Annotated in this window: 52 protein-coding genes, 1 pseudogene and 1 CRISPR repeat array (2 of these 54 running past the window's edge); of the genes and pseudogenes, 15 read left to right on the top strand and 38 right to left on the bottom strand. The window is 63.0% G+C overall.

Annotated elements, in window-relative coordinates; all coding sequences use genetic code 11:
* Positions 1–582: the final stretch of a choline dehydrogenase gene (betA, locus tag QCE73_RS33495; RefSeq protein WP_309885236.1), read on the top strand. The gene continues 1,137 nt to the left of window position 1, outside the view; only the last 582 of its 1,719 coding nucleotides appear in the window; its start codon lies beyond the left edge, outside the window; its stop codon occupies positions 580–582.
* Between the two features lie 847 nt (positions 583–1,429).
* Here the strand turns inward: betA and cas2e are convergent.
* The 16 genes from cas2e to QCE73_RS33415 all read right to left on the bottom strand — a co-directional run bounded on the left by cas2e (position 1,430) and on the right by QCE73_RS33415 (position 18,083).
* Positions 1,430–1,732 carry a type I-E CRISPR-associated endoribonuclease Cas2e gene (gene cas2e, locus QCE73_RS33490; protein ID WP_309885235.1) on the bottom strand — a complete coding sequence of 101 codons (303 nt, stop codon included), beginning with the start codon at positions 1,730–1,732 and terminating at the stop codon, positions 1,430–1,432.
* Positions 1,733–1,845: 113 nt separating this feature from the next.
* A complete protein-coding gene (locus tag QCE73_RS33485) occupies positions 1,846–2,205 on the bottom strand; it encodes a hypothetical protein (protein ID WP_309885234.1) in 360 nt (119 codons plus the stop codon).
* 1 nt (position 2,206) lies between these two features.
* Complete coding sequence (cas6e, locus tag QCE73_RS33480) at positions 2,207–2,971, bottom strand: type I-E CRISPR-associated protein Cas6/Cse3/CasE (protein WP_309885233.1); 765 nt, start codon at positions 2,969–2,971, stop codon at positions 2,207–2,209.
* On the bottom strand, positions 2,968–3,687 hold the full coding sequence (gene cas5e / locus QCE73_RS33475) for a type I-E CRISPR-associated protein Cas5/CasD (RefSeq protein ID WP_309885232.1): 720 nt from the start codon (positions 3,685–3,687) through the stop codon (positions 2,968–2,970). Before cas5e ends, cas6e begins: the two co-directional genes overlap by 4 nt.
* Position 3,688: 1 nt before the next feature.
* Positions 3,689–4,870 (bottom strand): type I-E CRISPR-associated protein Cas7/Cse4/CasC, encoded by a 1,182-nt coding sequence (cas7e, locus tag QCE73_RS33470; protein ID WP_309885231.1) that lies wholly within the window; start codon positions 4,868–4,870, stop codon positions 3,689–3,691.
* A 17-nt stretch (positions 4,871–4,887) separates the two neighbouring features.
* Complete coding sequence (gene casB / locus QCE73_RS33465; RefSeq protein ID WP_309885230.1) at positions 4,888–5,517, bottom strand: type I-E CRISPR-associated protein Cse2/CasB; 630 nt, start codon at positions 5,515–5,517, stop codon at positions 4,888–4,890.
* A complete protein-coding gene (casA, locus tag QCE73_RS33460) occupies positions 5,504–7,108 on the bottom strand; it encodes a type I-E CRISPR-associated protein Cse1/CasA (RefSeq protein WP_309885229.1) in 1,605 nt (534 codons plus the stop codon). Before casA ends, casB begins: the two co-directional genes overlap by 14 nt.
* Before the next feature lie 8 nt (positions 7,109–7,116).
* On the bottom strand, positions 7,117–9,750 hold the full coding sequence (gene cas3 / locus QCE73_RS33455; protein WP_309885228.1) for a CRISPR-associated helicase Cas3': 2,634 nt from the start codon (positions 9,748–9,750) through the stop codon (positions 7,117–7,119).
* Between the two features lie 245 nt (positions 9,751–9,995).
* Positions 9,996–10,323: direct repeats of the CRISPR family, unit length 24 nt; unit sequence CTCCGCGTGCGCGGAGATAGACCC.
* A 121-nt stretch (positions 10,324–10,444) separates the two neighbouring features.
* Positions 10,445–10,705 (bottom strand): hypothetical protein, encoded by a 261-nt coding sequence (locus tag QCE73_RS33450; RefSeq protein WP_309885227.1) that lies wholly within the window; start codon positions 10,703–10,705, stop codon positions 10,445–10,447.
* A complete protein-coding gene (locus tag QCE73_RS33445; protein ID WP_035502650.1) occupies positions 10,702–11,139 on the bottom strand; it encodes a dihydroneopterin aldolase in 438 nt (145 codons plus the stop codon). Before QCE73_RS33445 ends, QCE73_RS33450 begins: the two co-directional genes overlap by 4 nt.
* Positions 11,136–11,798: a sarcosine oxidase subunit gamma gene (locus QCE73_RS33440; protein ID WP_309885226.1), complete on the bottom strand. Its 663-nt coding sequence runs from the start codon at positions 11,796–11,798 to the stop codon at positions 11,136–11,138. The genes QCE73_RS33445 and QCE73_RS33440 overlap by 4 nt, the downstream gene beginning before the upstream one ends.
* Entirely contained in the window at positions 11,788–14,790 is a 3,003-nt protein-coding gene (locus QCE73_RS33435; RefSeq protein WP_309885225.1) for a sarcosine oxidase subunit alpha family protein, read from the bottom strand. The genes QCE73_RS33440 and QCE73_RS33435 overlap by 11 nt, the downstream gene beginning before the upstream one ends.
* Positions 14,787–15,086 carry a sarcosine oxidase subunit delta gene (locus tag QCE73_RS33430; RefSeq protein ID WP_035502661.1) on the bottom strand — a complete coding sequence of 100 codons (300 nt, stop codon included), beginning with the start codon at positions 15,084–15,086 and terminating at the stop codon, positions 14,787–14,789. Before QCE73_RS33430 ends, QCE73_RS33435 begins: the two co-directional genes overlap by 4 nt.
* A 20-nt stretch (positions 15,087–15,106) precedes the next feature.
* Positions 15,107–16,351, bottom strand: a complete 1,245-nt coding sequence (locus QCE73_RS33425; protein ID WP_035502665.1) for a sarcosine oxidase subunit beta family protein — start codon at positions 16,349–16,351, stop codon at positions 15,107–15,109.
* 31 nt (positions 16,352–16,382) lie between these two features.
* Complete coding sequence (locus tag QCE73_RS33420) at positions 16,383–17,777, bottom strand: L-serine ammonia-lyase (RefSeq protein ID WP_309885224.1); 1,395 nt, start codon at positions 17,775–17,777, stop codon at positions 16,383–16,385.
* A 132-nt stretch (positions 17,778–17,909) separates the two neighbouring features.
* Complete coding sequence (locus QCE73_RS33415; protein ID WP_309885223.1) at positions 17,910–18,083, bottom strand: hypothetical protein; 174 nt, start codon at positions 18,081–18,083, stop codon at positions 17,910–17,912.
* An 86-nt stretch (positions 18,084–18,169) separates the two neighbouring features.
* Between QCE73_RS33415 and QCE73_RS33410 the strand changes: the two genes are divergently transcribed.
* The 3 genes from QCE73_RS33410 (at position 18,170) to QCE73_RS33400 (ending at position 20,526) form a co-directional block, all read left to right on the top strand.
* The gene (locus QCE73_RS33410) at positions 18,170–18,484 is read left to right on the top strand and encodes a hypothetical protein (RefSeq protein ID WP_309885222.1); all 315 of its coding nucleotides are present in this window, start codon (positions 18,170–18,172) and stop codon (positions 18,482–18,484) included.
* A gap of 139 nt (positions 18,485–18,623) precedes the next feature.
* Positions 18,624–19,712, top strand: a complete 1,089-nt coding sequence (locus QCE73_RS33405; protein WP_309885221.1) for a GlxA family transcriptional regulator — start codon at positions 18,624–18,626, stop codon at positions 19,710–19,712.
* A 49-nt stretch (positions 19,713–19,761) separates the two neighbouring features.
* Positions 19,762–20,526: a class II aldolase/adducin family protein gene (locus tag QCE73_RS33400; protein ID WP_309885220.1), complete on the top strand. Its 765-nt coding sequence runs from the start codon at positions 19,762–19,764 to the stop codon at positions 20,524–20,526.
* A gap of 24 nt (positions 20,527–20,550) precedes the next feature.
* Here the strand turns inward: QCE73_RS33400 and QCE73_RS33395 are convergent, their stop codons facing one another.
* The 7 genes from QCE73_RS33395 to QCE73_RS33365 all read right to left on the bottom strand — a co-directional run bounded on the left by QCE73_RS33395 (position 20,551) and on the right by QCE73_RS33365 (position 27,445).
* Positions 20,551–21,495 carry a choline ABC transporter substrate-binding protein gene (locus QCE73_RS33395; RefSeq protein WP_035502685.1) on the bottom strand — a complete coding sequence of 315 codons (945 nt, stop codon included), beginning with the start codon at positions 21,493–21,495 and terminating at the stop codon, positions 20,551–20,553.
* 91 nt (positions 21,496–21,586) lie between these two features.
* Positions 21,587–22,579: a GlxA family transcriptional regulator gene (locus QCE73_RS33390; RefSeq protein WP_035502687.1), complete on the bottom strand. Its 993-nt coding sequence runs from the start codon at positions 22,577–22,579 to the stop codon at positions 21,587–21,589.
* 13 nt (positions 22,580–22,592) lie between these two features.
* Positions 22,593–23,495: a choline ABC transporter permease subunit gene (gene choW, locus QCE73_RS33385; RefSeq protein WP_035502690.1), complete on the bottom strand. Its 903-nt coding sequence runs from the start codon at positions 23,493–23,495 to the stop codon at positions 22,593–22,595.
* Positions 23,488–24,666, bottom strand: a complete 1,179-nt coding sequence (locus tag QCE73_RS33380) for a glycine betaine/L-proline ABC transporter ATP-binding protein (RefSeq protein WP_035502693.1) — start codon at positions 24,664–24,666, stop codon at positions 23,488–23,490. The genes choW and QCE73_RS33380 overlap by 8 nt, the downstream gene beginning before the upstream one ends.
* Before the next feature lie 458 nt (positions 24,667–25,124).
* Positions 25,125–25,277 carry a hypothetical protein gene (locus QCE73_RS33375; RefSeq protein ID WP_167357790.1) on the bottom strand — a complete coding sequence of 51 codons (153 nt, stop codon included), beginning with the start codon at positions 25,275–25,277 and terminating at the stop codon, positions 25,125–25,127.
* Positions 25,278–25,528: 251 nt separating this feature from the next.
* Entirely contained in the window at positions 25,529–26,548 is a 1,020-nt protein-coding gene (locus QCE73_RS33370; RefSeq protein WP_309885218.1) for a hypothetical protein, read from the bottom strand.
* Positions 26,549–26,761: 213 nt separating this feature from the next.
* Complete coding sequence (locus QCE73_RS33365; RefSeq protein WP_035502701.1) at positions 26,762–27,445, bottom strand: MgtC/SapB family protein; 684 nt, start codon at positions 27,443–27,445, stop codon at positions 26,762–26,764.
* A 124-nt stretch (positions 27,446–27,569) separates the two neighbouring features.
* Between QCE73_RS33365 and QCE73_RS33360 the strand changes: the two genes are divergently transcribed.
* Complete coding sequence (locus QCE73_RS33360; RefSeq protein ID WP_309885216.1) at positions 27,570–28,682, top strand: AGE family epimerase/isomerase; 1,113 nt, start codon at positions 27,570–27,572, stop codon at positions 28,680–28,682.
* A gap of 6 nt (positions 28,683–28,688) precedes the next feature.
* Here the strand turns inward: QCE73_RS33360 and QCE73_RS33355 are convergent, their stop codons facing one another.
* Positions 28,689–30,230: a methyl-accepting chemotaxis protein gene (locus tag QCE73_RS33355; RefSeq protein ID WP_309885308.1), complete on the bottom strand. Its 1,542-nt coding sequence runs from the start codon at positions 30,228–30,230 to the stop codon at positions 28,689–28,691.
* Between the two features lie 273 nt (positions 30,231–30,503).
* Between QCE73_RS33355 and QCE73_RS33350 the strand changes: the two genes are divergently transcribed.
* A complete protein-coding gene (locus QCE73_RS33350) occupies positions 30,504–30,944 on the top strand; it encodes a PaaI family thioesterase (RefSeq protein ID WP_035502707.1) in 441 nt (146 codons plus the stop codon).
* Between the two features lie 73 nt (positions 30,945–31,017).
* Here the strand turns inward: QCE73_RS33350 and QCE73_RS33345 are convergent, their stop codons facing one another.
* From QCE73_RS33345 to QCE73_RS33305, 9 genes are read right to left on the bottom strand one after another with little or no spacing between them, the layout of a single operon-like run.
* Positions 31,018–31,866: an ureidoglycolate lyase gene (locus QCE73_RS33345; protein ID WP_035502710.1), complete on the bottom strand. Its 849-nt coding sequence runs from the start codon at positions 31,864–31,866 to the stop codon at positions 31,018–31,020.
* 40 nt (positions 31,867–31,906) lie between these two features.
* Positions 31,907–32,650: an SDR family oxidoreductase gene (locus tag QCE73_RS33340; protein WP_309885215.1), complete on the bottom strand. Its 744-nt coding sequence runs from the start codon at positions 32,648–32,650 to the stop codon at positions 31,907–31,909.
* A 52-nt stretch (positions 32,651–32,702) separates the two neighbouring features.
* On the bottom strand, positions 32,703–33,539 hold the full coding sequence (locus tag QCE73_RS33335) for an amidohydrolase family protein (protein WP_309885214.1): 837 nt from the start codon (positions 33,537–33,539) through the stop codon (positions 32,703–32,705).
* On the bottom strand, positions 33,536–34,582 hold the full coding sequence (locus QCE73_RS33330; protein WP_309885213.1) for an aldo/keto reductase: 1,047 nt from the start codon (positions 34,580–34,582) through the stop codon (positions 33,536–33,538). Before QCE73_RS33330 ends, QCE73_RS33335 begins: the two co-directional genes overlap by 4 nt.
* Before the next feature lie 24 nt (positions 34,583–34,606).
* Positions 34,607–35,899 (bottom strand): UxaA family hydrolase, encoded by a 1,293-nt coding sequence (locus QCE73_RS33325; RefSeq protein WP_309885212.1) that lies wholly within the window; start codon positions 35,897–35,899, stop codon positions 34,607–34,609.
* 9 nt (positions 35,900–35,908) lie between these two features.
* Positions 35,909–36,226: a UxaA family hydrolase gene (locus QCE73_RS33320; RefSeq protein WP_035502721.1), complete on the bottom strand. Its 318-nt coding sequence runs from the start codon at positions 36,224–36,226 to the stop codon at positions 35,909–35,911.
* An 11-nt stretch (positions 36,227–36,237) separates the two neighbouring features.
* The gene (locus QCE73_RS33315) at positions 36,238–37,260 is read right to left on the bottom strand and encodes an ABC transporter permease (protein WP_035502724.1); all 1,023 of its coding nucleotides are present in this window, start codon (positions 37,258–37,260) and stop codon (positions 36,238–36,240) included.
* Entirely contained in the window at positions 37,250–38,755 is a 1,506-nt protein-coding gene (locus QCE73_RS33310) for a sugar ABC transporter ATP-binding protein (protein ID WP_309885211.1), read from the bottom strand. The genes QCE73_RS33315 and QCE73_RS33310 overlap by 11 nt, the downstream gene beginning before the upstream one ends.
* Positions 38,752–39,753, bottom strand: coding sequence for a sugar ABC transporter substrate-binding protein (locus QCE73_RS33305; RefSeq protein WP_309885210.1), 1,002 nt, complete (start codon positions 39,751–39,753; stop codon positions 38,752–38,754). Before QCE73_RS33305 ends, QCE73_RS33310 begins: the two co-directional genes overlap by 4 nt.
* Positions 39,754–39,973: 220 nt before the next feature.
* Here QCE73_RS33305 and QCE73_RS33300 point away from each other — a divergent pair, with 220 nt between their 5' ends.
* Positions 39,974–40,750: an IclR family transcriptional regulator gene (locus tag QCE73_RS33300; protein ID WP_309885307.1), complete on the top strand. Its 777-nt coding sequence runs from the start codon at positions 39,974–39,976 to the stop codon at positions 40,748–40,750.
* A 94-nt stretch (positions 40,751–40,844) separates the two neighbouring features.
* Positions 40,845–41,390 (top strand): hypothetical protein, encoded by a 546-nt coding sequence (locus tag QCE73_RS33295; RefSeq protein WP_309885209.1) that lies wholly within the window; start codon positions 40,845–40,847, stop codon positions 41,388–41,390.
* On the opposite strand, the gene QCE73_RS33290 is transcribed toward QCE73_RS33295, so the two are convergent.
* Positions 41,387–43,813, bottom strand: a complete 2,427-nt coding sequence (locus QCE73_RS33290; RefSeq protein ID WP_309885208.1) for a GNAT family N-acetyltransferase — start codon at positions 43,811–43,813, stop codon at positions 41,387–41,389. The two genes, QCE73_RS33295 and QCE73_RS33290, sit on opposite strands and share 4 nt — an antisense overlap.
* 298 nt (positions 43,814–44,111) lie before the next feature.
* Between QCE73_RS33290 and parA the strand changes: the two genes are divergently transcribed.
* Positions 44,112–44,774 (top strand): ParA family partition ATPase, encoded by a 663-nt coding sequence (gene parA / locus QCE73_RS33285; RefSeq protein ID WP_035502737.1) that lies wholly within the window; start codon positions 44,112–44,114, stop codon positions 44,772–44,774.
* A 24-nt stretch (positions 44,775–44,798) separates the two neighbouring features.
* Entirely contained in the window at positions 44,799–45,863 is a 1,065-nt protein-coding gene (locus tag QCE73_RS33280; protein ID WP_309885207.1) for a ParB/RepB/Spo0J family partition protein, read from the top strand.
* A gap of 89 nt (positions 45,864–45,952) precedes the next feature.
* Here the strand turns inward: QCE73_RS33280 and QCE73_RS33275 are convergent, their stop codons facing one another.
* Positions 45,953–47,308, bottom strand: a complete 1,356-nt coding sequence (locus QCE73_RS33275) for a replication initiation protein (RefSeq protein WP_309885206.1) — start codon at positions 47,306–47,308, stop codon at positions 45,953–45,955.
* A 1,728-nt stretch (positions 47,309–49,036) separates the two neighbouring features.
* Here QCE73_RS33275 and QCE73_RS33270 point away from each other — a divergent pair.
* The gene (locus tag QCE73_RS33270) at positions 49,037–50,245 is read left to right on the top strand and encodes a DNA-binding protein (RefSeq protein ID WP_309885205.1); all 1,209 of its coding nucleotides are present in this window, start codon (positions 49,037–49,039) and stop codon (positions 50,243–50,245) included.
* Here QCE73_RS33270 and QCE73_RS33265 read toward each other — a convergent pair.
* The gene (locus QCE73_RS33265) at positions 50,236–51,276 is read right to left on the bottom strand and encodes a tyrosine-type recombinase/integrase (protein WP_309885204.1); all 1,041 of its coding nucleotides are present in this window, start codon (positions 51,274–51,276) and stop codon (positions 50,236–50,238) included. The two genes, QCE73_RS33270 and QCE73_RS33265, sit on opposite strands and share 10 nt — an antisense overlap.
* A 185-nt stretch (positions 51,277–51,461) precedes the next feature.
* Here QCE73_RS33265 and QCE73_RS33260 point away from each other — a divergent pair.
* Positions 51,462–52,872, top strand: a pseudogene (locus tag QCE73_RS33260) (DUF2252 domain-containing protein).
* Between the two features lie 67 nt (positions 52,873–52,939).
* Here the strand turns inward: QCE73_RS33260 and QCE73_RS33255 are convergent.
* Positions 52,940–53,296 carry a DUF2471 family protein gene (locus QCE73_RS33255; protein WP_035502759.1) on the bottom strand — a complete coding sequence of 119 codons (357 nt, stop codon included), beginning with the start codon at positions 53,294–53,296 and terminating at the stop codon, positions 52,940–52,942.
* Between the two features lie 267 nt (positions 53,297–53,563).
* Between QCE73_RS33255 and QCE73_RS33250 the strand changes: the two genes are divergently transcribed.
* Positions 53,564–53,749 (top strand): CsbD family protein, encoded by a 186-nt coding sequence (locus tag QCE73_RS33250; protein ID WP_035502761.1) that lies wholly within the window; start codon positions 53,564–53,566, stop codon positions 53,747–53,749.
* Between the two features lie 122 nt (positions 53,750–53,871).
* Here the strand turns inward: QCE73_RS33250 and QCE73_RS33245 are convergent, their stop codons facing one another.
* Positions 53,872–54,474 (bottom strand): XRE family transcriptional regulator, encoded by a 603-nt coding sequence (locus QCE73_RS33245; protein ID WP_309885203.1) that lies wholly within the window; start codon positions 54,472–54,474, stop codon positions 53,872–53,874.
* A 152-nt stretch (positions 54,475–54,626) separates the two neighbouring features.
* Between QCE73_RS33245 and QCE73_RS33240 the strand changes: the two genes are divergently transcribed.
* Positions 54,627–55,829 carry a glycine C-acetyltransferase gene (locus QCE73_RS33240; RefSeq protein ID WP_309885202.1) on the top strand — a complete coding sequence of 401 codons (1,203 nt, stop codon included), beginning with the start codon at positions 54,627–54,629 and terminating at the stop codon, positions 55,827–55,829.
* Positions 55,830–55,928: 99 nt separating this feature from the next.
* Positions 55,929–56,873, top strand: partial view of an L-threonine 3-dehydrogenase gene (gene tdh, locus QCE73_RS33235; RefSeq protein WP_309885201.1) — the 5' portion only. Its footprint extends 87 nt past the window's final position; the window shows 945 of its 1,032 coding nt (coding positions 1–945); it begins with the start codon at positions 55,929–55,931; its stop codon lies beyond the right edge, outside the window.

Here is a 56,873-nt window from a genome sequence, read left to right as displayed (position 1 = left end):
ACGCACGGGTTCCAGGCGCATGTCGGATCGATGCGCTCGCCGAGTCGCGGACACGTGAAGCTCAAGTCACGCGATCCGAATGCGCATCCCGCCATCCTTTTCAACTACATGGCCGATCCGCTCGACTGGCGCGAGTTCCGCGACGCGATCCGCATCACGCGGGAGATCATGCGTCAGCCTGCGCTTGGGCGTTATCGCGGTCGCGAGCTTCATCCTTCCGACGATCTGAAGAGCGACGCGGAACTCGATGCGTTCGTGCGAGCGAAGGCGGAGACGGCTTTTCATCCTTCGTGTTCGTGCAAGATGGGTTATGACGATATGGCCGTCGTCGATGGGGAAGGACGCGTGCATGGGATGGAAGGACTGCGCGTCGTCGATGCTTCGATCATGCCGCAGATCACGACGGGGAATCTCAATGCGCCGACGATCATGTTGGCGGAGAAGATTGCGGATCGGGTTCGAGGGAGGGAGGCGTTGGAGCGGGTCGATACGCCGTATTTCGTGGCGAATGGGAAACGGGCTAGGGTGCGAAGGGAGGTGGTCGAGGTTGTTCGGGGGGAGATTGGGGAAGTAAGGGGGTGAGGGGAAAGCTCCGCTTGGGCGCAGGAGCCCGATGTCGATTTGCGCGCCGGGGTTGATTGCAGGTCTATCTCCGCGTACGCGGAGGAACCGGTGGATGGTGGCCCCTCATCGTGCGTGAGCCGGTCTATCTCCGCGCACGCGGAGGAACCCCCAGCGCCATCGTGGCGCCCATCACCATCATGGGTCTAACTCCGCACACGCCGAGGAACCGGTCCCGAGTTATCGAGCTGATAACCACTCTGAGGTCTATCTCCGCGTACCCGGAGAAACCCCTTGCGACCCGCCATACGCCGCAACACCCGCGGGTCTATCTCCGCGCACGCGGAGGAACCTCGACGCGGCGGAAAATCGGCGCCGCGTAGTCCGGTCTATCTTCACGTACGCGGAGGAGCCGGTTGAAACGTCGACAGCTGCGTGAGTCCTTGCGGTCTATCTCCGCGCACGCGGAGGAACCAGCTTGTCGAACTTCAAGTCCTTGTAAGCCGCGGGTCTATCTCCGCGCACGCGGAGGAACCTACTCTTCGGGCAGCGATTTCACGTTCTTGTTGGGTCTATCTCTGCGCACGTGGAGCAACCCATCGTGAACAGGCGGCCGTCACGCATCATTGGGGTCTATCTCCGCGCACGCGGAGGAACCCCCGGCACGATCTCGACCAAATACAAACCACTGGGTCTATCTCCGCGCACGCGGAGGAACCCACATCATGCGGGACGTTCAGATAAGCCGAGGCGGTCTATCTCCGCGCACGCGGAGGAACCCCTCCCCCATAACCACATGAACAGAAAGGCAAATCCCCCATTCCGACCCAATCTCAAAACCCAAATTTTCAAAGAACAAATCGCGCCTCTACCCCACCATCAAGCGCCGCACGATATACATCCCATCGACATCGACCAGCGCTCGCGGCGGCGCGCCGAGCTGCGCGGTCCCGATGCCGCCCACTGCATCCAGATCCCGCCACGCCATCACGACACTGCCTCGCGGTTCATGCCCATGCCAATCGGCAAGCACGGACCAGGTCCTTTCGCGCACGCCCTTGTTCATGCGCGGCGCGACATACACCCCCGCCGACACCTCCAGCATCACCGACGCGAGAAAGCCGCGAAACCGGTCCGCGACATCACGCGTCACTACCACGACCAGCGCCATCGCTTTCCTCCGGCTTCTCGTCCAGACGCAACACCTGCTTCACGCGATCGATCATCGCCGGGATAACCGCCCTCTTGCGAAACACGCGCGCCGCCTCACGCCGCACCGGCCGGTCAACAGTCTGATCGCTCCGCCCGGGTTTCCTTCACGGCGGCGAGCGCGATCGAAAGCGTGATGTCATCGCGAAAGAGGTCGGCGATATCGAGCACGAGCGCCTGCCCCGAATCCTCGTGGATGAACCCGAGCTGCGGTATCGCAGCGAGCGCCTGCACGGCGATGACGGCCGCCGCCTGCACTGCCGTCGCAGCATGATTGATCGCCTGATCGACGTAGTGCCCGCTCGAGAAATGCAGACATCCGTCGATCACGTTCAACTCGCCACGCTCGAGCCACACGAGACCGTGACGATCCACATGCGGAACGCGCGACGTATCGAGTCCGAGACGCCCCTTCAGCACGGGTTCATCGCGCAACTCATGGCGATATCGACGCGGGCTTGAGCAGCAGCATCCCAAACCCGAACGCGCGATGACGCCCGACGCCGCGCATGAGCAATCGTGCGAACGCCTCCGTATCCTCGACGCGCAGGTGCCCGCTGAACGTGGCATCCGGACCGATGATCGTGCGTGCCTTGCGGCCTCGGTCGCCCTGCCCGCCCGGCTGTGTCCGGCGCAGAACCGGCGTGAGCTGAAAGCGCGTCATACGAGCTTCGATCAATTTCGCGGCGCCGGTGGTCCCGAACTGCTCGGCAAGCCATCGTGCATAGACTGCCTCGCGCGTGAGGTCCTTCTCATCTTCCGCGCGCGCTTCGTCTTCACGATACGCATCGCGCTCGGTCCCGTGCTCGCGATCCTCCGTCTTGTAGCGGCGCATGGGCCGCACGCGAACCTCGAAGCCGAGCACACGGCCCGCGTTCCATCGCAGCGGGAACGCACGCACGCCAAGGCCCGGACTGCGCGGACCTGCGTCGAGACCCAACGCGTCGGCCAGATCGGGCGCCGCGCACAACGCAGCCGCATCGTGCAGTTCTTCGGCCGAACTTCGCGTGTAGGCTAGGAGGCCCGCACGCGCATCGCGATAGTAAAAGGGTTTCGGCACCCGCTCACCGAACACGCGATGGAGCGCCGCATGCAATGCATAACCGAGATCGCCGCCCGCCGGCAGCCAGCCTTGCCGGGATGCCCACAGCACGAGCTTGCGCGAATCAGGTTGACAGTGCATCAGGTTGAAGGCGGTCATGCGGATCGCTCCGGCGAGTTCGATGCTTGGCCGCGGCCTTCGAGCACGCGCCGCCATCCGCCATGAACGCCGGTTCGCCAGTTGCGTTCATCGCAGACATCACGCCATTGCGAATGCGCCAGCGTCCCTTCGCCTTCGGGCCACTGAAAGCGGAAATCGGGCAGTTCGGGCGCGGGCGCCTGTTGGAGCGCGCCGAGCACGTCATCGGCATTGATCATGTCGATGAACACACGCGTCGTCGGCAGACAAGGCTTGCGACCGATGAAGAGCGGACGCTTCGGTCGATCCAGCGCGAGCGCGACGTCATCGAGCGTCGGTTGCTCGTTGGCCGGTTCGAGCCGAATGGCGACGAGCGCGTCGAGATCCGCGTGATACTCGCGATGGCGCAAGTGCGGGCTCTTGTACGAGTCCTCACCGCCCTGACGCGTCTCGGGCTCGCGATGCGTCGTCCATGCCTCGTCGCGCCTGTTGAGCTGCGCCGTCTGAAAGTCGACGAGCCGCGTGCCGCCGGCATCGAGCCGCGTGCCCATCACGATGCGCGCCTGCAAGCGGTCGTGCAACGCGAAGTCGCCGCGACCGTAACCGAGCGCATTGGCAATCAGGCCGGTCACCATCGATAAGGCCGGAAAGTCGCGAATCACGCCGTAGCTGTCGATCGTTTCGCCGCCGAACGCCACGAGCGGTGCGCGCAGGCGCATCAGCAAATGTCGGGACATTTCACGCTCCTTCGACGATGCGATTCTGAACCCACTTGCCGAGTTGATCGAGTGTGAGGCGTTGGGCCTTCGGCATTGGCGTCTCATCATCGAGCGCGAGATACCGTCGATCCAGCGGCGCGCCGTACGCTGCGTCGTGCTTTTCGATTTCGCGCGCGAGTTGCCGGATCGCCTGCTCGCGGATATTCGCGCCCTTCAGCTTCAGCGCCGTTTCGAACGCGCCCGCGAGACTGCGCGGCTGCCAGTCGCCCGTTTCGACGAGCATCAGGCTCGCGTGACCAAACGGCGCGGTAGAACCGCGCTTCGCGCCGGGACTGACGGTCGCGATCAGATGCAGCAGACTGTTGACGACCTGTCCCGCCAGTTCGCGTCGTTCGGGATGCGCATCGAAGCACTCGGCCATGCCGATGCCTTCGAGATTCGCCACCAGTTGCGGCACGTCCACGACGACATAGCCATAGTAGAGACCCGACGCGAGTTCAGTGTCGAAGATGCCTGCCGAGCCGCGTTCGCCAGATTCGCTCAAGAGATCGTCGACGACGGTGAAATAGTCGTTCTCCACCTGCGCTTCGTGGACGGTGAACGCGTGCGCGACATACACGGCGGCATCGCGCGATGCGAGCACATCCGATGTGACCATGCGACCGAAAAGCGCCGCCTCGAGCCCACTGCCGTGCTTGAGCGCTTCGATGTTCGACTTTTCGTCCTTGAGAAATCCCGCCACTGCGGAGGTCAGCGCAGCTTCGTCCTGACACTCTCGCGCCAGCGTCGCGCAGCGCTGCACGAGATAGTCGATTTCCGCCTTGCCGAGCAAAACGGCCTGCCCGGTTTCCAACGCATCCTTTCCTTTGAGCTTTTTTCCGCCTTTGTCGAGCAGGCCTGCATCGCGCAAGGCTTCGGCTGCGGTCTGAGCGAGGACCTCCGGCACGTTCTGCTTGATCAGTTCATCACGGATCATCGTGAGCGTGATGCGCGAGCGAACGGCCATCGGCACGCCGAGCCTCGCGAGCGCATGATGATCGTCCGCCGTGCGCCAGTGCCGCTTGAGACATTGCGACGAAATACGCGTGCGGATGGCATCGCCCATCGGGAGACGTTTGGCAAGGCCCGCGTCGTCACGATTGAGAAGCGCGGCGGAATAGCTTTGCAGCGTGTGGATCTGGATGAAGCGCGGTTGAGTCATGTTTGGTCCTTCTGTTCCTATTGAGGAGTAGGCGTATTTCCGTGCGCGGGCGGTCGTGGCTTTTGCGCGCTTTCGGGTTTGGCGTTCGTGTAGTCTTGGACAAACCTGATGCGCGATGCTTCTGCCCAGCGCTTACCCCTGGCATGTTCCGCGCCTTCGTTGAGGACGAACGTGCCCAGTTCGGCCCAGTTCGGCTCGACCTTTCTACTTTGCATCAAGCGAAGGACACGTTGCAGGAGCGGGAAGAACGCGTCGCCACGCGCGTTGAAAAGCCGGTTGACGCGCGCATCGGACACACCCGCGCGCCTCAACTGGAATCCGAATCGCGAGTTCGGCTTTTCCTCACCTTTCCTCGCGATGTGATGGCCCGTCAGGGCGATGCCGTTCACGATCACCGCCCATCGCTTCCAGCCCTCGACGCTCAATTGCTCGCAATCCACTTTCGCGCGTCGCAAAGCCCGTGTGAGGGCCGCAATCTGCTGCACGGTCAGCGATTCGGCATCCGGGATGAGACGCTTGAGCGCAACATGGTCGGCCTTCAGCGCGCCTTCGCCTTGTCTGCCGGCTTCGATGAAATGGGCGAGTGCTTGCGCCTGACTGCTCGAGACGCGCCATGTGCGCGGCGCGACGTCTTCAATTTGAGACATTTGAAACCTCTTCGAACGATTCGGATCGTGCGGCTCTGCGCGCTTCATCGCGCTGTTTCAACACGCGAGCGATTCGGGGCGGCGCCTTCGCGGAACGCAGGCCACCGTGAAAGCGCGAAAGCGCCGCGCCTCGTGCGCGATGAATGCGTTCCGCGCTGCGCGGTCCCGCGATGAATGCTTGCTCCAGTACGGCGTCAGCACGATCGGCGAGCGCGCAGAGCCATTGGTCGTGTTCGACGATTCTGTCGTCGGCTTCGATTTCCTTGCTGAGATCGTCGAAGAAGCGCCGGTCTTCTTCTTGCTCGAACGCCTTGGCAAATCGGTTGGCCTTGTTCTTGGTATCGTCGCTCACGCTCTGATCACCATTGCCCAGGAGCGCGCACAAGGCGCTCCACAGCGTCTTGCGGACATCGCTGATTTCTTCGATGCGCTCTTTCGCCGCCGTGGCTATCTCATCGCGATTTCGTCGCAGCATTAAGTCGCGCATCTTCTTCGTGATGGGAATGCGCCTTTCGTGATAGCCCTCGGTCTTCCCCTGACCGCGCGCAATACCTTGAGCGAGGATGAACAAGCCTTCGTTTCCGTCGTCGTCCGACAGCTCGTTCGCGATGGTCGGCGTGAATTTGCTTTCCGAAAACGCGAGTGTGCTCGCGAGCGTATAGTCGAAGCCTTTCGCCGTGATCGACAGCGCCTTGCCCTCTGCCGTGTTGATCGGCGTCCAGGCATCGCCCGTATTGCCGCAACGCTCCTTCGCGGCGATGCGCACAACCTTGCTGGTCGTGGCGATCGCGCCGAGCGTTTCACCTTGCGCCTGCAAGCGCACGCGCCGGCACACTTCGATATAGAAGGGATCGAGTTCGGTGAAGGAAAGGCTGCTCGCGCCATCCCAGGGCCGAAGCCATACGAGTGCTATGCCGCCTTTGCCCTTTAGTTCGAAGTGCGTTATGAGTTCGTCGCGGTTGCGGAGCAGAACTTGCACGTCACGCGCCCAGCGCCTCCCCCAGCGCCCGGCCGGCACCACGCCGCACGCCGGACGACTGGAGAAACCGCCGTTCATCCGCGAAATGCCGTAGTTGCCCGCACCGAGAAAACCCTCTTGCGTCTGCAAGCTGACGAGCGCGTAGATCCAGTCCTCGGCTTGTGCACGAATCATGCGTTGGGCCTTGAGATCGTGATTCCTCGATGTCACCAGCATATCGAGCGCATCGGGCGTCGGAATCCGCTTGTTCCACTTACGCGACGCCCCACGCTCGCACGGCGCCTGCAAAAAGGCGGGACGATCGTCCGGCGCGACAAGCGAGAACGCCGCGCCGTCGCTATCTTCGGGCGTCAATGCAAGCAGCGCTGCGCGCCATTCGTCGGCGCTTTCGAAAGGCGTCTCACGCCTCGCCGCATGAAGCGCGATCGCCGCAAGGTGCACGAGAAGCGCATGCCACGGATGACGCTGATGTGGACGCAATGCGGGAAAATCGCACACTTCGTCATCGTTGAAGGCGACCAGCAGTTCCGGCAATGTCGCCTGCCGTTCCTGTCGATTGCCGGTGCGGTAGCGAATCAGCGCGTGATCGAGCAAGCTGAATTGGATGTGCATGAAAGGCTCTAGATCTTCTCGATACCGAATCGGCTATATGAGTAACGAGCCGCGCCCAGCCCAAATTCGAAACCGCCGTCAAAGCGAACGATCGAAGACGGCTTCGCGTCTGCGTCGAGCCCACGAGGCAGCATGTGATGCCGGATGGCGATCTGATGCACGTCCGTGCCGAATGGCCCGCGCTCCGGCGGGTCGAACTGGACGAGACGGTCGGCCGCGCCGAGACGCGTCGCGACGCGCTCTTCGCCGTCCGGGAAGGCGAGTTTGTCGAATCGCATGTCATACGGAAGCGCATGGTCTCGCGCGATAGTTCGTTCCGCGCTCTTGCCGCCCTCGAGTTGTTGCGCCAGTTGCTCCCACGATTCGCCGAGTTCCTGCTGTATCGCGCGCAAGCATTCGGGATGGGTCGCGCGTTCCACCAGCAAGCGGTTTTCACGCGGAATCTCGCGGCTCGGTTGCGCGCGGATCAGGCGACGCGTCGCTTCGATCATGCGCAAGTCGGGATAGACGCCGCCACCGTCTTTCAGCCGCCCGAGGCCGTTACGCGGCTTCTCGAGACAGGCTTCGAGTGAACCGCTCTCGGGTATCAGTACCCATGCGCGCGCTTGCTCAAAACCCTCGGGCCGCTCGTGCTTCTCGCGCTTGTGACGATGCAAACGGCCGATGCGCTGCAACAGCACGTCCATCGGACAGATATCCGTGATGAGCATGTCCGCGTCGATATCGAGGCTTTGCTCGAGCGTCTGCGTGCCGACGACGATGCACGCCTGCATCATCTCGCGCACTTTGCCGACGCGTTCTTCGAGGCGCGCATCGAGAAGCGGCCTGTCCTGCCGGCTGAAGCGGCTATGATGCAGAGTTGGGATGCCATCGAGATCGAACAGCCATGCGCGATCGCCGGATGCGTCGACCAATGCTTCCACCGCCTTTTGCGTCGCGATCGCGGCTGGCACGGTGTTGCGGACGGTCAATACGCGCGCGCCTTGTTTCGCGGCGTCGAATGCCAGGCGAGCGATGCGCTCGTGGTCATCGATTGCGCTGAGGGTTTGCCAGTGGACCGTCTTGGGCTTGCCCGAGTTCGGCAATGCTTGAACGGTTGCACCATCCGTGAGCGCGGGATACGGCGATCCTACGGCCGCTTCGATGGCGGGCACCGCGACTTCCCCGCCTCCGCTTGCGATGCCCTGAAACCGCGCGCGCTGACTCGAACCGAGCGTGGCGGACAAAAGCAGCGCATGGCCGCCCGTCGTGTGATGCGCTTTCACGAGTTGTTCCAACACCTGCGACATATAGGCGTCGGACGCGTGTACTTCGTCTACGACCAGCAAGGACCGGCAAAGCGTCGCATGTCGCAGATGCGCATGGCGCACTTTCAGCGCCGCGAGCAATGCCTGATCGATCGTGCCTACGGCTATGGTCGCCGCGAGAAAGCGTTTCGGCGACTCGGCGGCCCATCGCTGGTGCGCCATCGCATCGTCGGGCAGATCGGCCCACAACACCTGAAAGTCCGGCAAGGCGGCTTCCTTCACATTGCCATCCGCACTTTCATAGCCCGGCAGCGCACGCACGACGACCGGCGCGTTCGTTGGCCAGAGACGCGCAACGAACTCGCGGACACGCTCATAAACCTGCGCGGCGGCCACGCGAGTGGGCAGCGCGAAATACAGGGAATCGACCTTGCCGGCCTCGAACAGCTTCGCGAAGCGCCACAGCGCGGCTTCCGTCTTGCCGCTGCCGGTTTCCGATTCGAGTATGAGAAGCGGGCCGAGCCCTTCCTCTCCGAGCGCGCTTTGAGACGCGTGCGGCGTCGTTATTCCGAAAGCGGACTGGAAAGAGAATCCTTCACGAATCAACTGTGCGCGAAGCGCTGAGGTTTCTAGTCCTATCGTGTCAACCGCCTTCGCAGCCCGATCGCGCGCGTCTTCCAGCGTTCGCGCGGCGCCCGGCGAGCTATATTCAAAGAAGGACAGGTGCGAGCCAAGCCAGTCGGCCAACTGCACAAGACCCGCGAACAGATGAACAAATGCAGGCCTGGACGGCAGCGGCTCGCCGTCGGGATTGAACGCGAGTGGAAAATGCCGACGCAAGGCATCGCCGATTTCCTTCAGCGCGTTCGCAGGACTGTAGCGTTCGCGACCGGCGGCATCACACACGGGCTGCCATATCAGCGGATCGACTCTCGATGGCTCCTGGACGGGACGACCGTGGTGGCCCAGGCTCGCAAGCAACAGTTCTTTGACGCCACCGCCCCAGTCCCATATCGCTTCCATGCGCAGCCCTGAAAGCAGTGCTTCGCCGCAGCCGAACGCGTAGAGGGCCTCGGCACCGTGTCCCGTCTTTTGCGGCCATTCGCGCGGCGCGGGACCTTTCCATCGTTTTGCCTGAAAGCCGCTGTTGGCTTTTCCGAAGTCGTGCAGATAGGCAAGCGCGGCGAGGCGCTCGAAATCCTGCTCGCTCAATGCTCGATCAGCGGCGGCACTCAGGGCAGCGTGAATGCGGCCGCCCTGCGCGATCGCCATGAAGCATGCCGCGACGTCCAGCATGTGATCGCACAGCGGATGAAAGGGCGAGCGCTCGTCGCCGTCTCGTGGTCGCTTGCCCCAAGCAGCGAAAACATCGATCTTGTTGGCTTCTGATTGCATGCGCTGTCAGATCGGTTGCACTTGCCTCGTGTGGAGAAATTCAGGCAGCGATCTTTTATTTTGGATACCTATTTTTTACGCGAATGCCCTGCGCGCTTCCATGCGAATCCGCTGAATTCCAGTACCGGTACCTATGTTTGACAGCGGTAGGGCGGCTCGACATACTCTCGCGATCGCGTGGACAATTCAGAACATCGAATTGGTCGTTTGTTCTTTTAAATCACGAAGATAGTGGGTAGAGGTTCCTCCGCGTGCGCGGAGATAGACCCAAGTTTGAGACGCGCGTCGTGGAATTTGGCCAGGTTCCTCCGCGTGCGCGAAGATAGACCTTACGTCGGCTTCCGCGAGGCTCTCAGCTGGAGGGTTCCTCCGCGTGCGCGGAGATAGACCCGCGGGACACGTGAAATCAGCGGCAAGCCCCGGGTTTCTCCGCGTGCGCGGAGATAGACCCAGCCACATCAGCATGGCGTTATTGCCGCTCGTGGGCCCTCCGCGTGCGCGGAGATAGACCCGACTGGTACGTCGACACAGACGAAGTTGAGAAGATTCCTCCGCGTGCGCGGAGATAGACCCGGGCGCAGCTTCTCTTCGAACGCGCCGAGCTCGGTTCCTCCGCGTACGCGGCGATGGTCCACCGAAAAACGCGGCCCCAGAAGGCACCGACGCGTACCTCCGCCCTCGCGGAGCCCAACCATCACCCAAACCGCGCACGCGCCGCCGCCGCGATCTGCATCAATACTTCCACGCTCAACCGCGACGCAATCACCTTCACATACTCATGATGCCGCGCTTCCAACGGCGCATCGAGATACTGCGCGTGCAGATAGCGAATCAGCGCAATCCGCCGATGCTTCAGCGCAATACTCCGATCGAGCAACGCAAGCGCAGCATCCGCGTCATGCCTCTTGCACGCACGCTCGGAAAGCTGCGCGGCAGCATCGCGCGACGCATTCATCGCACGGACGCATGTTGCGCGGAAGCGCTCAACCGCCACGCTTCGAAATCCGCACGCCGCCAGTCGAGTTCGAGCGCGAGCCGCTTCGTGCCTTCGCGAATCTTCGGCTTGTGCAGCACGAGCGTGAGCGCATCCAGCGCGGGCCATTCCTCGAACGAAAGCGCGGCGATCTCGACCGCGAGCGTCTCCAGCAAACGCGTATGCCCCTTCGTCTCGAGAAACGCACTCACGCGATTGCACCACGCTTCGTAATCGATCAGACCATCGTCCGATTCATGCGGCATGCCGCGATAGCGCAGGCTCGCATCGATGCACACAGGCTGCGGCCCTTCATGCTCATGCTCGTACAGGCCGACGCGCGTTTTCACGATCAACTCATCGACGATCACGCGCCAGCCCTGCCCACCTGCTTCGAGCGGTTCGAACGGCTTCATGAGAGCAGCGGCGCGGCGGCGTCGAGCATCATCTTCACGAAGTAATCGGCGAAGCTGCGGCGCACGATCATCTCGAAGCGATCGCCGCCGAGCGGCACGAGCGTCAAAGATGCCTTGAAATAGTGGCTCTGTGCGCACTGCCCCTCACCAAACATCTTCGGATGCAGATCCAGCGGACAGCCGCGCGAGAGCACTTCACGCGTCTTCGGACCATCGATGTCGAGCACCGTATAACCGCTGCCGATATCCACCGCCGCCGAGAACTGACCGACGAACGCGTCGCGCAACTTCGCTTCGAGCGGCGCGGGACGCGATGCGTCGTGCGCCGCATCCGAATACACGAGCCATTCATCGGGGCCGAGCCACAGCATCGTGTAGCCGTTGCCGCGCGCGATGGTGTTCGCCTTCTCGGGCGGCGTGCAGCCGATCACGTTCTGCACCGCCTTGACGAACGCAGGATCACGCGTGTCGCCACGCACGTTCACGAGTTCGAGGAACGGCCGCTCCGTCAGACGAAATGCCTTCGGCGAGCCGCTCTGATGCGATTTCATCAACGCATCGGCGCCGACGAGCGGGGACTCCTGCCACGTGCCGCTCAGACCCTGTCCGCTGATTGCGCGATCGACGACCGTCGAGGAACCTTTGATCTCATTCAACATGCTGACGTGCTCCTTCGCTGTCGTAGAACACCGAACTGGTGATTTTTGCGTTGATGCGCTTGCCGTTCGCGAGCGGAATCATGACCGATTCGCCGACCTTCTCGAGACCGCCCTTCACGACGGCCAATGCAATCGAACGCTTCAAAATAGGGCTGTAATAGCTCGACGTGACGTGGCCGAGCATCGGCGCGGTATCGCCCTGGAACGGACCCGCGACGATCTGCGCGCCTTCCGGAAGCACGAACGAAGGATCATCGGTCAAGAGGCCGACGAACTGCTTGCGCCCGGCCTTCGCGGTATCCGAACGCGTCAGCGAACGCTTGCCGATGAAGTCCTTCGACTTCGCGACCAGCCCGCCCATGCCGAGGTCGTAAGGCGTCATCGAACCGTCCGTATCCTGACCGACGATGATGTAACCCTTCTCCGCGCGCAGCACGTGCATCGTTTCCGTGCCGTACGGCGTGATGTCGAATTCAGCGCCCGCCAGCATGAGCGCTTCCCACACCGCGCGTCCGACGTTGGCCGGCACGTTCACTTCGTACGCGAGTTCGCCCGAGAAGCTGATGCGCATCACGCGCGCCGCTGCGCCCGCCACCGTGCCGTCGCGATAGCTCATGAACGGGAACGATGCGTTCGCGAAGTCGATGTCGTGGCACACCTTCTGCAGAACCTTACGGCTGTTCGGGCCGACGACCGCAAAAGTTGCCCAGTGATCCGTCACCGATGCGAGGCGCACGCGCATGTCGGGCCATTCGGTCTGCAGCCAGCGTTCGAGCCACGTCAAAACGCGCGCCGCGCCGCCGGTGGTCGTCGTCATCATGTAGTGCTGTTCGCCGAGGCGCACCGTCACGCCATCGTCGAAGATCATGCCGTTCTCGTCGAGCATCAGGCCGTAGCGGCACTTGCCGACTTCGAGCTTGCTCCACGGATTCGTGTACATCCAGTTCAAGAGCTTCGCGGAATCCGGACCTTGAATGTCGATCTTGCCGAGTGTCGATGCATCGAGAATGCCGACGCTCTGACGCACCGCGAGCGATTCGCGCGCGACCGCCGCGTGCATGTCTTCACCTGCCTTCGGGTAGTACCAGGGACGCTTCCAGTTGCCGACGTCCTCGAACATCGCGCCGTTCTCGACGTGCCATTCGTGAATCGCGGTCTTGCGCACCGGATCGAGAAACTCGCCGAGCTCGCGGCCCGCGAACGTGCCGAACGTGACAGGCGTGTAGTTCGGGCGGAACGTCGTCGTGCCGGTCTCGGGAATCGTCTTGCCGAGCGCCTGCGCGAGAATCGCCATGCCGTTGATGTTGCCGAGCTTGCCCTGATCGGTGCCGAAGCCCATCGCCGTATAGCGCTTCACGTGCTCGACGGATTCGAAGCCTTCGCGCGCCGCCAGATAGATGTCCGCCGCGGACACATCGTTCTGGAAGTCCACGAACTGCTTCGGGCCGCGCGTGGACATGTCCCGGTTGCCGACGATCCACAGCGGCAACATCGGCGCTTCCACGATTTCAGCGACCTGCACGGGATTCGGCTTCACGACGATATGACCCGCCGCACGCGCCGCTTCCGCACCAGCGTCGCCGCCGAAGCGGATGCCGCGCGCCAGCGAGAACTCGCCCGCGCATGCGCCGACGCTGCTTTCCAGTTGCATCGCCTTGCCCGGCACGAAACACGCCTTCTCGTCGTGCCAGTGCGCCTTGCCGCCCGATTGCGCGAAGAGGTGCAGCACCGGGCTCCAGCCGCCCGACATCGCGACGAGATCGCATTGCAGATCCGTCTGCTTCGGGCCGACCTCGCCCTTCGCATACGAAGCCACTTCCACCGACGCCACGCGCAGCTTGCCGCGCGCGACGGTGATCACCGCGTTGTTCAGCACGCGCACGCCGTAGCGGCGCGCCGCCGCGGGCAAGGCGCCTTTCGATTCGGCCGGACGCGGATCGACGACGGTCACTTCGGCGCCTGCCGCCTTCAGATCGAGCGCGCATTGATAGGCGTCGTCGTTGTTGGTGAAGACGACGGCCTGACGGCCCGGCAGCACCGCATAGCGATGCAGGTACGTCGACACCGCCGATGCCAGCATCACGCCCGGCAGATCGTTGTTGCCGAAGACGATGGGACGCTCGTGCGCGCCCGTCGCGAGCACCACGCGCTTCGCGCGCACCTTCCACATCAGTTCGCGCGTGCCCTTGCGCCGTGAAACGGGCAGATGGTCAGTCAGGCGCTGCGTGATCGTGACGAGGTTGTGATCCTGATAGCCGAACGCCGTGCTGCGCGAAAGAATCTTCACGTCAGGCATCTTGCGCAGTTCGGCTTCGAGCTTCTGCACCCATTGCAGCGCGGGCTTGCCGTCGATCTCCGCGCGGCACGACAAGAGCGAGCCGCCGAGTTCGCGCTGATCGTCGACGAGAATCACGCGTGCGCCCGACAGACCCGCCGCGTGCGCCGCCGCGAGACCCGAAGGGCCGCCGCCGACCACGAGCACATCGCAGTGCGCGAAGCACTTGTCGTAGCGATCGGCATCGAGATGCTTCGGCGCTTCGCCCAGACCCGCCGCATCGCGGATCACTTCTTCGTACTTCGGCCAGAACTTGCGCGGCCACATGAACGTCTTGTAGTAGAAGCCCGCAGGAATGAAGCGCGCGATCTTCTGATTGACCGCCATGCGGTCGTTCTCGATGTTCGGCTTCGCGTTCACGCTCGCGGCGACCAGACCCTGGTACAACTCGACTTCCGTCGCGCGCGCATTCGGCACCGTGTACGCGCCGGTTTCGAGCTGCACGATTGCATTCGGTTCTTCCACGCCCGCGGTGATGATCCCGCGCGGACGGTGATACTTCCAGCTCCGCGCCACGAAGCGCTCGCCGTTCGCGAGCAACGCGGACGCGAGCGTATCGCCTTCGAAGCCGTGATACGTCTTGCCGTTGAACGTGAAGGTCACGGGGATCGCGCGATTGATGCGCCCGCCCATGCCGAGTCGGTCTTTCTGGCTCATTTCGACGTGCCTCCGTTGTCTTGCATCACAGCCAGCGGACGGTCGAACGTCTCGTAGCCCTGGATTTCATAACTCACCGTATCGCGCTGCGCCTTGAACCAGCGCCGGCAGCCCTGCGCGTGCATCCATTGCTCGCGATGCACGCCGCGCGGATTCTTGCGCATGAAGAGGTAGTCGCCCCATTCCTTGTCGGTGAGCTTTTCCGTGTCGAGCGGACGCGCGATATCCGCTTCGCCGCCGCAGGAGAATTCGGTTTCGGCGCGCGGCCCGCACCAGGGGCATTCGATCAGCAACATGTTTCTTTTCCTCGATGCGGTTAGTGAGCCACGGCAGCCGCGCCGTGTTCGTCGATGAGATGACCGGTATAGAAGCGATCCAGCGAGAACGGCGCATTCAACGCATGCGGCTCGTCCTTCGCGATCGTGTGCGCATAGGCCCAGCCCGAGCCCGGCGTCGCCTTGAAGCCGCCCGTGCCCCAGCCGCAATTGAAGTACAGTCCCTTCACGTCGGTCTTGGAGATGATCGGGCACGCATCCGGCGAGACATCGACAATGCCGCCCCACTGGCGATTCATGCGCACGCGCGAGAACACCGGGAACATCTCGACGATCGCTTCGAGCGTGCCTTCGATGATGTGGAAACTGCCACGCTGCCCGTAACCCGCGTACTGGTCGACGCCCGCGCCGATCACGAGATCGCCCTTGTCGGACTGGCTGATGTACGCGTGCACCGCGTTCGACATGATCACAGTGTTCACGACCGGCTTGATCGGCTCGGAAACGAGCGCCTGAAGCGGATGACTCTCGATCGGCAGACGCACGCCGGCCATGTCGGCGAGCGTCGTCGTGCTGCCGGCCGTGACGACCGCGACCTTCTTCGCCTTGATGAAGCCCTTCGTCGTATCGACGCCCGTCACCTGGCTTCCATCGCGGCGAATGCCGACGACCTGGCAGTTCTGAATGATGTCGACGCCCGCGCGGTCCGCGCCGCGCGCGAAGCCCCAGGCCACCGCATCGTGACGCGCGACGCCGCCGCGACGCTGAATCGATGCGCCCAGCACCGGATAGCGGCTGTTGAGGTTGATCGTCGGCTCGATTTCCTTGATCTGCTGCGGCGTGAGGAACTCGGCATCGACGCCGTTAAGGCGGTTAGCGTTCACGCGGCGTTCCGTATCGCGCACGTCCTGCAGCGTGTGCGCGAGGTTCATCACGCCGCGCTGCGAGAACATCACGTTGTAGTTGAGGTCTTGCGAGAGGCCTTCCCACAGCTTCATCGCTTTCTCGTACAGCGCGGCCGATTCGTCCCACAGATAGTTCGAGCGCACGATGGTCGTGTTGCGCGCGGTATTACCGCCGCCGATCCATCCCTTCTCGAGAATCGCGACGTTCGTGATGCCGTGCTCTTTCGCGAGGTAATACGCGGTCGCGAGACCATGACCGCCGCCGCCGACGATCACCACGTCGTACTCGCGCTTCGGCTCGGGACTTCGCCACTGGCGCTCCCAGTTCTCGTGATACGACATGCCGTTGCGCAAGAGGCTGAAGATGGAATAGCGGCTCATGGTGTTTCTCTTCCTTCGTGGGGTCCTGAATTCAGCATTCGATGACGTTGACGGCGAGGCCACCGCGCGACGTCTCCTTGTATTTCGTCTTCATGTCGGCGCCGGTTTCGCGCATCGTCTTGATGACCGAGTCGAGCGACACGTAGTGCGTGCCGTCGCCCTTCATCGCCATGCGCGCGGCGTTGATCGCCTTGATCGCGCCCATCGCGTTGCGCTCGATGCACGGAATCTGCACCAGGCCGCCGACGGGATCGCAGGTCATGCCGAGGTTATGTTCCATGCCGATTTCCGCGGCGTTTTCCACTTGCGCGGGCGTGCCGTTCATTACGGCGGCGAGCGCGGCCGCGGCCATCGAGCACGCGACGCCGACTTCGCCCTGACAGCCGACTTCCGCGCCGGAGATCGAAGCCGTTTCCTTGTAGATGATGCCGATGGCGGCCGCGGTGAGCAGGAAGCGCACGATGCCGTCGTCGTTCGAGCCGTGCATGAACTTCACGTAGTAGTGCAGCACGGCGGGAATCACGCCGGCCGCGCCATTGGTCGGCGCGGTGACGACGCGGCCGCCCGCCGCGTTTTCTTCGTTGACGGCCATCGCATAGAGATTGACCCAGTCGAGCATCGACAACGGATCGCGCAGCGATTCTTCCGAACGCGAACGCAGCGAAGCGGAGAGATCGGCTGCGCGGCGCTTCACATGCATCGGGCCGGGCAATTCGCCGCGCTCCTTGCAGCCACGCTCGACGCACGCGGCCATCACGCGCCACACGGCGAGCAGACCTTCGCGCACTTCGGCTTCGGTGCGATTCGCGCATTCGTTCTGCATCGTCACTTCGGCGATAGACAGACCTGTCTCCCGGCACACGCGCATCAGATCGTCGCCGGTGCGAAACGGATGCGGCACCGTGTTGGCCGCGCGCAGACCGTTCACGCGATCGCCTTCGCGATTCACGACGAAGCCGCCGCCGACCGAGTAATACTCCTTCTCGACGAGCAACTGGCCGTTCTCGTCGAACGCCTGAAAGCGCATGCCGTTCGGATGCACGATGCTCGACCCCGGCGCGCCCGGCATCAGCTTGCGATAGAAGCCGATGTGCTCGCGCTCTTCGAACACGACTTCATGCCTGCCGAGCAGCTTCAGGCGCTTCGTCGCGCGGATCTCGGCGAGGCGCGGCGCGATCATGTCGGGATCGATGAGGTCGGGCAGATTGCCTTCGAGACCGAGCAGCACGGCCTTGTCGGTGCCGTGGCCCTTGCCGGTCGCACCGAGCGAGCCGAACAGCTCGGCGCGCACACGGGTGACGAAGGCGAGCAGATTGGCGTCCTCGATATGCGACGCGAAACGGCACGCCGCGATCATCGGCCCGACGGTATGCGAGCTTGACGGTCCGATGCCGATCTTGAACAGATCGAAGACGCTGACATTCATGGGTTTGTCCCTGGTTGGCGTTGCGCACGAGCGCGACCGTGGTTTCGGTATGGCGCTCATTGCACCAAACCCTGAAGAGACCCGATAGAACAAAAGCGCCATCGAAATGGGACCGCGGCGTCAGGGCTCGATTCACCGTGCGCCGGGCGATGTTTTCGCGAAGATTTCCAGCGCGTTCGCTGCTTCGCGACACCTATCAATGCCGATCGCGATAACAGAGCATTTCGCATCCGGCGCGTTTTTGCGCATCTTCGTTGCACTTTCCGCTTTTTTGAGACTGATCCGAATCGTCGCGCGGACGCTCATCGGTATATTCCCCAAGTTCCCGGATGAGCCGCGCCAGCCGGCTTCACTCCACGTTCCGCCTTCTCTCGCTTCTCTGATTTGCATCGATGGAAACTCACGCCTTACCCGACCAGTTCTTCAAATCCTGGGTTCTCGCATTCGTCGTCGGCGTGGCCGTCGTCGGCACGCTCGAGGCACTCGATCTCCTTGCCGTCGATCGCGTGCTCACGCGTGAGGCGCCCGTCTGGGCCGCGCTGATGCTGCTCTGCTCGATCGATCCCGTGCTGCGCTACTTCGGCGTGTTGAAGGCCGAAGTCGAGCAGCGCTGGGGCGATTACACGATCGCGAGCGTGCTCGGCCGCTCGACCGGCGCGCTCGTCGGCAGCGCCTTTGCGTGGGGGTTCGCCGTGCTCGGCGGCTGAAGCGCCTCCCGCTTTTCTCCGCTCGCAATCACGCGGCCGCCGTCTCACGACGCCGGCCGCGTTCTCTTTCTGACACGCGCCCGAGGCTCGCGGGCGAGTGTTATGCTCGCTGGATAACGTCCAGCCGCATGTCTCCCGCATGAATGCCGCAGAGCCTCTTCCGCCGTCTTCCATCGACGGTCAATCGAAATCGCGTATCCGCTTCGGCATCATCCTGTTGCCGAACTTCACGCTGACCGCGTTCGCCGGTTTCGTCGATCTGTTGCGCCTGTCCGCCGACGAAGGCGATTTCAGCCGCCCGGTGCGCTGCTCATGGAGCGTGATCGGCGAAACGCTCGCGCCGGTGCGCGCAAGCTGCGGCATTCAGATCACGCCGTGGGAAACCTACGATCAGGCCGAGCCGTTCGATTACGTCGTGGTGGTCGGCGGCCTGCTGCATTCCGGCCCCGCCACCAGCGACGCGACGCTGCAGTTCATCCGCCGCGCGGCCTCCGCGAACGCGACGATGGTCGGCATGTGCACCGGCGTGTTTTCGCTGATGCGCGCGGGCGTGCTCGAAGGGCATCGCATCTGCGTGAGCTGGTTTCACTACTGGGACTTCATCGAGCGATTCCCGCACGCCGACGAGAAATCGCTCGTCGCGGACCGCCTGTTCGTGATCGACAGAAGGCGCATCACGTGTTCGGGCGGGCGTGCATCGATCGATGTCGCCGCCGCCATTCTCCTGCGTCACTTCGAAACGGCGACGGTGCAAAAGGCCCTGCGCATCCTGCTCGTCGATGACATGCAGAAGGGCAATGCGCCGCAGCCGCATCCGCCGGGTCTCGCGCCCGCGACGCATCCGAAGGTGAAACGTGCGATCCTGCTGATGGAGCAGCACGTCGGGCGCTCGCTCACGCTCGATGAGCTCGCGCACAAGCTGGATCTGTCGACGCGGCAACTCGAGCGCCTCTTCAAGGCGGAGACGGGTAAAGCGCCGCAGGCGTATGCGAAGCAGGTGCGGCTGCGCACGGCCGCGTGGCTTCTGACGAGCTCGGACAAAACGGTGGCGGATATCGCATCGAGCTGCGGCTTCTCCGATGCATCGCATCTCGGCCGCGAATTCCGCAAGCAATTCGGCCTGCCGCCGATGATGTATCGCGAGCAGGGCGGCGCACCGGATGCGCTGGAAGCCGCTCAGGCAATGGACTACGACGAGACTTTCCCGGGCCGCGCCCAGGCGATCTAGCAGGATCTGTTCACGTTTTCCGCGGCTCATCAATCCAAGGAGGAACGGCATGGAGACTCACGGATATTCGCAGGAAGAATGGAAGGTGCGGTGCGATCTGGCGGCGCTCTATCGCGTGATCGGGCACTTCCGCTGGACCGACATGATCTTCACGCACATCAGCGCGCGCGTGCCGGGAGGGGATCATCACTTCCTGATCAACCGCTATGGCGTGCTGTTCGACGAGATGCGCGCATCGGATCTGGTGCGCATCGACAGCGAGGGGCGTCCGGTGGAAGCGCGCGCGAGCGATGGTCCGGAGCGCTATCGCGTGAATCCGGCGGGCTTCACGATCCATTCAGCCGTTCATATGGCGCGTCCCGATGTGTTTTGCGTCGTGCATACGCATACGGCGGCGGGCGCGGCGGTGTCGGCGCAGAAGCAGGGCCTGCTGCCGATCAGCCAGCACGCGTTGAAGTACTACGGGCACCTCGCGTATCACGATTACGAAGGGATCGCGCTGGATCTCGCGGAGCGGGATCGGCTCGTCAACGATCTCGGATCGCATAACGCGATGATCCTGAAAAATCACGGCTTGCTGACCTGCGGAAAGTCGATTCCGGAGGCGTTTCAGGAGATGTATTTTCTTGAACGGGCCTGCGAGATTCAGATTCGCGCGCTCGCGGGCAATGCGGAACTGAATCTGCCGTCGCAGAAGGTTTGCGAGGTGACGGCGGAGCAATATCGGCGCGACGAGTCCGATGGCATCATGGCGCTGCAATGGGAAGCGGCGTTGAGGATGATCGAAGGCGCGAAGCCCGACTACCGGAGCTGACGCGCCTTCTTCGCATCACTGCGTTCAGTTGCCGGCGACGTACGCCTTCACCGCCGGCAACCCGTCCTTCCCATCGAACGTCTTCACGCCCGCAAGCCATTTGTCGAGCACCGCCGGGTTCGCCTTGAGCCACTCGCGCGCCGCCTTGTTGGCATCGGTCTTGTTCATGATCGGCAGCATCACGTGATTCTCGATGTCCGTCGTGAACTGCAGGTTCGACACGAGCTTCGCGACATTCGGGCAACGCGTGTCGTAGTCCGTCGGCGTAACGGTCAGCACTTTCGCTTCGCCGTAGTTGGGACCGAACACATCGTCGCCGCCGGCGAGATAGTCGATCTTCATCTGCACGTTCATCGGATGCGGCTCCCAGCCGAGGAACACGATCGGCTTCTTGTCGCGAACCGCGCGATTCACCTCGACGAGCATGCCCGCCTCGCTCGACTCCACGAGCTTGAACTTCCCGAGCCCGTACATGTTGTTGTCGATCATCTTCTTGATGAGCGCGTTGCCATCGTTGCCGGGTTCGATGCCGTAGATCTTGCCATCCAGCTTGTCGTAGTTCTTCGCGATGTCGTTGAAGTTCTTGATGCCCGCCTGATACGCGTAGTCGGGCACCGCGAGCGTGTACTTCGCGCCCGTCAGATTCGGCGTCGGCAGCACTTTGACTTGATTAGCTTTCCTGAACGAATCGATCATCGGGTCCATCGTCGGCGACCAGTAACCGAGGAACACGTCGATCTGCTTGCTCTTCACGCCCGCGAACGTGATCGGCACGGATGCGATCGTTTTCGTCGGGTTATAGCCCAGTCCCTGAAGAACGGTCGATGCAAGTCCGGTCGTCGCGGCGATATCCGTCCAGCCGACATCGGCGAAGCGCACGTTCCTGCACGCAGCGGGCTCGGCGGCATTCGCGGCATAGGCACCCGACAGCATCGCTGCAATCATCGACGCGATCCACAAGCGTTTCATGTATCTCTCTCCCAGTTTTTGAAGGCATGGCGCGGCCCGCGCGCGCGACCCGAAAGCCCGCACGAACCGAAGAAAACAGACCAGAAAGACCTCAGGCCGACAAGCGGCGCTCCACGCTCGGCGCGTGCCCGAACTGCGCGCGATACGCCTTGCTGAAGTGACAGGGCGAATGGAATCCGCAGATGCTCGTCACACGCGCGATCGACGCATCCGTGTTGCGCAACAGCTCGCGTGCGCGGCGCAAGCGCAACGTCAGGTAGTAATGCGTCGGCGATACGTTGAGGAACATCTTGAACATGCGCTGCAAGTGCCGCTGCGACAGATGCACGAGGCGCGCGAGCTCTTCGAGCGACAGCGGCTCTTCGATGTTCGCCTCCATCAGCCGCACCACTTCGACAAGCTCGGCACGCGAGAAACCGACGCGCGCATCGACGGGAATGTGCTGATAGTCCGTCGATCCGCGTATGCGCTCGACGATGAACTGCTCCGACACCTGCGCCGCGTGCGCCTGCCCGAGCCGCATGCCGACGAGATTGAGCATCAGATCGAGCGGCGCGGTGCCGCCCGTGCACGTCAGGCGATCGCGATCGATCACGAAGAGCTCATCCGCGAATCGCACATGCGGGAAGCGCTTGTTGACCGGCGACATGTCTTCCCAGTGCAGCGTGCAGCGATAACCATCGAGCAGCTTCGCCGCGAGCAGCGCATACGGCCCGGTGCAGATGCCGCCGAGCGGAATGCCCGCTTCATGCGCACGCCGCAAGAGTTCGATCACCTTGTCATCGACATAATCGGCGACATGCCAGCCCGCGCACACGATCAGCACGTCCGGCATGCCCGCCTCGTCGAGCGTCACCGTCGGCTTCACGGTGATGCCGTTGCTCGCGCGTGCCGGCTCGCCCTCCGGCGTGATGATCGACCACCGATAGTGCTGCTCACGGCCCACGTAATTGGCCATGCGCAGCACCTCGACCGCGCTCGTGAACGCGATCATCGAGAAGTTCGGCAGTGTGAGAAAGCCGAAGTGCGCGAGATTGGACAACGGTGAATCGGTAACCGCTGGGACGATCGCGTCGCGCTTCATGGGTTGGACCTTGTCAGCTTTGTTGCGTCGCCGGTTCGCGGCGCACTTTCATCACGCTCTTCAGACCGGAGAACAGCGGGGCGCGCGCCATACCGGGCGAACGTCCGAAGCTCTCGGTGATGCGGTCGAGAATGATCGCGAGCAACACCACCGACAAGCCGCTCTCGAAGCCGAGGCCGATATCCAGACGCTGAATCGATGCGAGCACGTCGTTGCCCAGGCCGCCCGCGCCGACCATCGACGCGATGATGACCATCGACAGCGCCATCATGATCGTCTGGTTCACGCCGGTCATGATCGAAGGCAGCGCGTTCGGAATCTGTACCTTGTAGAGCAACTGCCACGGCGTGCAGCCGAACGCCTGACCCGCTTCCACGATCTCGCGATTCACCTGCTTGATGCCGAGCGCGGTGAGACGCACGGCCGGCGGCATCGCGAAGATCACGGTGGCCAGAATGCCGGGCACGCGTCCGAGGCCGAACAGCATTGCGGCCGGAATCAGATAGACGAAGGCGGGCATCGTCTGCATCAGATCGAGGACCGGACGCACGCCCATTTCGACGTACTTGCTCTTCGAGGTCCAGATGCCGAGCGGAATGCCGAGCAACAGGCTGATGAACGTAGACGACAACGTGAGGCCCAGCGTGATGACCATCTGGTCCCAGAAGTTCGTCGCGTAGATCAGCAGTAGCGACGCGAGCACGAACGCGGCGAATCGCCAGCCGACGCGCCACAAGCCGATGCCGACGAAGATTGCCATCAACAGCCACATCGGAATGGCCTGCAGGCCGTGCTCGATCGCCGCGGCGAACGTTTCGATGACCTTGCCGATGGAGTCGAAGGTCTTCGCGTCGTGATCGAGGAGATAGTGGACGCCGTGGTCCACCCAAGTGCCAAGCGGAATGATTTCAGACATGGGAACCTCGATGGTGCGTAAGAACCTTCAGGACATTGGCCTTGTTGATCGAGCCGCAATACGATCCGTCTGCTTCGACGACCGGCAGCGGCGCCGGACTGGCGACCACGCGATTCACGACGTCATCGAGCGCCATGCTGCGCTGGACGCATTCGATGGGATTGACCTGCGACGCGGCGTTGCCGTTCGCATCGCGTCCGACGAAGCCGCGGATACGGCGCTGCGCATCCAGCACGAAGGCGTAGTCGGCGCTGCCGTTGAGCGTCGCCGCGACGCTCGACGCGTCGATCTGCGGCGCGTGCTTCATGAGCGGCACGGCGTCCGTCTGCATCAGGTCGCCGGCGGTCAGATAGCGGCTCGTGTCGATGCCTTCGAAGAACGCTTCCACGTAATCGTCGGCCGGATTGGTGATGATTTCCTGCGGCGTGCCGATCTGCACCACACGGCCGCCTTCCATGATCGCGATGCGTGTGCCGATGCGCATCGCCTCTTCCAGATCGTGCGACACGAAAAGAATCGTGCGGCGCTGCTCGCGTTGCAGATCGAGCAGCACGTTCTGCATTTCCTTGCGCTTGAGCGGATCGAGTGCGGAGAACGCCTCGTCCATGATCATCAGCGATGGATTCACCGCCAGCGCGCGCGCGAGACCCACACGCTGCTGCATGCCGCCCGATAGTTGCGCGGGCAGCTTCTGCGCGAACGGCGCGAGGCCGACCTGCTCTAGCACGGTCATCGCGCGCGCCTCGCGCTCTTTCTTGCCGACGCCCGCGACCTCGAGGCCGAACGCGGCGTTCGAAATAACGGTGCGCTGCGGCATCAGCGCGAAGGACTGGAACACCATGCTCATGTCCTTGCGGCGCAGCGACGTTAGTTCCGAGCGCGGCACGGAGGCCACGTCGCGGCCGTCGATCAGCACCTTGCCGGCCGTCGGTTCGACCAGCCGGTTGATGAGCCGGATCAGCGTGGATTTCCCCGAGCCGGACAGGCCCATGAGCACGAAAATCTCGCCTTCCTTGACGTCGAAGGAGACGTTATGGACGCCGACGATCTGTCCGGTGCGCTTGAAGACTTCTTCCTTCGTCGCGCCTCCGGCCAGCATGTCCAGCGCCTGTTTGGGACTATTGCCGAATACTTTGCATAGTCCTTCGACTACGACCTTGGGGGAATTCATCGAATATCTCCTGGCGTGGGCGGACGCTCGTCCGCGCTGTGCATACATAGTTGCCAGAAAAAAGTCACGTCAGCCGACTATTTGCGACAACCACATGTGGAAATACGACACCGGAATAAGGACGAAAGTGCCAATCCGGAAGCGGAGCCTTGCTGGACAAGGGTTTGCGGGGAATGAAGTGAACGATCTTGCGATTTTCGACGTGTCGCGCAGATACAAGTCGCGAGGTCAATTTGCGATGCAGGCAGCTTGCGATGCGGCCGTCGGCAAGACGAAAGGAAAGAGAAACTGGCGTCGCGCGTGAATCGCGGAACCGGGATGCGTCCGGCAGGACTGCCGAAGCGATGTGAAAACTGCTAGAAAAACTACAACTAGAAGAGAAACTGGCGGGCGGGTCGTACGGCGTGTGCCGTCGTGTGTTGCTTGAGTTCTGTTTCCCGCGCCGCCTCAGCTACGCATTACAGACGGATGCCGAAAGCGGTGCCGCGTGCCTTGCGTTGACGCTCGGATTCACGAAAACGTGCTTGATACGAGTAGTCTTTGTCCATCGGCAGGTGCGCCGATTCGAACATCGAAGCGAATTTTTGCAGCAGGGCGAAGAGGTAGCTCATGACTGACTCCGGTTAGTGATAGAGGGTTTTCCCTTAGAGCGAATTATAGGGTTACCCCTAAGCAATTTCCAGTGCAATGCAACATTTCTTGGAGGAAAGTTGGTAGTTTTTCTACCAAATTGCCGATTTGGGCCATCCGAAAAAGGGGGACGGGCCGGAGAAGTCCGTGTGGCGGACATCGGATGACGAGACGAACGAGGCCGCGACACGCCGCCGCAGAGCGAGGTGTCGCGGGAAAGTGACAGCGGGGATCAGCGTGCGGCGGAAATGACGTGGTGACGCGCGTGCCGAACGTGCTTTTTCGGCGCGGAATCAGGCTGCGTGGCGCTGACGGGCTGCATCGGCGAGGCGTCTTCGGAATCGCGCGCGATTGCGGGCGCGCGCTGCATGCCGACGGTCGCGGAATCGGTGTCGAACAACGAAGCGAGCGTCGCCTGCTGGTTGAGCATCAACTGCTCCGTGCGGTCCTGCTGCAGCTTGCCGTCGTGGCTCATGCGCAGCAACACGGCCGTCTGCGCGATGCCGGTCGCCACCGTGACGAGCATCACGCAGACGATGATCGTCAGCATCGTCTTCATGCGGCGCGAGTGGGCCGCGGCGGACGTGCGCTGCTCGGCAATCACTGCGTAGAGTGCGTCGATGGTGTCCGCGAACGCCGTCGCGCGGGCGCGATCGAGTTCGGGCGCGATGACGTCGCGGGCACTGACCTTCGCGAGCGGCTCGGCGGCGTCGCGATCTCCGCGATCTCCGCGATCTCCGCGATCACGTCGATCGCTCGCAATCAGCGCCGACGCGAGCGCGGCCGGCGACGGCGCTGCACTCTCCGGCGCGACACAAGTGCTGATGCTCGCCGATCGCGTCGCGGCAGCGGCGATCGCGCCGGTCTTCCCGGCGGATCTGCTCTCGTCCGGCGGCGGCGCATCGACATCGGGCAAATCGTCCTGAAACAGGCCCGGCGCGAGCGCCGTCACGCTGGCGCGCGCCGCGCGTTTCGCGACGGTGGAATCGGCCGAATTGCCGCCTGGCGACACCGTTCCCCCGTTCGATTGCACCGCCGCGAGAAACACGTCCGGCAACTCGAAGCCTTCGAAGGTGCCCTGGCGGATGTCGGTGTTCATCGCCTGAAGATGCGCACGTTCGGCGTCTTCGGCGAATAGATCGAGCGTTTCGCCGCCGCGCGCGCCTTCGCTCAACTGCGCGAGACGCTGCGCCGAGCGCGCGGCGCGGGCAAGCTTCTTTTCGGTATCGACACTGACCTGCGTGACCTGCAATTCATGCGTTTGCGCTGCGCGCCGGCGACGGGACGGTGCGGCCGAGTCGCCCCGGCGCGCGTCGGGATCTCTCTTTACTGCGGAATCTGGCATAGGTTCGAAAGGGGCGGCCTCTATGGCCGGCGCACAAGGCACACCGGCGCTTCGGCGATTATTTCGAGAGGCCGCATTGTCGCATGGCCGCGTGCGCAAACCAGCATCCTGACGGCGATTTCAGGTCGCATCGTCCTCGCGAAACTCGCGCACGACGTCGAGGTGCCGCAAACGTTCGCAGATCGCCTGATATTCCATCGCCGATGCGCGCGACAATTCCACCCGCACCTCGTCCAGATCGGGCGAATCGTCGCTTTGCTGCACGACGAACTGCTTCACGCGCACGCTGCCAGGGCCGAGCGCCTCGTGCAGCGCGTGAAACGAGAGCGAGCCGCGATCGACGAGCATCGTCAGTTGCCGGCGCTGCTTCACGCTGATGAAGCGGCGTTCGAGCGGCTTGATGCCGGCGAGGATGATCAGGATGATCGCCGTCGCCGCAATCGACGCCGTGTAGAGGCCGCCGCCGACCGCCAGTCCGATCGCCGCGACCGACCAGAGGCTCGCGGCCGTCGTCAGCCCGCGCACGATTTCCCCGCGCAGCAGGATCGAGCCCGCGCCGAGAAAGCCGATGCCCGACACGACCTGCGCCGCGACCCGCGACGGATCGAGCACGACGTGGTCGTACTTCAGCGCATCCGCGAAACCGTACGCCGACACGATCATGATGAGCGCCGAACCGACGCACACGAGCATGTGCGTCCGCAGCCCGGCCGCCCATGAGAGACGCTCGCGCTCGAAGCCGATCACGCTGCCGAGCGCGGCGGCCATCACGAGTCGCGACACCAGTTCCATATTTCCCAACATGTTGTAGTCCTCCTCGCGGTGAGAAGCCCAAAGACGCGTCGCGCTTCGGGCCGCGTTTGCTATTCTTTCCAGTTGCGTGTGCCGCGCACGGCAGCGCGCCCCTCGAAACAATAAGAGTGTTCTCATGCAGGATCAGCAATCGAACGCTTCGTCGTTCATGCAATCGGCGAACCCGGACTCCGCCGCGCAGTTGCGCGCGCATTACGCGAACACCGTGCTGCCCATATGGCGCGGGCCCGGTTTCAACGCGAAACTCGGCCTCGCGTATGAAGCCGTCGCGCCGGGCGATCATGCGCCGCTGCCGCCGAAGCGTTATCGCGCGATGGCCTGCGCCCGCCAGCTATTCGTGTTCTCGGAAGCCGGCGATCTCGCGCACGCCGCGACGCTCTTCGAGTCGCTACGGCACTATTTTCAGGACAAGCAAAACGGCGGATGGTTCTACAGCGTGGATGCAAGCGGCGCGCCGCTCGAACGTCACAAGGATCTCTACACGCATGCGTTCGTCGTTTTCGCGTGCGCGCATTACGCGAAGAAGAGCGGTTCCGCCGACGCCTTCGCGCTGCTCGATGAAACGTCGCGGCTCGTCGACGTGCGCTTTTCGAGCGGCGGCGATCTGCTGAACGCGGTGCTTGCCGAGGATTTCGGCGCGACGATCGAAACGCCGTTACAGAATCCGCTCATGCATCTCGCCGAAGCGTGGCTCGCCGCGCGCGACGCAACCGGCGACGCCGCCTACGACCGCCGTCTCGCGCTGCTCGCGCAATCCGTCGCGGACGCGTTCGTGCACGCGCCGAGCGGTTCCATCGCCGAATTGCCGATGGGCACGGCGGGCAACCGGCTGGAGCCGGGTCATCAGTTCGAGTGGTACTTTCTGGCGCTCGGCAGCGGACATCCCGCGTTCGAGGCGGCAGGGCTCAACGAAGGACTCGCGCGCGCGTTCGATTTCGCCCGGCAGCACGGCGTGGATAAGGAAACAGGCGGCGTGGTTGCCGCCATCGACGAAGCCGGCCATGTGATCGACGGCACGCAGCGTATCTGGGCGCAGACCGAGTATCTGCGCGCGCTGGCCACGCGCGGCGACGCCGTCGGTGCGCAGATCGAGCGTTTCCGCGCGCGCTTTCTGCATGAAACCGGCTGGGTCGAATGCCGCTCGGCGCAGGGCGAGATCAGCCGCGCCGAAATGCCGTCGACGACGCCGTATCACCTCGCGACCTCATACGCGGCGCTGCCGCTCTGAGCCGGCTCAGGCGAGCTGGAACACCGACACAGCCGCCTTCAGTTGCCGCGTCTGCTCGTGCAGCGACGACGCGGCCGCCGCGGCCTGTTCGACGAGCGCCGCGTTCTGCTGGGTCATTTCGTCCATCTGCGTGACGGCCTGATTGACCTGCTCGATGCCCACGCTCTGCTCCAATGACGACGCGCTGATCTCCGCCATCATCTGCGTGACGCGCGAAATCGACGCCGATACTTCACGCATCGCCGCACCCGCGCGCTCGACGAGCACGGAGCCGTCGCTCACCTGCGCGACCGATTCGCCGATCAGTTCCTTGATTTCCTTCGCCGATTGCGCCGAGCGCTGCGCGAGGCCGCGCACTTCGCCCGCCACGACCGCGAAGCCGCGCCCCTGCTCGCCCGCGCGCGCCGCCTCGACGGCCGCGTTCAATGCGAGGATGTTGGTCTGGAACGCGATGCCGTCGATGACCGAGATGATCTCCGCGATCTTGTCCGAACTCGACGCGATGCCGCGCATCTTCTCGACGACATCGTCCACCACGCTCGAACCGCGTGAGGTCGCATTCAGCGCTTCGCCCGCGAGCGTGTTCGCCTCGCGCGCGTGCTCCGCGTTCTGACGTACCGTCGCGGTCAGCTCTTCCATGCTCGATGCGGTTTCTTCGAGCGAAGCCGCCTGATTCTCCGTGCGCGCGGACAGATCGGCGTTGCCGCTCGCGATTTCATCGGCGCCGAAGTTGATGGAATCGGACGTCTCGCGCACGGTCTTCACGGTGCTCGCGACGCTTGCCTGCATGGTCGCGAGTCCCGCGAACAGGCGGCCGATCTCGTTCGTGCCGCGATCTTCGATGCGCTCGTCCAGACGCCCGTTCGAGATGCGCTCGAAATGGCGGCCCGCTTCCTCCAGCGGCTGAATCACGCCACGGCGCAGCGCGACGTGCACGAGCGCGATCCCCGCGACGAGCGCCGCCAGAATCACGATGCCGACCGCGCGGAACCACGCGTAGCGCGTGTCGATCGATGAGAGATAGCCGCGTCCCGCTTCATCGCCGAAATTGACGAAGTTCTGCTGTTCCGCGAGATAGCGGTCCTGGAAACCCTGCGTCGGCTGATCGAGGAACGCCTGGATATTGCCGGCGTCGAGATACTGGACGAGCTCGCTCAGCGCCTTCGAATATTCGGCGTATTTCGCCTGCAGCGCGGTCGTGCGCGCGGTGTTTTCCTCGCCGGTCTTCGGCGCGTTCAGGAACGCGGTGAACGACTTGTCGGCCGCCGCGATCTGCTCGCGCGCGTGCTGGACGATTTCCGTCGGCTCGGTGCCGCCGCGCACCATGCGCGTGCCCGCGCGCGAAAGGTTGATGCGCGCATCCATCAGATGCTGCGTTGTCTTGTTGACCGCGTTGACCTGCTTCAAGGCGATATCGGACAGGCTGCCGACATCGTCATGCGTACGCGAGAGCGACCAGAAGCCGAGCCCTTCGGTCACCAGTTGAAAGAGACAGAACACCACCAGTACTGCGAGCAAACCCGATGAAACCTTGATCTTTCCGAACATCACTTGCACCCACGCTTTCCGAAATGAGGCCCGCCAGTGCGGGGACAGTGCGGGTTTACGGCAGTCGCGCCGAAAAGCTTGAATCGTTTGCCCGAAGGCGGGTCTATGCGGATGCATGCAATGCGAAGCCCTTAGCCCGACTTCATTGGGCGCGGCGCGCATGTCAGCCGAAACGCACCATTGCACAATTTTTGCCTGACTTCCTTGCAGTGCGCGCGAACGCTTCCTATTGTCTTTGCAGGACGGCACCGAACCCACCCAAGGAGTGTCCGAATGGCCGAAATCGTCGATATCGCGCGCGGTGCGCTGAATGCGCAACCGTTCAGCGCCTTGCTCGGAACCAAGCTGATGCAGGTCGATTCAGCGAGTCTCACGCTGTGCCTGACCATCAGGGATGAGCTAAGGCAACAACACGGCTTCGTACACGGCGGGGTGGTGAGTTATCTCGTGGACAACGCGCTGACCTTCGCGGGCGCGCTGCGGCTCGGGCCGAAGGTCGTTACGGGCGAATACAAGATCAACTATCTGCGTCCGGCGGTGTCGGGCACGCTGATGGCCCGCGCCCGCGTCGTCCATGCGGGCATGACGCAGGCGACCTGCCAGTGCGACGTCTTCGTCACCGACGGCGGCGCCGAGCGGCTCGTCGCGGTCGCGCAGGGCACGATCACGCGCATCAGCGAAGGCGTCTCCGCCGAACCGGTATTTCACGCCTGATTCTTCAGACTCCGTCCTCCAAAGCAAAAAACCTCGCCGCGGCGAGGTTTTTTGTTGGCTGCGCGCGTGCGCGTTACTGCGCGGCGACCGTCTTCTGCGTCTGCTCGCCGAGACCCTGAATGCCGAGGCGCACCGTCTGGCCGGCCTTCAGATATACCGCGTTCGGCTTCACGCCCATGCCGACGCCCGGCGGCGTGCCCGTCGAGATGACATCGCCCGGCTGCAGGCTCATCACCTTCGACAGATACGCGACCAGTTGCGCGACCGTGAAGACCATCGTCTTCGTGTTGCCGTTCTGATAGCGCTTGCCGTCGACTTCGAGCCACAGATCGAGCTTCTGCGGATCGGCGACTTCGTCCTTCGTGACGAGCCAAGGACCGATCGGGCCGAAGGTGTCGAAGCCCTTGCCCTTGTCCCATTGCGTGCCGTGCTCGAGCTGCCATTCGCGCTCGGAGACGTCGTTGATCACGCAGTAGCCCGCGACGTAATCGAGCGCGTTCGCTTCGTCGACGTACTTCGCTTCCTTGCCGATCACGACGCCCAGTTCGACTTCCCAGTCAGTTTTGACCGAGTTGCGCGGAATTTCGACGTCGTCGTCCGGGCCGTTGATCGCGCTCGTCCACTTGTTGAAGATGACCGGCTCGGTCGGCACCGGCAGATTCGATTCGGCGGCGTGATCCGCATAGTTCAGCCCGATGCACACGAACTTGCCGACACGCCCCACGCACGGCCCGATGCGCGGCTTGCCATCGACCACGGGCAGCGACGCGATATCGGTTGCGCGCAGTTTCGCCAGGCCCGCTTCGGTCAGCGTCGCGCCGGCGATGTCATCGACGACCTTCGACAGGTCGCGAATCTGGCCCTCGGCGTCCAGCAGACCCGGTTTTTCCTGACCCTTGGGGCCGTAACGAAGCAGTTTCATCTGGTTTGATCCTCCTGGTTCGGAAAAAGAATGAGGGCGGTCAGTTCGACCAGCCGCCATCGATGACATGAATCTGGCCCGTCGTGAACGACGATTCGTCCGATCCGAGATAGAGCGCCAGCGCCGCGATCTCTTCTGCGCGGCCGACGCGCCCCATCGGCTGGCGCGCGACGAACGCCGCCTGAATCTGATCGACGCTCGCGCCCTGCGCCTTCGCCTGCTCCGCGATGCGGTCCTTCAGCGACGGCGATTCCACCGTGCCGGGACAGATCGCGTTGCAGCGGATGCCGCGCGTGACGAAATCGGCGGCGACGGACTTCGTCAGCCCGATCACGGCCGCCTTCGACGCGCCGTACACGAAGCGGTTCGGCACGCCCTTCACGCTCGACGCCGCCGACGACATGTTGATGATCGAGCCGCCGCCCTTTTCCAGCATCTTCGGCAGGAACGCGCGAATCGTACGATACATCGCACGGGCGTTCAGGTCGAAGGCGAAATCCCAGTCTTCCTCGCTGGCTTCGAGAATCGAGCCGGCGTGCACGTAGCCCGCGCAATTGAACAGCACGTCGATCGCGCCGATTTCGTCGGCCAGCGCGTTGATCGCCTGCGGGTCGCGCACGTCGAGCCGGTGTACGTCGAAAGACTTCCCTTCGAGCGATTCCGTGCGGATATCCGTCGCGATCACGCGCGCGCCCTCCGCCGCGAAAAGCTCGGCCGTCGCGAGCCCGATGCCTTGTCCCGCCGCCGTGATCAGCGCCGTCTTGCCTGCCAGTCTTTGTACCATCTACTGCTCCAGTCGAAAGTGTTTTTGAGACATGCCGGGTATATCAGCCGTTTCAGAGACGGTAGAACGCGCGGGCGTTCGCGCCGAAAATCGCGGCCTGATCGGCTTTTTTAAGATGCGACGTGAGGTTTTGGGCCGTGCTGTGCCATGCAGTGTAACTGCCGTTCATATTGAGCACGGGCCAGTCGCTGCCCCACATCAGGCGCTCGGCGCCGAATTGTTCGAGAAGATGCGCGACGTAGGGTTTCAAGGTTTCGTCGGTCCAGTTCTTCCCGGATTCGGTCGCGAGGCCGGAGAGCTTGCAATGAAGTCTTTGCGGCAAGGCGGCGAGTTGCGCGATGCCCTCGGCCCAGGGTTGCCAGCCTGATGCAAGACCGTCGCGGATCGGCGGCTTCGCGCCATGATCGACCACGACGCGCAAGCTCGGATATCGCTCGACGAATTCGATCAACGAGGGCACATGCCGCGCGAAGATCAACGCGTCGAAGGCGAGATCGAGGTCGATGAGGCGCTCGATCGCGTCCTCGCGCGGCGCGTGTGCGATCCACGTATCGTCGGGCAAGTCCTGCAGCATCGGGCGCACGGCCTTGAACTTCGGCTCGCGTGCGAATTCGTCGATGAACTTCGGTGCATCGGGCGAATCGAGCGGAACCCAGCCGACGACACCCGCGATCGATTCGTCATTGCGCGCGAGGTCGAGCAGATAGCGCGTTTCGTCGAGCGTCGGCGCGGCGTGAACGACGACGGTTCGTTGAACACCGACCGCCTCGCGAAGCGGCGCGAGATCGTTCGGGCCGAATACGCGAAAGAGCGGCTTCATGTCCGGCGTGAGCCATCCATAGTCGCCGCGCGATGGATCCCAGTAATGCTGATGCGAGTCGATATTCATCGCGGCACCGGGGCGTTCGCGTGAAGCAGACCTTCCGCGCGCAACGCGTCCCACAGCGCAGGCGGAACCGGCGTCGCGAACGATGCCGCGTTTTCGCGCACTTCATCCGGCGTGCGCGCGCCCATCAGCACCGTGGCCACGACTTTATGCGCATAAGGAAACTGGATGGCCGCGGTCGCCAGCGCGACGCCATGCGCACGGCATACGCGCTCCAGCTTGCCGACGCGCTCGACGATATCCTTCGGCGCATCGCCGTAGTTGAACTTGAGATCGCCGTGCGCGTTGGCATCGAGACCGCGCGCGAGAATGCCCGAATTGAACGCGCCGCCGAGCAGGATGCTCACGCCGCGTTTTTCGCATTCGGGCAGAAGATCGTCGAGCGTATTTTGTTCGAGCAGCGTGTAGCGGCCCGCGAGCAATGCGCAGTCGATGTCGAATTCGGCCATCGCTTCCATCACGGCCGCGCCTTCGTTCACGCCGAGGCCCACCGCTTTCACGCCGCGCGACTGCTTCAACTCTTCGAGCGCGCGAAAACCGCCTTCGTCGGTGAGTTGCTTCCAGTAATGCGCGTTCTTCTCGCCATGCGTGACGCGGCCGATGTCGTGAATCAGCACGATATCGATATCGATCATGCCGAGCCGCATCTGGCTGTCTTCGAACGAGCGGATGACGCCGTCGTAGGTGTAGTCGTAGATCGCCTGGAACGGCAGCGGCGCGGCCCAGCCTTCGCTGCCGTCGTCGGGCGTCGTGCGCGGGACGAAGCGCCGGCCGACTTTCGTCGAGATGACGAAGTCGCCGCGCGGATAGCGCCGCAAGGCATCGCCCAGACGATGCTCCGCCTTCGTGTGGCCATAGTGCGGCGCGGTGTCGAAGCAGCGGATGCCGGCTTGCCACGCGGCATCGACGGTTGCGCGCGCCTCGTCTTCCGTCAGTTCGTGATACAGCCCGCCGAGCGGCGCGGTGCCGAGCGACAGCGCCGTGACTTCCAGCGCCGTGCGGCCGATCTTGCGTCGGCGCGAAACTGCCTGCGTGTCTCCAGTCATGTGTGCGACCCTCAGTCGATACGTTCAGTTTGAAACGATCTCCACGGTGCGAGACGCCACAGTAACGCGTCCCGCGCCGCCGGGCAAACACGCCGGGCCGACCGGTTCGAAGGTTTTGTAAGTCAGGATGAATTCCTGATGCCCGAGCGCCTCCGACTTCGACGCCGCGCCCGCCGCCACCGCAACCGTGACATCGAAGACTTCGCGCCCGACTTCGTCGAGCGTCGCGCGGCCTTCGAGGATGCGGCCGGCGTCGACGTCCATATCGCCGGACAGATTGCGATACGTCGATGGATTCGCGCAGACCTTGATGACCGGCGATATCGCCGAGCCGACCACCGAGCCGCGCCCGGTCGTGAAGAGAATCACGTGACAGCCGCACGCGATCAGTTCGCCGATCTCCGCGTTGTCGCTGATATTGGGAAAGCCGAAGCGCGGTTCGCCATCGGGGACGACATCGAGCAGATAGAGCCCGCCCGTCGGCGGCACATCGCCCGGCTTGATGATGCCGACGATCGGCGACGCGCCGCTCTTCGAATACGCGCCGAGCGATTTCTCTTCCTGCGTCGTCAGCCCGCCGTCCGCGTTGCCGACGGAGAACGAGCCGTGGCCCATCGTCGTGTAATAGCGCGCGGCCTTCTGCACGCATTCGACGATCGCGTCGCCGAGTTCGGGCCGCGCCGCGCGCCGCTTCATATGGAATTCGCAGCCGACGAGCTCGCCCGTTTCCTCGAAAACGCACGACGCGCCCGCATCGATGAACGCATCGAATGCGCGGCCCACCGCCGGATTCGCCGTGATGCCGCTCGTGCCGTCCGAGCCGCCGCAAATCGTGCCGACGATCAGTTCGTCGAGCGCCATCGGCACCTTCTGTTGCGCCGCGAGCGTCGCGCGCGCCTCGCGCACCCAGTCGAGGCCGTTCTGGATCGTGCTGCGCGTGCCGCCTTTTTCCTGGATCGTCAGCACGGCGGCGGGGCGCCCGCTCGCGCGCACGGCATCGACGAGATAGTGCTTGTTCATGCTCTCGCAACCGAGCGATACGAACAGCACCGCGCCGACATTCGGATGCGTGCAGATGCGCTCCAGCATTTTTTCGGCGTAGCTGTTCGGATAGCAGCCCGGAAAGCCGATCAGATGCACGGGCGATTCGGCTTGAGGATCGAAGGAATCGAAATCATCGAACGATGGCCGGAAATGCGTGACGATCTCGCGCGCGACGTGATGCGCGCACTCGACGAGATACGCCACCGCGACGACATTGCGGATGCCCTTCCTGCCATCCGCGCGGAGATAGCCTTGCAGTGCGGGACTGTTCATGAGTGTTCTTCAGTGCTGTACGTAGGCGTGCCCGGCGTCGTGCGTATATGTCGGGATGTAGTCGCTTTCCAGATTGTGCGTATGCAGATGCTCGCCGCACGCGACATCGGCATTCACGTGGCCGATGATCGCGCCGTAGCGCAGCACCTTTTCGTCCTTCGACAACGCCCGCCGCGCGAGCTTGTGCGCGAGCTCGATGGTCGTCGCGAGCGTGACGGACTCGCCTTCGATCATCAGCGTTTCGCCCGCCGGCAAGCGCGCGCCGGCGATCAGGCAGTTGTCTTCCGGACTCAGCAGAATGAGGCGCGGATCGGTGGTTTTTTGCATCGTCGATATCGTCAGTTTTGCGCTTCGCCGCCCGCGATTCGCGCGACCATCAGCGAGCCGAGGATGATCGCGCCGTAGATCGCCTGAATCCAGAACGACGGAACTTGCGCAAGTGTCAGGAGGTTTTGCACGACGCCCAGCAGCAAAACGCCTGACAGCGCGCCGAGCATCGTGCCCTTGCCGCCATCGAGCGAAATGCCGCCGATGACCGCCGCGGCGAACACCGTGAAGATCATGCCGTTGCCCTGATTCGCGTTGATCGCGCCGACATAGCCCGTGACGACCAGCCCGCCGATCGACGCGAGCACGCTGCCCAGAACGAACACGCCCCACGTGATGCGCTCGACGCGAATGCCCGCCGCGCGCGCCGCTTCCGGATTGCCGCCGATCGCGTAGAGCGCGCGTCCGAGGCGGTGATAGCGCAGCATGAACGCGGCGGCCGCGAACGCCGCCGCCGCGAGCCACACGGAAACGGGCAGGCCGAGCACGAGCGTCGTCGCGAGCGTGAAGAACGAGGGCGGCATGTCGAACAGCGTGCCGCCCTTCGTCGCGCCGACGAGCATTCCGCGCAGCACGATCAGCATCGCGAGCGTGACGATGAACGCGTTCAGGCGCAGCCGCACGACCAGAAAGCCGTTGACGAAGCCGATCAGCGCGCCGACCACCACGATCGCCGCGAGACCGGCGGCCGCCGGCCATTCGAGTCCGAAGCCCGCCGACGCAGCAGGCATCACGAGCATCGCGCCGACGGCGGGCGCGATGCCGACCGTCGATTCGAGCGACAAATCGAACTTGCCCGTCAGCACGATCAGCGATTCGGCGAGCACGACGAGCGCGAGCGCCGCCGACGCGCCGAGAATGCTGATCAGATTCGCCTGCGTCAGAAAGCTCGGGCTGACGAACGCGCCGATCGCGAGCAGCAGCGCGAGCGCGGGCAAGAGCGCGAGATCGCGAAAGCGCGCGAGCTCGATGCGCGGGCGCTGGCGCTGCATCGGCAGGCCGGCCATCGCGGAACTGGAAACGTCATGCTTCATGGAGACTCACTCCTTCGACGGATGCGATGAGTTCATGGTCCTGCCAACCGGCAGGGAATTCGGCGGCGATCGCGCCACGGAACATCACGAGGACGCGGTCGCAGGTGCGCAGGTCGTCGAGTTCGCCGGAGACGACGAGCACCGCCTTGCCTTCCTCGCGCACCCGTTCGACGACGCCGAGCAGCGCTTCCTTCGATTTCACGTCGACGCCCGCGGTCGGATCGATAAGCACGAGCACATTCGGATCGGTCGCGAGCGCGCGCGCCATCACCACTTTTTGCTGATTGCCGCCCGACAGGCCCGACACGACATGCTCCGGCCCTTGCGTCTTGATGCCGAGCGCCGCGATCATGCGGCGCCCGAAGGCGTTCTTCTTCGCCGGCGACGCGATGCCGAAGCGCCCGAGCGTGCGCGCGATCGTCATCGACGCGTTCTCCGCGACGGACTGGGTGAGCACGAGCCCTTCGCGATGCCGGTCCTTCGGCACGCAACCGACGCCGCTCGCCAATGCGCCGGGCACATCGCCGGGCGTGAGCGTGCGGCCGTCGACCGCGATCGTGCCGCTGCGTTGCGCCTTCAATCCGGCGATGGCTTCCGCGACGCTCGTGCGACCGCTCGTCGTCGCGCCCGTCAGGCCGATGACTTCGCCGCGCCGCACGTCGAAGCTGACGTCGTCGTAGTCGCCGCCCGAGAGCGCGGACACGGAAAGCGCGATCGATGCATCGGCGGGCAAAGGCGCACGCGTCGCGGCATCGGTGACGGCGAGACCGCCTTTTTCGCCCGTCATCGCTTCGATCAGCTTGTCGCGCGGCAACGCCGAAACCGGTGCGCTGACGATATGCCGCGCATCGCGCAGCACGGTCACCGCCTGACAGATTTCGTACACCTCCTGCAAGTGATGGGAAATGAACAGGAAAGTGACACCTTCTGTCTGCAACTCTTCGATACGCCTGAAGAGACGCTTGATCTCGTCGCCGTCCAACTGTGCAGTCGGCTCGTCGAGGATGATGAAGCGCGCGCCATACGACAGCGCCCGCGCGATCTCGACCAACTGCCGCGCCTCGACAGTCAGATCGCCGGCGCGCGCGTCCTCGCGCACGTCGATCTTCCAGTGATCGAGCAAGGCGCGAGCGTCGCGGCGCATCGTGCGCCAGTCGATCACACCGCCGCGCCGATGCTGCCGGTTGATGAACAGGTTCTCGGCGACCGACAACTCGCGGATGATCGTCGAATGCTGATAGACGCACGCGACGCGCTCGCGCCATGCATCGCGATCCGCGAGCGGCGGCGCGGGCTCGCCGCCGAAGCGAATCTCGCCGGCGTCGGGACGGCGCAAGCCGGTGATCATCGAGACGAGCGTCGACTTGCCCGCGCCGTTGCGCCCGACGAGCGCGTGCGACTCGCCGGGCAGAACGCGCATCGTGACGTCCGACAGCGCCGCCGTCGAACCGTAGCGCTTGGTCAACCCAAGCGCTTCCACCACGGGCGCGCTCATTTGATGTTGTTGCCCCAGAGGGACTTGTCGTCGACGTTGGCTTTCGTCACGAGCGGCGCGGGCAACTGGTCTTCCAGAATGCCGGGCGCGCGCTGGACGATCGTGCTGCCGTGATCCGTCGGGCCGGGCTTGAAGGTCTGCCCGGCGAGCGCCGCCTTGATATAGAAGAAGCCGTACTTCGCGTACAGATCGGCGGGCTGCGAGATGGTCGCATCGATTTCACCGCGGCGGATCGCATCGTATTCCTGCGGGATGCCGTCATTGCTCACGATCACGATGTGCTTCGGATCGCCCGCCTTGACGAGCAGTTGCTTGCGCCGCAGCGTCTGGAGCGTCGGCGACAGATAGACGCCGCCCGCCTGCATGTAGATCGCCTTCACATCGGGATTCGCCGTCAGCAGGCTGTCGAGCGCGGTCGCGGCGGCGTCGCCCTTCCATGCGGCCGGGATTTCCAGAAGGCTCAGCGACGGATATTTCTTCAGGCACTCGCGAAACGCCTCGGACCGGTCGCGGCCGTTCACCGACGCCAGATCGCCCATGATCTGCACGACCTTGCCCGACTTCACGTGCTCGCCGATGTACTCGCACGACTTCGAACCGTAGGCGCGGTTGTCGGCACGCACGACCATCGCGACCTTGCCCTGCGTGGGCGCTACGTCCACCGCGACGACCGGCACGCTCTTCGCCGACGATGCATCGAGCGCCCGGCTGATCGCCGCCGAATCCAGCGGCCCGACGACGATGCCCTTCGCGCCGAGGTTCAGCAGGCTGTTCATGTCGGTGATCTGCTGCGCGGGGTCGCCGTTCGAATTGACGGGCGCGAGGATGTCGAGGCCCATCTCCTTCGCGTATTTCGGCAGGTAGTTGTTGTACGACTGCCAGAACGGCGATGTCAGCAGCGGCAGGCCGAGGCCGACTTTGCCGCTCTCGGCTGCGTGCGCCAAGCCGATGGTGCCGATCGCGGCGATGGCGACGGCGAGTGTCTTCGTGAATCTCATGCGTTTGTCTCCTGATGTGTGCGGTTCTTCGTGACTGCGACGTGGGGCTTCGGGAAACTGCCGGTGCATCTATTCATCAGTGAACGTATTATTCATATACGCATAAATCGAAGTCAAGGACGATGCGCGGCGAAACCGGTCGGTAATTTCCCTAGCCGGTTTTCGTCGACTGACAGAAGGCTTAAACTCGCGCGAATTCATGAACCGACCCGGACTGCCCATGGACGTGGAAGACAACGACGCCGACCGCTATCGCGCGCCCGCCCTCGACAAGGGGCTCGATATCCTGGAACTGCTTTCGGAGCAGAAGTCGGGACTCACGCGCGCGGAAATCACGAAGATGCTCGGGCGCAATGCGAGCGAGATGTATCGGATGCTGGAGCGGCTCGTCGCGCGGCAGTACGTCGTGCGCTCGCCCGAGGGCGATCGCTATTCGCTGAGCCTCAAGCTCTATGCGCTCGCGCATCGTCATCCGCCGATGAACCGGCTGATTGCCGAAGCGTTACCCGTGATGCAGCGTTTCGCCGACGCGGCGGAGCAGTCGGTGCATCTCGCCGTCTACGATCGCGGCAATCTTCTCGTGATCGCGCAGGTGGACGGCCCCGGCACGTGGGGCATTTCGGTGCGGCTCGGCTCGCGCGTCGGCCTGATCGACACCGGCTCGGGCCGCGTGATGCTCGCGTTCCAGACCGAAGAGCAGCGCGAGCACATGCTTGCGGAGCACACCAAGGTCAAAGGCGAGCTTGCGCTGGATCGCGAAGTGCTCGATGCCGATTACCAACGGATTTGCGAACTCGGCTATTCGAAGAAGGAAAGTCAGCAGACCTTCGGCGTAACGGACGTGACATTTCCGCTGCTCGGGCCATCGGGCCAGGCGATCGCCGCCCTCACCTGCCCGTATATGCGACGTATCGATGAATACGTGGCGCCGTCGATCGACGACGTCACGGCATTGCTGAGAGACTCCGCGGCATCGCTTTCGATGATGCACGACTGAACGGCGCGGGCGTCGCGCGTTAGAATGGCGGCCCTCTCAAAAAGCCGGCGCGCTGCGTTCCGCGTGCCGACGTATTCAATTCGACGCACTCCCGATGGCGAAACTCCTTTCCGATTCCGAATTCCTCCGATTCACCGAACTTCAGCAAAAGCAGGCGAACTTCACGATCACGTCCGACGAAGCCGATGAGCTGCGCGAGATCGTCGCGCGTGCGCAGAAAACGCGCGACGATCGCGCGGCCGCGATGCACGCGATCGAAACGTATATCGCGCAATTCGACATCACGCCCGACGAGCTTTTTTCGGCCGAGCAGATCGGCGATGCGGCGCGCACTTTCGGCCTGATTCCCGCCGCGAAGAAGGAGCGCACGCTGCCACCGCAACTGACGCACAACGGCAAGCCGTATCAGTGGACGTCGCGCGCATTGCCCGAGGACATCCGCGTGCCGCTCTTCGACGCGTTCACGTCGGGTCAATCGGTCAAGCCGTTCATCGCGACATTGAAGGACACGTCGCGTTGTGCATTGACGATCGCGCGGCTCGAAAAGGAAACGGGAAGTACGTACGCCGAAGCATTGCTCGACGAGCTTTCGCTGTCGCGCGCTCAGATCGACGAGGCGCTGACCAGGCTCGTGGCCTAATCCGCGCGCGGCTGTGCCGGTGTATCGCACAGCCGCATCCTGAAACCGACGACGCCCGGATCTTCGGTCTTCGTCAACTCGAAGCCAGAATTGCGTGCGAGCGCGATCATGCCGGCGTTCTCGCGCAAGGCTTCGCCGACCATCCAGCGCGTGCCGCGCTTCTTCGCGTAGTCGATGACGCGCGACAGAAGCAGCGAGCCCAATCCCCTCCCCTTCATATCCGAGCGTGCGGCGACGGCGAACTCGGCGGTCTCGTTGTCGGGATCGGCGATCGCGCGCGCGACGCCGAGCGTCTCGCCCGTGCCTTCGCCATTCGCCCGCGTGACGATCAGCGCCATCTCGCGGTCGTAGTCGATCTGCGTCATGCGCGCGAGTTGCGAGTGATCGAAGCTGCGCACGGCGCCGAAGAAACGCAGACGCAAATCTTCGGCGGTATTGGCGGCGACGAAAGCCGCATGCGCTTCTTCGTCTTCGGGGCGAATCGGCCGCACGGTGACGCGCATGCCGCGCCAGTCGAGCGTCTCTTCGAGACAGCGCGGATACGGCACGATCGCAAGCGGCTTGCGATGCGCGCCGAGCGTGAGTTGCGGCTCGTGAACGGCAACCGAATCGCGCGTGACGCGGAGGGTGAGCCGCAGCGCGACGATTTCCTCGACATAGCAAACGAGTTGCGACAGCGCGGTCAGCGCGTTGAGCAGCGTCTCGGCGGGCAGCTCGCGCGAGCGCGGCGAGCGCATGACGAGATCGCGCGACAGCACGGGGTTGAGCGGCGGTAACGCGAACTCGTGAAGCGCGTCCGCGAGTCCGAGCGCGCCTTCGGCCCTGAATTCGAAGACCGGACCGAACACGCGATGATTGAGCAGCCGCGTCTGAATTTCGACGGCATCGCTCGTGAGCGAGTCGGGCGGTCCCGGCTTAACCGTGATGCCGAAGCGAGCGAACACGCGCGCCGCACGTTCGCCATTCAATTCGGCGATGCCGTTTCCGAGCGCGCTTCGAATCTCGCATTGCGCGGCGTCGATCTCTTCCGGAATGTCGACGGGGAGGCCGTCGGGGGTTTGCATCAACAGTTCGCGGCCTTGCCGGAAATCGACGAGGCGCGCGAAGCCGCGTGCCAGCCGATGCGGCGTTGTGTGCACCGGAATGCCGTTCGCGTGCAATTCGTCGCGCGTGGCCGAATCGACGCAGCCGAAAAAGCACGCCAGCAATCCGCGATAAGCGTGACGCCGTTCGGCGATCAATATGCGCGCGACGTCCGCGACGGGCGCGGCGTGCGTCGGAGCATGCACGACAAACACGGTGCCGGTTTCGCGATGGGACGCGAGCGCTTCGAGCGCGGCGCCGAAGTCAGCGGGCGTGGCATCGTCGCCGAGAAGAAGCGGGTTGCCCGCACGGGCGCGAGGCAGCGCGGCGGCAACGGCATCGCGCGCGGCGGTCGGCCAATGCGCGAGGTCATCGCCCGAGGCGCTGAACGCGTCCTGCGCGAGCGTCGCGACGCCGCGGTCGCTCGTGATGACGGTCGCAACATCGCTCGCCGCCACTCGGCCGATGCCGAGCGTTTCGATTTCGTCGAGCAGGTCGTCGAGTGAATCGACACGGACGAGTCCGGCACGACGGAAGGCCGCGCCGTAGAGACGATCGAACGGATCGTCGCGACCGGTGCGCAGCACGAGAACAGGTTTATTTCGCGCCGCGGCGCGCGCGGCGGACATGAACTTGCGCGCCGAGCGGACGGTTTCTATGGCGAGCAGGATTGCGCGCGTCGATGCATCGCTCGCGAGGAAGTCGAGGATATCGCCGGAATCGACATCGGCTTCATCACCGAGCGCGACGATGCGCGAGAACCCGAGCCCACGCGCGCGCGCCCAGCCCAGCACGCCGTTCGTCAGCGCGTTCGACCCGGATACCCATGCGACGCCACCCGATTTGACGCTACATGCGGGCGCGCCGAGACATGCGCCGATCGCGGGCGTCACGACGCCGAGACTGCCAGGCCCGATGATGCGCACGAGGAAAGGACGGGCGGCCGCGAGCGTGCGAACGGTCCATTCATCGGCTTCGGCGGCGAACGATTGCTGCTTGTCCCGCGATGATGACGCCCTTCCGCGCTGCGTCGCTTCGCCGACGATCACTACTGCTTTCGTTCCACGCCGGCCCAGACGCTCGACGAGATCCGGCCACGTGCGCGGACGTGTGCAGAGCACGGCGACGCTCGGCGCTTCGGGCAGGTCATCGACGTCCGCATACACGGTCTCGCCGCCCAGCAATTGATGCTTCGGATTGACGGGCCACAGGGCGCCGTTGAATCCCGCGCACTGGACCCGCGTCCATACCATCTCGCCGACGCTGCCCACACGCGACGAGGCCCCCACTATAGCGATCGATTTCGGCGCGAACAGGATATCCAGGTTGCGAACGGTCATGACGGCTCCGGCGCGAGCGGCAGTTGGGTCAGCGCTTAGGATAGGCGATTTTGTTTTGGGGGTGATGGCTGTGATTGGGCGCCGCCGGGGCGACTTTATGCGCATAAAGTTTGGCGGGCACGGAACGGGTTCGCTGGCCGGATCCTTCGTGGCTCCGTCACCGTCGACACGGCTGTGGCGACTTTATGCGCATAAACCTCGGCCGAATGGCTAACGAAGTTCATTTGTTGCGGTTTATCACTGGAAAAATAACTACGCCAATGTAGAATTCAACGAACTTCAAAATTCGGAGCAAAACGTGGCGGCGGAAATCATAGCGATCACGCAGCAGAAGGGCGGTGTCGGCAAGAGCACGATTGCGATGCACCTCGGTGCGGCCTTTCACGAAAAGAAGAAGCGTGTGCTGGTGGTCGACGCGGATGGTCAGAACACCTTGATACATTGGTCGAGCGCCGCATCGGATGGATCGAGCGGCATTCCGTTTCCGGTCGTCAATCTGTCCGAAGCGGGAGGGCAGATCCATCGCGAGATCAAGAAGTTCGTCAACGACTACGACATCATCGTGGTGGATTGCCCACCGTCGATCACCGAGAAGGTGTCGGGAGTCGTGCTGCTGGCGGCGAGCGTCGCGGTGATTCCGACTTCGTCGTCGCCGGCGGACTATTGGTCGAGCGTCGGTCTCGTCAAGCTCGTGCAACAAGCACAGGTCATGAACGAAGACCTACGCGCTGTCTTCCTCCTCAACAAAACGGAGGAGAAGCGCATGCTCACACGCGAACTCAAGGTCGCGCTCGAAGAACTCGGCTTCCCCTTGCTCAAAACCCAGATCCCCACACGCGAGTGCTACAAGCAGGCGATGGCGCTCGGAGTAACCGTGCTTCAAATGAGCGATCGAGGGTCGCGCCTGGCGGCGGCGGAAATTCGCGCTGTGGCGGATGAGATCCTCGGCATGCTCGCCTGACTTTATGCGCATAAAGGACCCTGTATGAAACCATCCCAGTTTGCGAAGGGCTTCAAGGCTCGCCCCGATTCGACAAGCAGCGAGAAGCGCACAGCGCTCGATCGTCTCAATGCGATCGATGGCATCGTCGACATTCAGCACGCAGGGCAGGCTGCCGCGAATGGTCGATCGAGCGCCTTCGTCGCCGAAGATCCCGCCGACGTCAATACCGGGCCGGAATCCGACGAATATCGGGCCTGGAGGCGCGCCAACCGTTATACGAGCGGCCAAGTGATCGAACTGCCGCTCAAGTCGATCAAGCCCAGCCCGTTCAACCCGCGGCATTTCTATCTCAAGACTTCCATTGCGGAACTGGCCGTCAACCTCGCGAAGCAGGGACAGCAGCAGGCGATTCACGTCATCCCCGACTATGAAAGTCCGGGGACGTTTTTCGTCAGCGATGGCGGCCGGCGCGTGCGAGCGCTGAAAGAGGCGAATAAGGATACGGTCAAGGCGGTGGTCGTCGATCTGTCGATCGGCATTCAGAGCTACAAGCTGGGTTACGACCTGAACGTTCAGCGCGACTCGCAGACCGTCTTCGACAACGCGGTGGTCTGGCGGCGCTTCCTCGACGAGCAGCATTTCCAGAGCCAGCGCGAACTGGCGGATCACCTTGGCCTCGACGAGTCGACGATCGCCGTGGCGTTGTCGATCGCGAAGCTTCCCGAAAACGTCATGCACGAGATGGTCGCGCGACCGGACCGATTCGGCTCGAACATGGCCTATCAGATCGCCCGCTATCACACGGCCCGCGGCAGCGACGCCACGCTTCGGCTTATCAACAAGATCACCTCGGACGATCTGAGCACGCGCCAGGTCGCCGACATCGTCAAGGGTCGCGCGAGCGCTCAGGAAACGCCGAAGACGCCGAGCCGTCAGCGCTATGCGCAACGTCTCGAGATCAAGCTGGATGGCATTGCGGTTGGCGATCTGAAGTCATACGGTGAAGATCGTCTCGAACTGCGTTTGCGGGGTTTGTCGCGGGAGAAGCGCGACGCGCTGCTGCATCAGATCGAACTCATGCTTCAACCGGCCGACGCCGAGAAGTGATGCAGCGATGGCCGCGGAGATGATTCTCCAGCGGCCTTTTCTGGGAACGTTGCAGCCGTTCCTGCGGCAGAAGCCCTCATGCAAAGAGATCAGCGCGACTGACTCAGCGTAAATGCCAGCAAGTCGCCATCCGTCGGCTCGCCCCACGTCCTTCGGGCCAGCCAGTCGAAGAAGGATGTCTCGGCAAGCTTCGAATCCAGTCCGCGCTTGCGCCAATCGTCGCGCATGTGTGTACCCAGGCCCGGCAGCACATCTTCCTCGAACGACTGGCGCGCGATCTCCCGTTCTTCCTCACCTTGCTCGTCGTACAGCACGCGCGCTTCCTTGCGACGGTAAGCCGAAAATTCGCTCAGCAAGCGGGCTTTGAGATCGTCGGCGCCGGAAACGGTTGCTGAGGTACGCGTCGTCGTACCGCTCGTTGTCGGCGGCAGCGCCTCGACCGGCGGCGCGTAGCCCTTCTTGAGCGCATCCTTGAAAAGAGCCGCTGCGCTGCGGACCGGCGGCAAGGTCGTGCTGCGCATGCGCTGCTCTGTCATCTGCAAAGCGGCGCGGATACGGTTTTCCTCACTGTCCGCGTAGAGCGTCTGCGCGTCCTTTAGCGGAATGCCGATCTTCACCATCCGATCCACGAGCGTGCTGTCGAATACGTTCGGATGTTCATCGAGCGCGAGCATCGGCTGCTTGCGCTCGGTCACGCGGAACTGAATTTCGGCGACTCGCCGTCCTTCACGATGTTCGACCAGCTCGACGAAGATGTTCGTCACCGCATTCACTTCGGCAATCGCGGGACGCAGATAGTCGCGTTTGAAGTATTTGTACTCGCGCTTGGCTTCGTCGCCGGCTTCGGTGTCAGGGGTGCCGGAAAGAATCGGCCGCCACCACTCCCACGTTTCGCGCATCGTCAGATGACTGGGATTGGTCAGATAGCGAACGCAGATTTCGTAGAGCGCGAGGCCCGCGCTGCTACGCAGCTGGCTTTGGAATTGGAGGCTCAGCCGCGCATATTGGACGGGGTCCAGCAGCTTCTTCTTGATCTTCGGCGCAAACGAGAATTCGACCCATACGCGGCGTGTCGTCGGATCCTCGAGGATTTCGGCGTCGGCGATCAGCGTAGAAATTCCCCATTTCCGACCGGGCTTCTGGCTCGATGTGCCAGTACTCCACTCGACCTGCACTGACACCATGCGACGCAAATGCTCTTTAACGAGTGCGGTATCGTTCGAATCGAATGCGGAGTTCGCGACGATATCGGATAGCAGCGCGCGATATGTGTCGCCGGCGTCGTCGGCTTGCTGAGCGACCGCGAGAAGCACGTTGAAGAGCTTTCTCGTGAGCAGCGTGATCTTGCCGCTTTTCGGTTGAATCGCAATGGCCTCGACCGCCTTGCGCAACTCCGCCGAACTCGGGCTGACTACGTCGGTTTTCTTTGCGCGCTTTGTGGCCATGAAATGGTCAGGATCGATATTGCGAGCAAGGATACCGAGCGGGGTGAACCACGTCTATAGGGGAGTCTTCACCTTTGCGGGGTGATGACGGGCGGAACGATTCGACTCACTGCGGTGCGCTCCCGTAAACCCTCACCGCTCACCGATCGCATTCCTCTCATATATGCAGACTCCACGCGGGTAAACGAATTGCGGCAATCCTGGTGCATGTCCGGGACGGTCGAATGAGGGTCCCGAAAACCCTCACCCTAAAAATTTTTTGCATGTCGCCGGCTGTGGCGCGCCAGAGACAGCACCGCCGCCGGCCACGCTTTAGCCCGGAATTGGCCCCCTCGCGGTGCACATCTGGCGACGGGAGCACTCACTTTTGGTTGGCGACGGATGGACAGTCCCGGAAATCCTCACCTTTGCACAACGCCGTTCAGGCTTATACGACATTTCGCGCCTTGATCCAAGGCGCGCTGCTACGAAACAGCTCCTGAAAACCCTCACCTTGACGGCTTTCGATGTTGTACTGCGTCATCTGAAGGAAAGCCCATTCGCTCCTGAAAATGCTCACCTTTGCGGACAGGCTCTGAAAAAACACGCCATTCCAGGCACTTATCTCGCTTTGTTCACGTAATCAGGAGCAAGCACGCTCCCGCAAACTCTCACCAATCGAAGCGTCGTCACCCGCTGCGCCAATGCCCACTTCTCCCGAATTTGCTCACCATATGTTGGTGCGTGTACGCTGATCTTCATCTATATCATTGATTACAAGTGATTTTTCGTGTCCAGATGTCATTGAGATCATCACTTCTGACCCGTCGTGCGCAAACCCCTTCCCGCATTACCTCACCGTTGAACCACGGCACCTTCATAAAGAAATCGCAAAACGACCTTACTTCAACTCCTGAAAACACTCACCTCAGTGACAAACATCGACGAATCTTGGCTTCGACGTGCAGTCCCGAAGTTCAGCCCGGCCGATAGTCCGCTTTTCCACTCCCGCAAACTCTCACCTTCGAGCCAGAATGCGGCAAATTCGGGGTTCGCGGCGTACAGGAACCCGAAAAGCCTCACCTTCATCCCAGTCTGTTTCCCGCAAACTCTCACCGGTCGGTAAAACATACCCGTTTTGATGCGTGAACACCGTCTTTCGCGTGCTCCCGAGAAGCCTCACCTTTCCACATCGATTGATCGCACGAAAAATTCGACACATCAATGCTGCCATGGGAGTTTTCTCCCGGATCCGCTCACCGGCGGGTTTACGCGCTCTCCCGAACCCGCTCACGATCGTTCCCGCGACTCCTCACCGAGAATCCCGAAGTCCGTCACCGATCCCTCCCGGAGAGCTTCACCATAGTTCCCGTACAATCTCACCTGACCACCGGCAAAGCCTTATCCCATAAGGCTTTGCCTTGGCGTTAACTGGGTTAACAAGGGTTCAAGGGTGTTTACTTCTAATACTCTCAAGCGTCACTGAGTCTCTGCGAATAGAGCATCCAAACCGAAAACGCGTGAAACAACGACACAAAACGGTATACAAGCTAAAATCGTCGCCAAATCATGCGGTTGCAGAGACAAGCTCAGGATGTTTCACGATACGCCCCATCGCGTATAGGCCGATTCGATCTAAACACAGAAAGTTTTCGATCTGAAGTACGTCCGCAGGTCAAGCTGCTAAATCAATCACGTTTGACACGTAAAACGTTATGATCGTGACGTTGAACTGCCCATTTATCCGCCATGAATCAACATACCCGCGACACTCTGCGTCAAGAAATCGAGGCGATGCGAAGCGCAGGCGCCCGCCGACAGGATCTTTCCCAACACGCGTGCAAGCGACTTTTTTTCGATCTCGGCATCCGTCCTTCAGTGATGACCGTCCGCGAACTCACTCAAACGGGCAGCGCGAGCGACATCCCTAAAGACATCGAAGCTTTCTGGGACAGCCTACGCTCGGCGCTGCGCGTGCGAATCGATGCCGGCGCGATGCCGGAGTCGCTGCAGCAACGCGCGGGTGAACTGCTGGCGGTGCTCTACGACGAGGCTCAAAAACTGGCACTTTCCGCCCTCGACAACGACAAGGCCCGTCTCGACGCCGCCGTGCAAGCTGCGCAGGCGCAGATTCGCGATGCCAACGCGCGCCGCGAAGCGATCGAGCAAGCCCATCAGCGTGCCGAGGCGCGAGCCGAAGCAAGCGCAGCGCAGATTGCCGCGCTGGAAGCCGACCTGAAGGCGCTGCGCAATCAGGGATCGGGCGCTGAGGCGGGCTTACGCGAAATCATCGCGCGTTGCGAAAAGGAAAATGAGACGCTGTCGGAACGCCTGCAGAACGAGCAGGAGTCTGCTGCGCGGCTTCGCGATCGTATCGACGAACTGCAGGACGAGTTGCGCCACAATACGGAGCACTACGCCCAGCAGATCAAGGATGCAATCAAGGAAGCCGAGCGACGCGTTCACCCGATGCTGGTCGAACTCGATTCTTTGCGTGGCATGGCGGCGACCTATCAGGCGGGCGCCCGTGAGGCGAGTCAGAAAGAATTCGATTTCATTCAACAGCTTAGCGCCGCGAGGAGCCGCGCCGATCGACTCGAGTCCCAGGTTCGGGCACAGTCCGACGAAATCGATGCACTCGTTATCGAGCGCGACGCACAGCGAGTGCAGTCCGGGGCCAGTGCGGAAGTCGGTGCGTTGATAGCGTCGCTGGCGACCGAGGGCCGCTTGAGCGCGACCGAGATCGCCACGCTTGGAACACAAATGGACGGGCACATCGTTGCCCCGACCGCCTGTCCCGCATGCGAGGCCGGCGAACCGGAACTCCAGCGACACGAAGACGAGTACGAACTTTCCTGCCCAAACTGCGAGCGGACGTCGGGCGCGGTGTCATCCAAGCTCGCTGCCGTCGACGGCTTCCTCCGATCGGCGCGTGTCGGCGCAACGGATCAAAGGTGAGAGTTTTCGGGATCGGTGGCGGGTCCGTGCGAACCCGCGTCCGGCGTGCCACTGGCGCGCGCCTGAGCGATATCCCGCTCCCGTATTTGCTCACCCATCCATTCCTGCCACGCGCGAAGCAGTCGATGAACGGAGATCGTCTGCTGAAATCCGAGCCATTGCCCCACGCGATCGGGGTCCGTTCCATCCTCGAAATGTTCCGCGGCGTAGGTGTTGCGCAACGTCTGCGGACTCGCCCGCGCGACGCGTGACGCCGCGATGCCGGACGCGGCCACGACTGCGTCGATCGCGCGCAGCATCGTCGCCTTGTGCATGGAGCGCCCCGACGGCGCCGCCGGGAACAGCAACTCGCCCGCGAGATCCGCCGTCTTGCGCTCGCTGATCCAGTTATCGAGCAATTCGATGGCGAACGGCGCGAGCCGCGCTTGCCGTATCAGCAGCGGATTCGCCGCATCGACGGTGATGTACGGCGCGCCCGCCGCGTAGCAGTCGACGGTCAACTGCGCCGCCTCGCCCGTTTTCACGCCTCCGCCCAGAAATACGGCGACCAGCGCCCGGTCGCGCCGCTCGCGCCAGCGCTGCGCGCCCGGCAACGCGCCCATCGGCGAAAAAAGATGCGCGACGAGCAGCGCGCGCTCGTCGTGAGTCAGAAATCCGGTCGGCTCGTTGTCGCGCGCCTTGCGCCATGCCGCGTCGCCGTCCTGGGCGATGAATCGCGCCGGATTCGTGGCCGCCGATTCCACTTCCCGCACGTGATCCAGCACGCGCTCGATCAGTCTCAGGTAGCGCATCCGCTGCGGACGCCGAATGTCCAGTTGCGCGACGAACTGCTCGATGACGGGACGTTGCACCGTATGCAGCGTCGCGCGCTTCGCGGCCAGCCATTCGAGAAAGTTGCCCCACTGCGCGCGATACACATCGGCCGATGACGCCCGGAACGACTGTTGGGCGAGCCATGCATCGAATGCGGCGTGCGGATCGGCCTGCCAGTCGGCGCGCTGTTGGTCGAAGAGATCGGAAGTGTTCGGCATGGTGTCAGAAGGCGCGTTGCGCGCTGTGTTGCACTGCGCACAGGGTCGGGCTTCGAGCGCCGAACGTCAAGCGAAGGTGTTCGCCGAAGTGTCGATCACTGTCTTGCCGCGGAGGCGTTTCGTCACTACTGTCGTCCATACGGCTTCCTTCCACCCGCAAGCAAAAGAGCAAGAAGGAGTGAGCGATGGCCCGTCAATCCTGGCAGGAGCGCCGCGCGTTGGGACGCGCCGCGCGTGAGCGCACGCCGCGCGGCGCGCACGATGCGATTGGCGACGTCGATCGCGATCCCATCGAACTATTGCGGATGAGCAGCGAAGGTCGTGTCGATGCGCTGATTCCCTTGCGCTACGGCCGGATGCTGGTTTCGCCGTTCACTTTCTATCGCGGGAGCGCGATCTTGCAGGCGCATGATCTGGCTACCACGCCTGACAGCGGCATCGCGATCCAGATTTGCGGCGACTGTCATTTGTCCAACTTCGGCGGCTTCGCGACGCCCGAGCGCGCGCTCATCTTCGATCTCAACGACTTCGACGAAACCGCGCTCGGCCCCTGGGAGTGGGATTTGAAACGACTCGTCGCGAGCTTCACGATCGCCGGCCGCCATCTCGGCCACGGCAATCTCGCCGCCGACGAGTTCGCGTTTCTCGCCGCGCGCAGCTATCAGACGCATCTGCGCGCATACGCGGAAATGAGCGTGCTCGATCTCTGGTACGAGCGCATCACCTTCGATCGCATGTACGACGCCGTGCAGAACGAAGACGCGCGGCGGCGGATCAAGCGCGGCATCGAACGGGCTTCGCGCCGTACGCACGAAACTCGCCGAGCGAACCGGCGACGCGTGGCGCATCCGCGATGCGCCGCCTGCCGTGTTCCACATTCGCGGCCAGAGCACGTTGATCGACAGGAACGATGGCTGGATGACGCTGAAAGGCAGCCCACAGGAGATTTTCGGAGCGCTCATTCTGAAGTACGTGGCCACGCTGACGCCGGAGCGCGCGAGGCTGCTATCGCAATTTACGTTGCAGGACGTCGCGTTCAAGGTGGTGGGCGTGGGCAGTGTCGGCACGCGTTGCCTCGTTTTGTTGCTTACCGATCACCACGACAAACCACTTTTCCTGCAGATGAAGGAGGCATCGACATCGGTTGTCGCGAGATACGCGAACCATGCGAAAGACGCCGACGATTCCGGCCACGACGGTCAGCGCGTCGTGCACGGACAACGGCTGATGCAGGCGGCCACGGATCCGTTCCTCGGCTGGGCGACGGGGCCTCTCGGACGTGCGCTGTACATCCGTCAGTTGCGCGACATGAAGATTTCCCCCGAACTCGAAACGTTCAGCGACGATGCCTTTCGCGAATACGCCGCACTGTGCGGCTGGGCGCTTGCCCGTGCGCACGCGAAATCGGGCGGACGCGCGTCGGACATTTCGGGCTATCTCGGCAACGGCGACCGTATGGCGGACGTGCTCGTGCGCTACGGCCGCGCGTACGCGGATCAGGTGGAGAAGGATTACGAGGTGTTTCGCGCAGCGTGTCGGGATGGCAGGCTCGAAGCGCGTTCCGATGCGGATATGTCGGCGGACTTTGCGCCCTGAAGCGATTCGATGCCGGATGAGATGACCCAAGGCACGCGGTTCTCGCCGCGTGCCGGGCGGGTGCGCGTCAGTGCGCGGCGATGACGGCCTGCGGTTGTCGCTGTCGGGCCGCGCGCTCGTAGGCGTCCACGGCGAAGCCGAAAACAGCAGGCAATGCATCGGACGATGCGACGTCGACTACGTCGTCGGTTTCGGGGAAATGGAAGTCGTCGGGACGCGCGAACAGTTCGCGCAATGCGGCTTCGTGCCGTCCGGCAAATCCGAGGTCCGCCACGGCCTCGGCTTCGATCGCATGCAGCAGCCGCCAGGTCAACGGCACGCCTTTGTCGATGTAACGCCCCGCTATCTGCCGCGTGATCTGCTCCAGGTCACGCACAGCGCGGGCAAACTGTCTCCTGCTGAGATTCTCGCCATTCGACTCCATGATTCACCCCCTTCGCCAACTGGTCTTATTGTACTGTATAAACATACAGTACTTGTTGCAATGAAACTAGCGTCGCGCTACTCGACCCGGGTGTATGTGCGATTCCGCCTACGTGCGTTTCAGACATCCACTGCTATGCGTGCCGGCTAACGAAGCGCATCGTAGAACCATGCTTAGGAAATCCCCTGAGCGGAACGCGCAGACACTACTGCGTTCGTTCGACGGCACTGCGCGGCCAACAGCGCTGCAAACCACGGGAGAACTCACATGAACAAGGATCAAGTCGAAGGCGTCGGCAAGCAGGTGAAGGGCAAGATCAACGAGGGCGTCGGGAAAGTGACCGGCGACAAGGCTCAGGAAGCCAAGGGCGATCTGCAACAAGCTGCGGGCAAGGTCCAGAAGGGCGTGGGCGATGCGCGTGAAGATCTGAAGGACGCAGTGAAGAAGCCGTAAGTCAGGCGCATAAGCGCCGCGATGGCGGCGCTGCTTAAAGCGGGACGCACTCGACGTGCGTCCCGCTTTTCATTTCTGGCGGCGGGACTTTGTGCGCATAAAGTTGCCTTGGTGGCCCCGCATCAGCCGTGAATCACCACCAGAAGCGCCTTGGCGTCGGCGCGGCCCACGTTGCGGATCGCGTGCCCTTCGTCCGCTGCGTAACGTGCCGTTTCTCCCGCTTTGAGCCGGCGCGTCGCACCCGACGCATCCACTTCGATCGATCCGTTCAGCACCGTGAGATGCTCGCGCGTCCCAGGCTCGTGCGCATTCGACGTGAGCGCAGCTCCCGATTGCAGCGTGAGTTCGTACCATTCGAACCTGCCGGCGAGTTCTATCGGTCCCCAAACACGCAGTTGATAGCCACCGTTATCGCCGGTCAGCGTCGGTATTTCATGCGGCCCTGCGACCCGGATCGCTTCAACGGGCCGTTGCTGCGCGAACAATTGATCCAGGCTGATGCCAAGCGCGTTGGTCAGCCGCCACGCGACCGCGATCGTCGGATTCGCCTTGTCGCGTTCGATTTCCGAAAGCATCGACTTCGACACACCTGCCGTCCTCGATAGATCGTCGAGTGTCAACTTCCGTTCACTGCGCAGGCGTTGAATGATCTCTCCGACGCGCGGTGGCGTTGCGCCTGCTCCCGCGAGATCGCTAGCTTTTCCTTCTGAACCCGTGCTTGCCATGAATCGATCAATCCCTTAAAGTGTTCGGTATATCGGAAATACGTTCGAAATATCGAACATGTCCGATGCGATGAATGCACTATAACAGGGCTATGGGCCGCTTGCGGGCGCCGCGCGGCCGAACACACGATCAGCCCAAAACAAGGATTGCGATGAAAGACCGGTATCTCTCCCATCTGCGTTCGACGCTCGACGAAATCCGCGCTGCGGGCTTCTACAAAACGGAGCGCGTGATCGCGAGCCCGCAGTCATCGGCTATCCGGCTCGCGAACGGAAGCGGTGTGCTGAATTTCTGCGCGAACAATTATCTCGGTCTTGCCGACGATCTCCGCCTCGTCGAAGCCGCGAAGGCGGGTCTCGACGCCGACGGCTTCGGCATGGCGTCCGTTCGGTTTATTTGCGGCACGCAGACCGTACACAAGGAACTCGAGCAGTCGATCGCGCAGTTTCTCGGCACCGACGACTCAATTCTCTATTCGAGCTGCTTCGACGCGAACGGTGGCCTTTTCGAGACGCTGCTGACCGAGGAAGACGCGATCATCAGCGACGAGCTGAATCACGCCAGCATCATCGACGGTGTGCGGCTTTCGAAGGCGCGACGTCTGCGCTACAAGAACAACGATCTCGCCGATCTCGAAGCGCGCCTTCAGGAAGCCGACGCCGCCAGCGCGCGCTTCAAACTGATCGCGACCGATGGCGTTTTCTCGATGGACGGCATCATCGCGAATCTTGCCGGCATCTGCGATCTCGCCGACCGTTACGGCGCGCTCGTGATGGTCGACGATTCGCACGCCGTGGGCTTCATCGGCGAAAACGGACGCGGAACGCCGGAGCACTGCGGCGTACTGGATCGCGTGGACATCATCACCGGAACGCTCGGCAAGGCCCTCGGCGGCGCATCGGGTGGTTATGTCGCCGCGCACAAGGAAGTGATCGATTTGCTGCGTCAGCGCAGTCGGCCGTATCTTTTCTCGAACACTTTGGCGCCGAGTATCGCGGCGGCATCGCTGAAAGTGCTCGAATTGCTCGACAGCGAAGAAGGCGCGACCCTGCGTCGGCGCGTCCGCGAAAACGGCGCGCGCTTCCGCAGCGCGATGTCTTCGCTCGGCTTCGATCTCGTCCCCGGCGAACATCCGATCATTCCGGTCATGCTCGGCGACGCGCAACTCGCCTCGAAGATGGCGGATGCATTGCTCGAAGAAGGCGTCTATGTGATCGGCTTCTCCTACCCTGTCGTGCCCAAGGGCCGCGCACGCATCCGCACGCAGATGAGCGCGGCGCATACGCCGGAACAGATCGATCGCGCAGTCGATGCATTTGCGCGCGTCGGCCGATCGCTCGGCGTGATCCGCTGAGCAGCACCGCCGACTTTATGCGCATAAACCCAGGGATCGGACCACGAGCCCGCGACCGTCGAAGCAGCACCACGAAGACCAAACGTCAGGATCAACGCAATGAAAGCCCTCGCCAAACTCGAACGTGCACCTGGCCTTACCTTGACGCGCGTGAAGCGGCCTGAAGTCGGCCACAACGACGTTCTCATCCGTATCCGCAAGACGGCGATTTGCGGCACCGACATCCACATCTGGAAGTGGGACGACTGGGCACAGAAGACAATCCCTGTGCCAATGCATGTCGGGCACGAGTACGTCGGCGAGATCGTCGAGATGGGTCAGGAAGTGCGCGGGTTCGCCATCGGCGATCGCGTGTCCGGTGAAGGCCATATTACGTGCGGCTTCTGTCGCAACTGTCGCGCGGGCCGTCGTCATCTGTGCCGCAACACTGTCGGCGTCGGCGTGGACCGCGAAGGCGCCTTTGCCGAATTCCTTGTGATTCCGGCGTTCAATGCGTTCAAGATTCCGCCCGATATTTCCGACGACCTCGCCGCTATCTTCGATCCGTTCGGCAACGCGACGCACACGGCCCTTTCGTTCAATCTCGTCGGCGAGGATGTGCTGATCACCGGCGCCGGGCCGATCGGCGTGACGGCCGCCGCCATCGCGCGGCATGTCGGCGCGCGCAACGTCGTCATCACCGACGTCAACGACTATCGCCTCGAACTCGCCCGCAAGATGGGCGCGACGCGCGCGGTCAACGTGGCGAACGAAGACCTGCGCGACGTGATGAGCGAACTCGGAATGACCGAGGGCTTCGACGTCGGTCTGGAAATGTCCGGTGTGCCGAGCGCGTTCACGGCGATGCTCGAATCGATGAATCACGGCGGCAAGGTCGCGCTGCTTGGCATTCCGCCCGCGCAGACTGCGATCGACTGGAATCAGGTGATCTTCAAGGGCCTCGAAATCAAGGGCATCTACGGACGGGAGATGTTCGAGACCTGGTACAAGATGGTCGCGATGCTGCAAAGCGGCCTCGATCTATCGCCGATTCTCACGCACACT

This window comes from Caballeronia sp. LZ029 (genome assembly GCF_031451275.1).
Classification (GTDB): domain Bacteria; phylum Pseudomonadota; class Gammaproteobacteria; order Burkholderiales; family Burkholderiaceae; genus Caballeronia; species Caballeronia jiangsuensis.
This window is presented reverse-complemented; position numbering and strand designations above follow the sequence as displayed.

Excerpts from the sequence above, each read along its gene's own strand:
- QCE73_RS33330 (WP_309885213.1), bottom strand. The coding sequence starts at position 34,582 with ATGACTGGAGACACGCAGGCAGTTTCGCGCCGACGCAAGATCGGCCGC.
- QCE73_RS33265 (WP_309885204.1), bottom strand. The coding sequence starts at position 51,276 with ATGCCGAACACTTCCGATCTCTTCGACCAACAGCGCGCCGACTGGCAG.
- QCE73_RS33310 (WP_309885211.1), bottom strand. The coding sequence starts at position 38,755 with ATGAGCGCGCCCGTGGTGGAAGCGCTTGGGTTGACCAAGCGCTACGGT.
- QCE73_RS33405 (WP_309885221.1), top strand. The coding sequence starts at position 18,624 with ATGAATGCCGCAGAGCCTCTTCCGCCGTCTTCCATCGACGGTCAATCG.
- QCE73_RS33275 (WP_309885206.1), bottom strand. The coding sequence starts at position 47,308 with ATGGCCACAAAGCGCGCAAAGAAAACCGACGTAGTCAGCCCGAGTTCG.
- QCE73_RS33365 (WP_035502701.1), bottom strand. The coding sequence starts at position 27,445 with ATGTTGGGAAATATGGAACTGGTGTCGCGACTCGTGATGGCCGCCGCG.
- choW (WP_035502690.1), bottom strand. The coding sequence starts at position 23,495 with ATGTCTGAAATCATTCCGCTTGGCACTTGGGTGGACCACGGCGTCCAC.
- QCE73_RS33445 (WP_035502650.1), bottom strand. The coding sequence starts at position 11,139 with ATGAAGCCGTTCGAACCGCTCGAAGCAGGTGGGCAGGGCTGGCGCGTG.
- QCE73_RS33270 (WP_309885205.1), top strand. The coding sequence starts at position 49,037 with ATGAATCAACATACCCGCGACACTCTGCGTCAAGAAATCGAGGCGATG.
- QCE73_RS33440 (WP_309885226.1), bottom strand. The coding sequence starts at position 11,798 with ATGTTGAATGAGATCAAAGGTTCCTCGACGGTCGTCGATCGCGCAATC.
- casB (WP_309885230.1), bottom strand. The coding sequence starts at position 5,517 with ATGTCTCAAATTGAAGACGTCGCGCCGCGCACATGGCGCGTCTCGAGC.
- QCE73_RS33295 (WP_309885209.1), top strand. The coding sequence starts at position 40,845 with ATGGCGAAACTCCTTTCCGATTCCGAATTCCTCCGATTCACCGAACTT.
- QCE73_RS33280 (WP_309885207.1), top strand. The coding sequence starts at position 44,799 with ATGAAACCATCCCAGTTTGCGAAGGGCTTCAAGGCTCGCCCCGATTCG.
- cas5e (WP_309885232.1), bottom strand. The coding sequence starts at position 3,687 with ATGTCCCGACATTTGCTGATGCGCCTGCGCGCACCGCTCGTGGCGTTC.
- QCE73_RS33430 (WP_035502661.1), bottom strand. The coding sequence starts at position 15,086 with ATGTTGCTGATCGAATGCCCCTGGTGCGGGCCGCGCGCCGAAACCGAA.
- QCE73_RS33240 (WP_309885202.1), top strand. The coding sequence starts at position 54,627 with ATGAAAGACCGGTATCTCTCCCATCTGCGTTCGACGCTCGACGAAATC.
- QCE73_RS33245 (WP_309885203.1), bottom strand. The coding sequence starts at position 54,474 with ATGGCAAGCACGGGTTCAGAAGGAAAAGCTAGCGATCTCGCGGGAGCA.
- QCE73_RS33300 (WP_309885307.1), top strand. The coding sequence starts at position 39,974 with ATGGACGTGGAAGACAACGACGCCGACCGCTATCGCGCGCCCGCCCTC.
- cas2e (WP_309885235.1), bottom strand. The coding sequence starts at position 1,732 with ATGGCGCTGGTCGTGGTAGTGACGCGTGATGTCGCGGACCGGTTTCGC.
- QCE73_RS33325 (WP_309885212.1), bottom strand. The coding sequence starts at position 35,899 with ATGAACAGTCCCGCACTGCAAGGCTATCTCCGCGCGGATGGCAGGAAG.
- cas6e (WP_309885233.1), bottom strand. The coding sequence starts at position 2,971 with ATGACCGCCTTCAACCTGATGCACTGTCAACCTGATTCGCGCAAGCTC.
- QCE73_RS33435 (WP_309885225.1), bottom strand. The coding sequence starts at position 14,790 with ATGAGCCAGAAAGACCGACTCGGCATGGGCGGGCGCATCAATCGCGCG.
- QCE73_RS33360 (WP_309885216.1), top strand. The coding sequence starts at position 27,570 with ATGCAGGATCAGCAATCGAACGCTTCGTCGTTCATGCAATCGGCGAAC.
- QCE73_RS33420 (WP_309885224.1), bottom strand. The coding sequence starts at position 17,777 with ATGAATGTCAGCGTCTTCGATCTGTTCAAGATCGGCATCGGACCGTCA.
- QCE73_RS33250 (WP_035502761.1), top strand. The coding sequence starts at position 53,564 with ATGAACAAGGATCAAGTCGAAGGCGTCGGCAAGCAGGTGAAGGGCAAG.
- QCE73_RS33395 (WP_035502685.1), bottom strand. The coding sequence starts at position 21,495 with ATGAAACGCTTGTGGATCGCGTCGATGATTGCAGCGATGCTGTCGGGT.
- QCE73_RS33400 (WP_309885220.1), top strand. The coding sequence starts at position 19,762 with ATGGAGACTCACGGATATTCGCAGGAAGAATGGAAGGTGCGGTGCGAT.
- QCE73_RS33410 (WP_309885222.1), top strand. The coding sequence starts at position 18,170 with ATGGAAACTCACGCCTTACCCGACCAGTTCTTCAAATCCTGGGTTCTC.
- QCE73_RS33315 (WP_035502724.1), bottom strand. The coding sequence starts at position 37,260 with ATGAAGCATGACGTTTCCAGTTCCGCGATGGCCGGCCTGCCGATGCAG.
- QCE73_RS33415 (WP_309885223.1), bottom strand. The coding sequence starts at position 18,083 with ATGAGCGTCCGCGCGACGATTCGGATCAGTCTCAAAAAAGCGGAAAGT.
- QCE73_RS33425 (WP_035502665.1), bottom strand. The coding sequence starts at position 16,351 with ATGAGCCGCTATTCCATCTTCAGCCTCTTGCGCAACGGCATGTCGTAT.
- QCE73_RS33375 (WP_167357790.1), bottom strand. The coding sequence starts at position 25,277 with ATGAGCTACCTCTTCGCCCTGCTGCAAAAATTCGCTTCGATGTTCGAA.
- QCE73_RS33320 (WP_035502721.1), bottom strand. The coding sequence starts at position 36,226 with ATGCAAAAAACCACCGATCCGCGCCTCATTCTGCTGAGTCCGGAAGAC.
- QCE73_RS33345 (WP_035502710.1), bottom strand. The coding sequence starts at position 31,866 with ATGAAACTGCTTCGTTACGGCCCCAAGGGTCAGGAAAAACCGGGTCTG.
- QCE73_RS33380 (WP_035502693.1), bottom strand. The coding sequence starts at position 24,666 with ATGAATTCCCCCAAGGTCGTAGTCGAAGGACTATGCAAAGTATTCGGC.
- QCE73_RS33290 (WP_309885208.1), bottom strand. The coding sequence starts at position 43,813 with ATGACCGTTCGCAACCTGGATATCCTGTTCGCGCCGAAATCGATCGCT.
- QCE73_RS33350 (WP_035502707.1), top strand. The coding sequence starts at position 30,504 with ATGGCCGAAATCGTCGATATCGCGCGCGGTGCGCTGAATGCGCAACCG.
- QCE73_RS33355 (WP_309885308.1), bottom strand. The coding sequence starts at position 30,230 with ATGTTCGGAAAGATCAAGGTTTCATCGGGTTTGCTCGCAGTACTGGTG.
- QCE73_RS33255 (WP_035502759.1), bottom strand. The coding sequence starts at position 53,296 with ATGGAGTCGAATGGCGAGAATCTCAGCAGGAGACAGTTTGCCCGCGCT.
- QCE73_RS33335 (WP_309885214.1), bottom strand. The coding sequence starts at position 33,539 with ATGAATATCGACTCGCATCAGCATTACTGGGATCCATCGCGCGGCGAC.
- QCE73_RS33305 (WP_309885210.1), bottom strand. The coding sequence starts at position 39,753 with ATGAGATTCACGAAGACACTCGCCGTCGCCATCGCCGCGATCGGCACC.
- cas3 (WP_309885228.1), bottom strand. The coding sequence starts at position 9,750 with ATGCAATCAGAAGCCAACAAGATCGATGTTTTCGCTGCTTGGGGCAAG.
- QCE73_RS33450 (WP_309885227.1), bottom strand. The coding sequence starts at position 10,705 with ATGAATGCGTCGCGCGATGCTGCCGCGCAGCTTTCCGAGCGTGCGTGC.
- casA (WP_309885229.1), bottom strand. The coding sequence starts at position 7,108 with ATGCACATCCAATTCAGCTTGCTCGATCACGCGCTGATTCGCTACCGC.
- QCE73_RS33390 (WP_035502687.1), bottom strand. The coding sequence starts at position 22,579 with ATGAAGCGCGACGCGATCGTCCCAGCGGTTACCGATTCACCGTTGTCC.
- cas7e (WP_309885231.1), bottom strand. The coding sequence starts at position 4,870 with ATGACTCAACCGCGCTTCATCCAGATCCACACGCTGCAAAGCTATTCC.
- QCE73_RS33340 (WP_309885215.1), bottom strand. The coding sequence starts at position 32,650 with ATGGTACAAAGACTGGCAGGCAAGACGGCGCTGATCACGGCGGCGGGA.